Origin of the sequence: Paenibacillus camelliae, assembly GCF_023715345.1 — a bacterium.
GTDB lineage: Bacteria > Bacillota > Bacilli > Paenibacillales > Paenibacillaceae > Pristimantibacillus > Pristimantibacillus camelliae.
In genome coordinates this window covers 1-57,671 of sequence record NZ_JAMBNY010000021.1, presented here as the reverse complement: position 1 = coordinate 57,671, position 57,671 = coordinate 1, and the positions used below count along the sequence as shown (strand labels likewise).

Below are 57,671 nucleotides of genomic sequence, written 5' to 3'. Positions count from 1 at the left end.
CTTCCTCTACAATAAGACCAAGATGATAAGGATTAAGTATGCCTAGACCTGTTCCAATCGGTGATGCCCCGGGCATCACAGCGGCTGCTCCCGCTTCTTCAAGCCGCTTACACATAATCGGATCGTCCGATATGTAAGGCAGCACCGTAAATCCTTCCTTCACTAAAATCTCCGTTGCCTTCAATGTCTCCAGCGCATCGGGCAGCAGCGTTCGCTCATTCGCGCTTATTTCAACCTTAATCCAATCACTTAATCCTGATGCACGAGCTAGACGAGCGATTCGCACCGCTTCTTCTGCTGTGCGAGCACCGGAAGTGTTCGGCAAAAACTGAAATTGCTCTGGCTCGATATGCTGCAGTATCGAATCATCCTCGGTCTGCTCCAGATTAATGCGACGAATAGCGAAGGTAAGCACCTCAGCTCCTGAAGCCCGAATCGCCTCCTGCTGTACATAAGGATTCGGGAATAACCCCGTTCCGATGAAAAATCTTGAATGTAAAGTTCGGTTACCTATTTTCCATGTATCCATCGTCAAGCTCCTCAGCCCCCTCCAACAAAATGAACAAGCTCAATCTTCATGCCTGGCTTGACGGCAGTATCCACCCATTGCTCAGATACGAGCACTACACCATCCGCCTCTACGACAATGGGCTTACTTGAAAGTCCAAAGTGCTCGACAACATCTTTAATCGTCTTCGCTTCAAGCTGCTGTACTTTCCCATTAATGATCAATTCCATGTATAGCCCTCGCTTTCTCCAGCTTGCTTAAAAATTCACGGCAGGTACGCTGAATATCATCACTGCCGACAATTTCACTAACTGCACATATCCGCGTGGCACCAGCTTTAATGACCTCATCTACGTTATGCAGCTTAATACCGCCTATCGCCACGAACGGGATTTTAATCGTACTCGCAACCTCCTTCACGTATGAAACCGTTACAGGATCGACCACATCCTCCTTCGTCTTCGTAGGATAAATTGGTCCAACCCCGATATAGTCCGCTCCATCACGCTCCGCTTGAATCGCTTCCTCGATTGCATGTGTTGAGATGCCTATAATTTTCTTTCCCATTCTGCGTCTTGCTTCGGCGAGCGGGACGTCGCCCTGCCCAAGATGTACCCCGTCTGCATCAACCTCTAGCGCGATATCGATATAATCGTTAACGATATATGTTACGCCGTACTTAGCAGTTAATTGGCGCAGTGCGACTGCTTTTTTGCGTATGGCCTCTATATCTCCCGATTTATCTCGCAGCTGAATAATATCAACGCCGCCTAATATCGCCTGCTCCATTACGTCGAGCATATCCTTCCCAGGATGAAACTGCTCACCTGTAATCGCGTATAACTTAAAATCCTTCATCGCTTTACACCTCCAAGTGATTACATACCGATATATCTAGCATAGATCGTCTTCGCGCGAACGAGATCCTCCGTACCCTGTACGAGCACACGCCCGTCAGCGAAGATAACGAGACGCTCTCCTTCTGGAAGCTCTACCTTGAGTAAATAAGGATTGAATCTTACCGCTGTAGCTATACCCTCAAGACGTTCCTTCCATTGCTTAAGATTCAGCTCTTCGCGACTAACAAACTGTACCGTCTCTCTGCCGCATAGTGTAACGACCAGCTGCTGTTCCTCTTGTAGTGCAGGGTACTGCTTCGTTCCACAGCAAGGGCAGTCTGGTCGTGGCGCATTGTATTTCAGCTCGAAATACTGGTTATGCCATATATCAAAAGTAACCAAGCTTTCTCTATGCTGCTTCTCTGCACCGACAAGAAACTTTAATGCTTCTACTGCCTGATAGGAGGCGACGATATCCACGACTGGCGCAATTACGCCGACCGTATCGCAGGTCTGCCCCGTGCTGTCTGCTGACTGAATAAAGCAGCGTAAGCAGGGCGTTTGGCCGGGAATAAATATGCCGCTCATCCCGCGAGAGCTTACCGCGCCACCGTACACAAACGGAATATTCCTTTGCCAGCATGCATCATTAAGCAAGTAGCGAGTAGCAAAATTATCCGTTGCATCGAGCACTAGATCTACTCCTTGCAGCAGTGCATCGATATTATTCAGGGATACATCCGCAACAATCGCCTCAAGCTGAACAGAGGAATTCACCTTACGAAGCTTGTTCTCAGCTGCGATTACCTTCGGCAGACTATCTCTTACATCATCCTCGTCGAACAGCATTTGACGTTGCAGATTACTGAGCTCCACATAATCTCGGTCTACCATCCGTACTAAGCCAACACCAGCTCGAACCATATGACTAGCTAATACTGTACCTAGTGCGCCCATACCGATAATACAAACTGAACTTTGCTGCAGCTTCTTCTGCCCTGCTTCTCCAATGGGCTGGAAAAGCATTTGCCGCGAATATCTCTTCATGCTCGGCCTCCTTCATCTGTCATTACAGGTTACGAAACGCATCCTTTGCCTCAATGTCTTTCTTCAATTGCCCTTGCTCGACTAGCCAGTCAATCGCATGCTGCCAAGACTGTTCGGACTGCTTGCCAAACGCTTCCGTGCCAGCATCCATCAACGGCAGCAAGATGGCCAAGCTTTGCTGTTCAATCTCAGCATCTAATGGAAAGTTATCACTTTGCTTATCAAGCAAGTATTGCAAAGCTTCAGATGGATGCTCCATCGTATACTCAAATCCTCGAGTGGCCGCCTCTATAAAGCGCTTGAAGACATCGCCTTTTTGCTCTATACCCTTTTCGCTTGCTGTAAGCACCAGCTCATAATAATCTGGAACCCCATATTCTGAAGGGATAAATGTTTTCAGCTTCACATCTTCTTTCTCCAGCAGCAGCTTTTCATGATTTACGTAGCCGCCGATAATTGCATCGACCCGGCCTGTCGTCATCGCTGGAATTAAGTCCCAGCCAATATCGACAAAGGTAAGCTGCGACGGATCACCGCCGTCATGGGCAAACATCGTTTTAACGAACGATTCATATAACGGGATGGACGGATAACCGATTTTCAACTCAGCTAGATCCATTGGACGCTCAACCTTCTTATCATCCAGAATAAACAGCTGATTGAGTGGATGCCTAACAAGTGCTGCGACAGAGACAATTGGAATATCCTCGCCACGTGAAATCGCCACCTGCATCTGGTAGCTAATCGCTAAGTCAGCCTTTCCCGCTGCAACAAGCTTAATTGCGTCATTCGTATCAGCAGGTGTTTGCAGCTTTACATGTAGACCCGCTTCTTCAAAATAGCCTTGTGATTCCGCTGCGAATAAAAAGGAGTGCACAGCGTTCGGATACCAATCAAGCAGCACCGTTAATTCGTCCAATTGCTGCTCCTTCTCTGTTGCTTTTGGTGCAGCACACGCGCTTAGTGTCATCATCGTTACAATAAGAACAGTAGCAATCCATGCCCTTTTGAAGCTTCTCGTTACATTTCTCATATCTATCTCCTAATCTCCTATCTCTAAATCTATTTACTAATCATTTACTTGCTCGTTATCTACTCATTAGTAAGTGTTCTTTATCTCTCTAACAGCTTTTTAGTGTAAGCTTTTTTTATGTAAGCTTTATATCTTTAAACTTTAGTATCTGCGCTCACCTTTAACGATTCGCTCAATAAGCTGTACGGTAAGAAATAACATAATACCCATAGCTGACAGCAGCAGCACGCCTGTAAATACAGCTTCGCCTTGCAGCAAATTCGAGGCACGCTTCGTATACATACCCAAGCCAGCCTCGCTTCCAAGCCATTCTCCTAATGTCGCACCGCCTACGCTAATTGTGGCTGCCATCTTCAAGCCTGTGAAAAAATGAGGCACGGCGGAAGGTAGCTTCCATTTCCAAAACAAATCACCTTTACTTGCTCCCATCGAGCGCATCAATTCGCCAATGTCTGGATCAGCAGCACGCAATCCAGCGATCGTATTTACTGTAATCGGGAAAAATGTAAACAACACGACAACCGATACCTTACTCCACAGCTCGTAGCCAAACCACATCACCATAATTGGTGACAATGCAATGATAGGAATCGTCTGCGATGCGATAATGACCGGATAGAGCGTTCGTTGTGCGATTTTTATACTATCAATCAATAGAGCACATAATGATCCTAAGAGAACAGAGATCATTAAGCCGATTATCGACTCGTTCAGCGTTATGACAAAATGCTTAGCGAGCACCGGCGCGTGTTCAACTAAAGATTGTAATACCGCAGACAGACGTGGAATAATGTAATGCGGAATTGGAAGCAGTCGCGTCAAGCCCTCCCATACGATTGCTAGAAGTAGGATAAAAGCTAGCAAAGGAAAATTAGCTAATAATTTGTGCCGGATCTGCTTATGTACTGGCTTATGTGTTTGTTTATCTGTTGCCTTACGTGCATTTATCTCACTGGAGACATCTTGTGTATCGTCTCTCCCTACCTTTAAGGCTGCCTTTGCTGAACTGTTCATTAGGTGTGTCACCCTTTCCTTTCCTAATGCTGAACGTAGATTCTCATATCGATCAGTCCGTTATGTTCAGTGAAACTCCAGCCTGTAATCATGTCGTAACCCTTCATATTCAACTTCATACCTAGCCTCATATACAGCCTCATGCTAAGTAGCTCCATATTCAGCTTTCACGCGGCAGGCTACCTCTTCCAAGCAGCTCCATCGCTCGCCGCTTTAGTGCTATAAACTCACGATCGAGCACGATATCGTAGGAGCGAGGACGCGGTAAATCTATCACAATCTCATGCAGCATGCTTACTGGTGAGCTTGCTGCTACGAGCACTCGATCAGCAAGCAAGATAGCCTCATCAATATCATGTGTAATGAATAATATCGTTTTGCGATGCTGCTCCCATACTTGAAGCAACCATTCCTGCATCTGAATTCGTACCATCGCGTCCAAAGCACTAAACGGCTCATCTAGCAGCAGCATCGAGCTTCCACCAAGCATCGATCGCAAAAAGGATACTCGCTGTCGCATCCCACCCGACAGCTCATGCGGATAGCTGTTCTCTGTGCCAGCTAAACCAAACTGCGGTAGCAGTTCTAAAGCTTGTTGCCTTGCTTTATGCTTGCTTACTCCTGACAACTCCAGGCCAAGCACTGCATTATCGAGCACAGTACGCCACGGCATTAAGCTGTCACGCTGCGGCATATAGCCTATTCGCATGCTACGACCAATTGCTTTCTCAGTCTTTTCAGCCTCTTCAGCTCCAATATGAAGTACACCAGCTATTGGCTGCAGCTGACCTGTAAGTAATCGAAACAATGTCGTCTTACCGATTCCACTCGGTGCAAGCAGTGCTACAAACTCTCCAGTCGGAATAGCTAAATCTAGTCCGTCAAACAGCAGCTTATCCTCAGTAAAACCGTATACGAGTCCCTCAACGACAAGGGCGTATTGTTCTATCGTCTGCTTAGCTTTGTTCAAACCGGCCATTCCTCCTGGCGATAAGCCATATCCCAGAACAAATATTCAAACTTTGAGGCGGTTACAAAGTGACGCTCTAATCGTGCAAGCTCTCGTTCTGGTAAGCCCTCAGCCAGCTCATTCATCAGAGCGATTGTCCAATCAGTCAACTCTCCAAACTCCTTAGAGCTATACATTAGTACCCATTCCCGATAAAGGGGATGCTCAAGAGCTTCAGGAATTTCAGCAAATCTGCATCCAGCCTCTCGGTAGCTCCACATACATGGCAAAAGCGCAGCAACTACGTCCGCTAGCGTTCCTTGTGCTGCAGCCTCGAGCATATATTTCGTATAGGCAATTAATGTTGGGGATGGAGTCGTTAACTCTAGCTCTTCACGACTAATGCCAAATCGCTCTGCGTACTGACGATGCAGCTCCATCTCTACATGCAAAGTCGAGTGCAACAGCTCAGACATTTTGCCGATGGTTGCTAGATCTTGAGCTTTTATGCTGCCATAAGCAAACATCTTCGAATATTCGATTAGATACACATAATCCTGCTTCATGTAGTAAATAAAGCGCTGTGGGTCAAGCGTTCCATTGCTAAGCTCGGTGAGAAATGGGTGGCGGTGGCTTTGCTCCCAAATTCCACCTGCTGCAGCATACAGTCTTTCACTAAATCTTGTCATCTACTTTTCCTCCTTTAATTGGAAATATTGGCGTATTTAAGCACAAAAAAACCATTCGAGAACTTTAAAGTACACGAATGGTTACAATTCGATAAAATTCTCTACGCCAGCATTACCTGGATCAGATTAACGGTCAGAAACATACGGTTTCTATCTCAGCCGGACTTTATCCAGCACCCGTGTATCAATATGAAGTTAACAATACTATAAATGATGTGTTAGATATTGGCAACAGCTTAAAAAAAATTTATGTCTATTGACTCTAGCAATCGGCACTTCTTGACGAGCTAGGAGCGCTAACTATACTGTTATACTCTCACTAATCCTGCTCATGCTCCTGTTTGTGTTCTAGCTCTAGTTCTATATCCTTTATCGCTAATCTTCCTAGCATCGACAGCACTGCATCCTCCATAGGGGGATTATGTAAGCCAAAACGCACATCACGATACATGCGCTGCAATGGGTGATCAAGCGCTAAGCTATGTGCTCCTACTATCCGCATCGCCTTATCAACAACCGAAAGCGCGGTTTGTATGGCAGTCACTTTAACCGCATTGAGCTCGATACTAAGCTGCTCAGGTGGAAGCACCTGCTGATCCCATCTCGCTGCTACGCTATACATAAAATGTCTCGCTGTTTGCAGCTCTAGCTCAATTTGACCAAGCTGCTGCACGATATGAGGAACATGGATAATTGAGGTTGAGAGTGAGTTCGGCTGGTAGCTATATGCGAACTTAATCGCTTCTTTCCTTGCAGCTAGTGCAATGCCGAGATAACAAGCTGGAATATGCAACAGATGTGGAGCGGCCAGCTGGGCTTTCTTTTTCGGAAAAACCTGCATAAGGGCAGAGGCCGGCAGGAGCACTTCCTCCATAACTAGATCATGACTCGCCGTTCCGCGCATTCCGAGCATATTCCATGTTTGTTCAATCCGTAAGCCATCGGCAGTTCGAGGAATCATAAACTCAACGGTATCCTCATCCAAGCCTGCAGTGACGAGAAAATAATCGAGCACTGGTGACAGGGTCGTAAACGTTTTACGACCATTAAGCACATAAGAGCCATCCGTGCATTGTAGAGCCGTTGTTTGTGGCTTTCCTCCGCGAGTTGGACTTCCAGATGCCTTCTCTGTTGCTGCTCGGTTGACAAGGATCTGCTGCTTAACAACCTGCTCGTTAAGTGCTGCAAGTGCAGCTTCAGACCACGGCTTATTGAGATTCAGCTCGAACATTACACTTAGATGCCAACCTACGCCTAGTGCTATCGCTGCATCACCCTGAGCTAAGCGCTCCTGCAGCATAACAAACTCATAAAGCGTAATCCCTTCTCCTCCAAATTCGCGAGGAACAGTATAGGAAAAGTAATTCAGCTTGCGAAGCGCCTCAATATGTTCAAACGCAAAATCATGCTCGGCATCCACTCGATGTGCCTCGCTAGCGAAGGAATCTGCAAGCTTGCCAATAGCTGTTAATCGTTCCTTCTGCTCGCTACTCATCACAAACATTTCGTCTAATCGATTCATCGTTACGACCTCATTTATTCCGTTATTTGTATGTATATTATACTTTACGTTCGGGCGCAAATGGATACTCGAGCTTAACAAATTTGGTAACGCCACGTTCGCCGCTGCGCTCACCCTCTATTGCCGCTAATCTCATCATAAGGTGGTATTATTTGTAAAATGTAAGTATAATAGGTATGAGTTTATTAGAGTGGAGGCTTAAGATGAATAGTAAAAAGTTATTATTTTGGTGTATTGGAGTTTTCGTGTTTCTTTGGATTGCCATCGGTGTATATAATTACGTGTTTACAATCGAAATGAAATAGTATCTGATGTAATACATGGAGTGATTATTATGAAAAATTCGATTAAGAGCTACTTCAATAACAAGTATAAGTTAGTACAATTATTAGGTATTATTATTACGTTACCTTACGTATTAGTTTCTCTAAATTATGCTCCACCAACATTATTTTGGTTTACTACGTTCCCTGGCTGGACTCTATTCTTTATAAGTATTGTGTTAGAGTATATATCCTACGAGAGAAGTCGGAATGAGGACTCAAGTGGCGATAATAAGTAAAGGTATATCTCTTTATTTTTTCACTAAACAGGACAGCATTAACTTTAACATATAAATTATAATTGGTTTCGGAGGTAGGATAGATGTACGCAACAATATCAGATTTTATTAGAGAGTGGAATTGGGAGGCAACGCTAACTCAGAAGGTTTTGGACGGTTTAACTGATGATTCATTGAACCAAAAGGTTTACCCAGAAGGCCGTACTTTGGGAAGAATTGCATGGCATTTCACAACAAACATACCAGAGTATTTAGCTCACTTTGGGCTAAGCGTAGATGAGGTAGACAGTAAAGATCATGTTCCAAATTCGGCTAAAGAAATTGCTAAAGCCTTTAACAAGATAAGTGCTTCTGCAATTAAAGCAATTGAGGAGCAATGGACCGACGAATCCTTGAAGGTTGTGCAAATGGCATTTGGTCGGAAGGAAACAAATGCTCAAATTTTAATGGGACTTATTAAGCACATCGTTCACCATCGTGGACAAGTTACCATTCTAATGCGTCAAGCAGGATTAAAGCCTTTCGGAGTTTATGGACCTCCAAAAGAAGACTGGATTCACCTAGGCGTGGAGAATCCACCACTTTAAACAAGCTGGTTGTTATAAAGTACAGAAAAAGGAAGCCCAGTTGCTACCGGGCTTCTTTCACTATTGAATTTTCTTCAAATAAAGAAATAGAAAATATAAATCCACCTCGCGGTTCTTGATTTTCATCTGGATAAATGACAATGTCTTTTACCTCATTAACCCACTCACTAATAATCCGCTGATCAGCAATTTCTTTTCCTGAAATGAGTAATGCTACCACGATTACAACAAACATAAAAATTCTTTTCATTATTTGTGCTCCTGACTCAATCCCCGTACTTCTCCAGCACTTGCTGCTTTAGCTTATTAAATTGCCATACGCTGTCACCGACATAATCTCTTTCATCAAATTCCGCGACGCTTATTCTTGCATTAGTCATTTCTTGCTCTAGCTGAGGAAGTGTGAGATCGAATTTACCTTGATAAAGGCCGATTACGATTTGTTCATTGTTAGACCCTGTGCGTAAAAATAAAATGTACCTGCCTTCCTTATCCATAGCCTTATACCCTTCAAAGGAGACATACTTTCCACTAACGTCGAAATATCCCGGTTCTGCTATCGTGAGCTCATCTCCCACCTGCACATCGCCCTTATATACTTGATTAACCTTTACTTTAGCCAAGCCGTACGATTCGATTACCATACTATTTAGAAATATATTCTTTCTTGCTCGTTTACCAACTAATTCGACCTCTACGATAAGTTCAGCAGACTCCTCTACTTCTTCAAGTGTAGAATAAATGATCATATCTGCATCGCCTGCACTTACGATGCTAATAGCTTTTTCCGTCTTTTCACTAGCCTGCTGCGCATTTATCCGATTACGATCTGTATGGTCAAGGTGTGTAAATAACATCACCCCTATCAAAGCTGTAACCCCTATTATTGACAATTTAGAAATACTCATTAGCCAACCACCACCGCTTTCCGTTGATACTATTTACAAAGACGTATTCACATTTCCATTTGTTACATCAATATTTCCAAGCCACATTGCTTTTATCGATGCTTCTAATGTCAGTAAAGGTTTGCTTCCCTTGAATCATAACGGTATCAAGCGGACCTTCATTATCCGGCTGATGTCGCAAACCGAGTGCATGACCTACTTCATGCAGAGCAGTTTTTTGAATCATATTTGAGGTGTATCCGTTAGCATCCATATAGCCTTTGTTAAGAATGATGTGCACCTTATGCCATATTGCGCCAGAACCGATATCGGGATCGGCCAAATAGCTTCCATTACTGTTGTAGGGCTTCGCTATACCGGCATAATCAAGCGGTATATCATTAACACCATAAAATCGAACAAAAGCATCATCATACGATGTCGTTGCGCTCCATCCAATCTGAGCATTAGGGGCAGCATCCCATTTGCTGCGAGCATTCGAAAAATAGGCGGTAAAGCCATGGGTAGATACACTAGAATCTGTCCAATACTTCATGCTCGATACAGTCGCCGCAGATGGATACGTTTTGAAAAATGCTGCAGCATTTGAAAAGTACGCCATAACAAGCTGCGGCAAGGCGATAACACCTATCATTATGATCGCTAGACTTAATACTGCTCTAACCCTTATCTTTCTCATTCATATATTCCTCCTTCACTTCATTTGATTCTCCATTCACTTATTGATTCAACTAGCTAAGATCTAACATAGCTTACGAGATTAGCATTTTCTTAGATCACGCATAACAGCATCAAAATCGCTACTGAACGTTGTATTTTAGCATTAAACTTATTCCTATCAGCTACAGTATTTGTCATAACGAATTTATTAGTCTAGCAAAAAAACCTCGCAAGGCTTGTTTATCACAAGAGCTTTGCGAGGCTTACCGAATAATCACTAATATTTGATGTCTTTCGAACGAACATGTATCATCTTTCCAGTCTAAGGCTGAGACGCAATCTCACCACGTACCCACTGCTTGCCTCCTTCAAATGAGACAGGGATGACAAGCTCACTTCCATCAGCCTGCTGCTTCGTTACCTGGAAATGAATATGCGCTTCAGAGGAATTACCCGAGTTGCCGCAGGTGCCTAGTAATTGCCCCGCTTCTACTGTATCGCCAACGTTAACGACGATTGAATCCTTCTTAAAATGCGCCAGCATACTTTTTTCGCCGTGTGCATGCTCGATGACGACCATATTACCTTCAGGCTGTTCTGGATTCATTTCGCCTGGGACGTTATCCTCTATCCCATCTATTACCGCGATGACCTTACCTGCGGCAGGGGCTACTACAGGCTGATCAAAAGCATAGTAGCTTTCATTAAGCAATGGGTCACCCTCAAAGCTAGAATCACCCTTCACTTGCACAAAGTCGTATGCATAGCGAACCTCTTCGTATTCATAGTGGTAATTTAGGAACAGATCATCGCCTCCCCAGAACACAAACCAATCACCCTCAAATGGTAGTTGAAAGGTATTTTCTGAGTAAAGCTGATCGGTCTCCGGATAAGTGTCTAGCTCCCTTACCTGAAGGCCTGCAATATATTGCTGTTCATCCAATATCACATGAATCCCTTTACGTTCTTCCTTCATATTTCTCCATGTAATGAATTGGTACCCATTCGTTGTAAAATTAGAAGTGATCTCGAACGTTTCTCCCTGAACAAATGGCGCTGCTATTTCCTTAAAATCCTTTAACGAAACAGCTTCCTTCATCTCTTTACCAAACTGTTGATGCAGCTCCTCGTATTTTCCATCCTTCATATAGTCAGCAATTTGCTCACCTTTAATCATTGCTGTAGGCTGTTCGTTCATCCCTACATTCCCTCCTTGGTCTAGTCGATTGCCGCACCCCATTAATATTGTTGCTAGCATAATGACTACAAGCACTTGAATTCCAATTGGTCTCATCTCTACCTCTCCTCTCTATTACGTTAGTTCTAGTATATCGCTTCAAACTTAACAGCTATAAAACGCAGCTTTACGTTTAGCTAAATTATCTGAACTAAAGTGTTCAATCGTTAAGGTAAAGTTAAGATTCAGTCGATATAGCTACCATGATAGAATAATGGTAATACATAGATCGAGGTGAGACGGTTGAACGATGCAAATATACTAATCGTTGATGATGAGCGTGCAATTGTCGAGATGGTCGCTACGGTGTTAAGAAAGGAAGGCTTTTCTTCTATTGATACAGCTAGCAGCGGTGAAGATGCTTTAGCGTTGTGCGAGCGAAAACGGTATGATCTTGTACTGCTTGATATTATGATGCCTGGTGCGAGTGGACTGGAAATCTGTCCTTTCATTCGCAGGACGACCGATGCACCGATATTGTTTTTAACAGCGAGATCCTCAGATTTCGATGTGCTATCGGGCTTTGCTGTTGGTGGAGACGACTATATTAAAAAGCCATTCAATCCTTTGGAGGTTGTTGCGCGGGTGCGTGCACAGCTGCGTAAAGTGTCACGAACGACAACGACAGCAGTAGTAGATCATGCAGATACCATTTATAATTTTGGTCGGTTTCAAGTAGATGAAGCAAAGGCGGCACTCTTCGTAGAGGGCAAGCAGGTACACTGTCCAGCACTTGTGTTTCAGCTGCTCGTATTCTTATGTAAGCATCCTAATCGCGTATTTAGTAAAAGTGAGCTTTATGAACGTGTTTGGGGGGAATCTATGCTGAATGATGATAACACCGTTATGGTGCATATTCATCGTATTCGCGAGCGAGTCGAGCTTGATCCCTCGAATCCTCAATATATCGTAAATGTACGTGGTATTGGCTACAAGCTAGTGACAGCAAACAATGCTGGAGCTGGAGGTCAATATGCTACGTAGACGTTTAACGATACGCTTTGCGCTACAGATATCATTTGCCGGCATATTACTCATTGTACTCGCAGTATTGATCTTGGACTGGATGTTCAAGGAGCTTAATTATATTGATATGAAGCGTAATTTTTCTCCTTACGGCATTAGTAAGCTAATCGATGAAGCCGAAATTGATGAGCACGGTAAGATTATCAATTCTGAGCTCTTAAAGCTGCTTAAGGAAGATGGCGGGTGGTTGCAAAGCTTGGATGAGCAGGGCAATGTTTTGCAATCCTTTTATACCCCGGATGATATACCTCAGCATTATAATCCTGGACAACTAATAGACTTTTGGGAAGGAACGAAGCCCTTCCCCTATATGATAGGTCTGTGGATTCATATTAAAGGCGATCGTCAGTTCATTATTTTATATGGGAAATCAGCTGAACATCCACTCTCGCTAAGACCCTATATTGAAGCCTCAACGATAAACAACGGTACCATTCACTTATCGGATAGTGCTGAAGCAGAGCTAGAGGAGATGCAAGGATGGATTCAGATTATTGATTCAACTGGTTCAGAGATTGCTGCTTGGAATAAACCAGCTCAAGCGCCGAACGTGTACAGTTTATCCGAGCTAGCCTTACGTACTGTCTATTATGATCAATATAGTATGATGTTCTATTCTGATTACGATGAAGCTACTGGCCTGACTTGGATTTTACAGTTTCCTGCTACTGAACGGTTGCATCAGGCTTCGATTTTTCCGAATGTGCGAACTGAGCTGCAGGTCATCATCCTTAGCTTAGCGATGTTTTTTGCAGGGAGCCTTATCGTTTTCATTCTTCTTGCCGTAGGATACGCGAATCAATTTGTCCGACCAGTATTTGATATTGTGGATTCCATCGAGCAGGTTGCTGCAGGAAAGCTTGAGCTTAATACTCGCCCCATTAAAAAACGAAAGAAACATTTGTTTAAAGAGGTTATGGACTCTATTCACAGCTTAGCTTCCGTATTAAAAGCGAGTAAGCAGGCTGAGATCGAGACCCAAACCTATAGAGAGGAATGGATTGCAGGAGTCATGCATGATATGAAAACTCCGCTTTCCTCCATTCAAGGCTATGCGCATATGCTCGCCACTACCAAATACAGCTGGACGGAGGAAGAGGTTCGCTCCTTCGCTTCTACCATATTAGAAAAGAGTCAATACATGGATCAGCTTATGGAGGATCTAGCTCTAACGTATCGTCTGCGCAGCGGAGAGCTTCCTGTAAAGCTTGAGCCTCATTCGATCGGCAGCTTATTACGTGAAGCAGCAGCTAAGGCCGCAGCACATCCGCTCTACGCTAATCGTTCCATTAGCTATGAGTTTCCATCAAACGATGTGATCGGCAAGGTGCATCCTCCTTGGTTTGAGCGTATTATTGATAATTTAATCGCCAATAGTCTGCTGCATAACCCACCCGATACAGCGATTCACATTATACTAGAGTCACTTCCAGATGATGGGTGGCAATTAACCTTGAGCGACAATGGTAAAGGTATGGATGAGCAAACGGTAAAGGAATTATTCGAGCGCTACTATCGTGGAACGAATACAGAGCAGTCCACAGTGGGAAGCGGACTTGGCATGGCAGTAACAAGAGAGCTTGTTCAAGCAATGGGAGGTCGAATTGAGATAACGTCAGAGTTGAATAAAGGAACAACGTTTAGACTAATTTGGCATGAAGCCTTCCGGTCCAATCTGACGTCTGACAATTGAAGCACATGATAGCTATATGTGAATAGGTCACAGCAGCTTGCGGCTTGCGTAATCCACCTCGTGTGAACGGATCGCAACAGCTTGCTGCTTAGTCGGCCTTATGTGAACGGATCGCATCAGCTTGCTAATTGACCTCATATGAACGGGTCTCGCATCGCCCCAGCTTGATCTAGCCTATGAAAGCAGGAATGAACAGTAATTGCCTGCTTTCATAGGCTTTCATTATATTCACACTCGATTCACACTCAGAGACTTGGAGCGTAATTCTCGATATGATCATTGATCAGCGATCATTCGCAGTATCACTGCGCAAACGATTGTACATCCTTAGATAAAATTAGTGTTAGCAATAGGTTTAACCCACCTTTTTTCTTAGTTAAACCTCAATTTCGCTTAGGAAAACGTATACTTTTTATCGATTATACGATCATCACGCAGACATTTTGTTAAAACGATTGCACAATTTCAATTTATCTATAAATTATATTATTAACTTTGTTTTACTCTACTATTCTCTCTTTTTCTCTTACTATCGTTCCTTGTGCATTTTAGCATTACCATGTACAGTAATAGCAAACCTTGATTGGAATTGCATTCATTTGCACAAAAAGCTATAGTAATTAGGAAGGCTTATCTGGGAAGGATCGATATCATGGTAACAATTAAAGATATTGCGAAGGCAGCTGGAGTATCTCCTTCTACTGTTTCGCGTGTAATTTCCAATCATTCTAGAATTAGTAAGGCTACAACCGAAAAAGTTAAACGTATTATGGAAGAAATGGGCTACCATCCAAATCTGATGGCAAAAAGTCTGGTCTCCAAAACAACTAATGCATTAGCAATCGTGCTTCCTAGACCAGCAGAAGAGCTCTTTCAGGATTTTTTCTTTGGCGAGCTGCTTCGCGGTATACTAGCTCATTCTACGAAAGCTGGATATGATATGCTGCTTTCTGCAGCAACTTCCCCTAATGATGAGCAGGAAACGATCTCACGACTAGTGCTAGGTCGCCGAGTTGATGGTGTAATCCTACTTTCCGCTAGACAGGATGATCCATTAATTGAGCTTTTAGCCAATCATGATTTCCCAACTGTATTAATTGGACGCACGGAAGGGCATGATAACATCATTACCGTTGACACAGACAATATTCAAGCCGCATATGATGCTACGCTTCATATGATCAAACAAGGCCACACGAGAATTGGCTTCGTAGTTGGAGAGCCGAATTTAACTGTATCTGTTGACAGACTTGCGGGCTATCGCAAAGCAATGGTTGAGGCTGGATTAGCTATTAATCCAGAATGGATTGTTGATGGCGAATTTCTACAACAAAGTGGCTACCGCGCAATGTCTTTTGTTATGAATATTCCAGAACGTCCAACTGCTTTAGTCGTCATTGATGATATTACAGCCTTTGGTGTATTACGTGGATTAAACGAGCTAGGCTATCAAGTACCTACGGATATAAGCTTAGTGAGTTTTAACAATATTGCTTTAGCAGAGCTAGCTTCTCCAGCAATCAGCTCTGTTGATATCGGCACTTATCAGCTTGGCTATACTGCTTCTCATTTGCTGGTACGCCGTATTCAAGAACATCTTACATCTCAAGCACGCAATATCATTCCACATCGCTTAGTCGTAAGAGAATCTTCAATTCAAGACTTTCATAAGAGAGGTAACTGACGATGAATGAAAAAAAACCTTATTTAGTAGATGCCGTGATCGGTAATTCTCGTATGCTAGCAACACTGGGCCGTACCGGTAAAATGTATCGCTTATGGTGGCCTAATATTGACACACCACAGCATGTTGACGCAATGCGTGTAGGGCTTCAACAAGAAGGCTCACCGATCGAATGGTTCGATGAAGCAAGCAACGGCTGGTCTCATGAGATTCATTATGCTGAGCGCAGTAATGTTTTGCATGTAAATGCAGCTAATGAAGCAGCTGGACTTACAGTAGACAGCCGCCACTTCGCAGTACCAGGCAAAGACTTGCTCGTTCGTGAATATGCTTTCTCAAACAAAGGCGCGGAAAGCAAAAACTTCAACTTTGTTCTTCATTCCAGCTTTATGATTAGTGAAAACGGCTTATATAACACAACGATGTTTAATGCTGATGCCGATTCTTTAATTCATTTCCGCCATCAATACTATTTTGCGGTCTCGAGCGCAATCGTATGCACAAAATTCCAATCCGGTATCTCATGGGAAGATGTGCAGCAAGGCGAGCTAGATGGCTCTGTCATTGATATGAAGCCAACAGGCGCAATGTCATGGCAGCTTTCTGTAGCACCAGGAGAAACGGTTGTCGTGCCAGTTTATATTGCAGCAGCTGGCAACGAGCAGGATGCTGTTGCTGTGCTTGAAGATGCTCGTACAAAAACAAGTGCACAGTGGGCAGATGAAACAAACGCTTATTGGCATAACTACGTGGCTCAAGCTGTTCCATGTCCAGTTGAGGACGCTGAGATTGTAAAGCTATATGAACGCTCTGTGCTTATGTTCAAGCTGATGTCTGATGAGAAAACAGGTACAATTATCGCAGCTCCTGAGTTTGATGAGACCTATAGTCGTTGCGGCGGATACTCCTATTGCTGGGGACGTGATGCAGCATTCATTACAACTGCACTCGATAAAGTCGGCTTGAAGGATCTAACGGATGCTTTCTATGACTGGACACTATCTGCTCAATCTCCAGACGGTTCTTGGCAGCAACGTCACTATCATGACGGTCAGCTGGCACCATCCTGGGGCTTACAGATCGACGAAGGTGCTTCGATTCTTTGGGGAATGTGGCAGCATTATTTGGTAAATGAAGATCCCAGCTTTGCATCTCGTGTATGGCCTGCCGTTCTAAAGGGAGCTCAATTCCTAGAATCATTTATCGATCCAGCCACGGGTCTTCCAAAGCCAAGCATCGATCTGTGGGAAGAACGTGAAGCATCTCACACCTACTCTTCTGCAGCGGTATACGGTGGCTTAAAGGCCGCATCTGGCTTTGCTGAGCTAGCGGGTGAATATGAGCTGTCTGAGCAATGGAGCGAGCTTGCTGATGGAATTCAAGCAGGAATTGAAACTTACTGCTTTAATGAAGAGCTACAAAGCTTCTATCGCGGCATTGATCTAAAGGTTTCTGCTGATCACTATAATCAAGCGACACAAGCTGGCAAGGAAGGCTATGTGGTTGATCTAGATAAAGGCTACAAAAAATATGTCATGAAGCATGATCCAATTGTAGATATTAGCTTACTCGGCATTAGCGTACCATTCAATGCGGTTGCTGCTGAGTCAGAGCGCATGCGGACTACGGCAGATGCTGTGGAGAGATTGCTAACAACTCCTGGCGTTGGCGGTATTAAACGCTATGAGGATGATATCTACGTTGGAGGAAACCCCTGGATCCTAACGACATTATGGCTATCACACTACCGCTTTGCGACGGGTGACGTTGAAGAGGGTCGCAAGCATATTCAATGGGCACTAGACCATCGCACAGAAACTGGTCTTCTTCCAGAGCAGATCGATAAAAACACTGGCGAAACTGCATGGGTTGTTCCACTTACATGGTCGCATGCGATGTTCATTCTTGCCGTGTTTATGCTCGCTGAAGCAAAATAATCCATTCACCAATTAGACATATATAGCTGTACCTCAATTGTTGCTCTATTGTAACAGTTGCAGGTACGGCTTTTTTAAGCTTCTAGTGTTAGAATAATGGCAAGCTCTCCTTATTTTTCAGAAAAAGGTTGACTTTCTATTGCTTATTTGTAATAATTATAAATAAGTAATAAATACAAACTATTAAATCATCTTATGTATGGAATTCATCTTTTTCGTTAAAACTTGAGAGAGATATGCGAACTGGGCATGATCCTGCCGTTCCATCATAATGGTCACGAACTATTGAAAATAAGCTTGTAAGACGAATGGAGGAATTTATATGAATACAATTCAACAACAGCTTAACCGTCAAATTGCAAACTGGAGCGTGCTATACGTAAAGCTTCATAACTACCACTGGTATGTTAAAGGCACGCAGTTCTTTACACTACATGAGAAATTTCAGGAGCTGTATGAGGAAGCCGCGCTTCATATTGATGAACTCGCAGAGCGCTTACTAGCCGTTAAAGGCCAACCACTTGCTAAAATGGTAGACTATCTGGAAAACTCCAGCGTTAAGGAAGCACTCGGTAACGAGACAGCAACAGAGATGGTTAGCCAATTAATTAAAGACTACACACTAATTATCGGTGAGTTAAAGGAAGGCATGGAGGTTGCACAGCAAGCGGGCGATGAAACGACTGCTGACATGCTGCTTGCGATTCATACGTCGCTAGAGAAGCATGTATGGATGCTATCTGCATTTAACGCATAAAAATTTTTCCTCTCAAATTATAAATGAACAATGCCATAGCTATGTGCACAAGGGCTGTATTGCAAGCAAGTGATATGCGAGCAATACAGCCTATATATGCACCTGCTATGGCATTTTATGTTTCGTTAACCACCTGCACCTTGATACTTATTAGCACCAAACATCCAAAATCTATAACCAGCCCAGTAGCATAATAAGCCAACAAGTGGTACGAACCACTTTGCCCAGATAGGCAACATTACCGTATCATGGGACATCAGGTATGATGCTGGATAATAATTCACGAAGGCTAATGGAATGACAACTGTCAATAAAATTTGAATGAATGTACCAAAGATCGGAAGTGGATAGGAAATAAAGTCCTTTAACCTGAAAAATAATGTAAACATAAAGTTCGTTCTCACCCATATAAAAGAAAAGGCTCCGATCACTGTGAGAATCCCTGCCTGTATCATCGCACCACTTATAATGACTAGTATCAGATACAAATAATCACTAATAGTCCAATTCATATTTAACTCAATCATTGCCCAGATTAAGACACAACCTGAAATTGAGATGTGAGCAATATAAGCTAAATTAAACCCTCTACTAATTACATAAAAATAAGGATTAACCGGCTTTATAAGCAAGCTGTCAAACGTCCCCTTCTTTACTTGATTTTCCAACTCACGCATTTGAACAAATGAAAATGATGCACCTAGCGCATACGTAATTAAGCCGAGACTGTATAAAAAGGCGATCTCTGGCCATGTCCAGCCAGCAATCGTATTAAATTTTTTAATAAACAACCATATGACGATATAGTCGCCAGCATAAGCAACAATTTGTGAAAATATTGAAAGGATAAAGTCCCCTCGATATTCCATTCGTTCCTTTAGCAAGAGACGAACAAGTTTACCAAACAATCGAAACGTCACAAAATTCCTCCTTATTTCATTATCCACCTTGTACGACCAAACGTCGCACCGCTCTTGTCCAAAGCAACTGAACTAAAATTAACAATCCAACAATCCATCCTCCACCTGCAACTATAATCATAAATAATTCTTGAACAGGGATGCTTCCTAAATATATTGCCGCTGGGATATACCCCATGTATTGAAATGGCAATAGGTTCGCTACGGTAACCCATGAAGAAGGAAAAAACCATATTGGCAAAAAGGTTCCTGAAAAAATGGTAATAAATCCTCTGAGCATCCAGCTAAGAGCAAAATGATTCATAAACCAAAATGCTAACAACGATATCAAATAACCTATTAAAAATGAAATGATTAGTGCTATTAAAAGTGCTATTAAAAAGACGAGGAAGTGTGTTAAACTGGCTGGCGGAACCATTCCAAAAAAGAATAGTGCAATAATGAAGGTAGGAAAAACGGTAAACAAAAGCTGATAGATCGTATTGCCTAATTCATCAAAAAGTAAAAATAACGGATACGAGATCGGTTTAATTAATTCTGACGCAATAGATCCCGATTTTAAGCTTTCATCTACTTTACCGCTTATACCGTGTAATAAAAGCGACATAAGTAATGTATTGATAATGCTGTAGGTGATCATCTGCTCTACCGTAATTCCTTCTACATGTCCGTGGCCAATAACCGCCCGCCATATCTCAGCTTGAATTAAGATCGTAACAAAATTACCTAATAAGCGAAGCCAAACTTCCGAACGGTACGCAAGCTGCTTTGAGAAAGCTTTGGCTGAAAAACTAATATATGTACGCACTCATCTCACCCTATCCGATCTATTGATTTGCAGCTAATTGCTGGTAGAGCCTTCTAATGACAGATTCTATATCCGTATGCTCGATAGAAACATCTTCTACGTAATGCTTCGCTGCAATCTGACTAACAAGTTCAAACACACTGGATTCATTTCTAGTGAACAGAAACGTTTTTCTTAATCCTTCCTCTTGCAGCAAGGTAACTCCTTGTACATCGATTATTCCAGGCTCCTCACGGAACTCTATAACAACCTGTCTTTCATTTCCTAATTTCTCGCGCAATTTTGCTACAGAACCGTCATAGACAAGCTCGCCTTTATTTACAACTATCATCCTCGGACATATCTCTTCAATATCTTTCATATCGTGCGTCGTTAGTACAATCGTTACTTTTTTTTCACGATTAACAGTACGTAAAAACTGTCTGATCTGGTCCTTCGCCATAACATCAAGACCAATCGTCGGCTCATCGAGGAACAATATTTTAGGATCATGGAGCAGCGCCATGGCAATTTCTACACGCATGCGCTGTCCTAAGCTAAGCTGCCTTACTGGCTTCTCAATAAAATCTTTAATTGCTAGCATTTCCAAACAAAAGGTTAAGTTTTTTTCAAATGTAGCATCTGGTATTTTATATATATATTTGTGGAGATCAAATGAATCTTTTACAGGCAAATCCCACCACAATTGACTCCGTTGCCCGAAAACAACTCCGATCTGCATCGAGTTTTCTTTTCTCGCTTGATGAGGTACTTGACCAAGTACATGCAGTTCTCCTGAGGAAGGCACTAAAATTCCACTCATCATTTTAATCATCGTTGATTTTCCAGCACCATTAGGACCTAAATATCCTACTGCTTCACCTTCTTGAATAGAAAACGTTAGCTCTCTAACTGCAGTTTCTTCCGTATATTCACGTGTAAATAAACTTCTAATCGATCCCATCACTCCTGGAAATCTTCGATATTGACGATATGTTCTAGTTAAACCATCAACAGATATAATGCTCATTCCAGTGCTCCCCCGTTTTCTCACTATATTCTAAATAACTTTTGTAATAGCTTAATACAATAATACCAGAAATTTCTACATGTATAATTCAACTATTTTCTATATAGTTTTTAGTGTATATTACAAATTTCTACACATTTAAAATAAAAATAGACCGCCCCAATAGCAACGGTCTTTAGAAATTTAACGATTAATGATGATGTTTTTGGGAAACTATTTAATTGTACAGCTTCCAAGCAGCTCGCCATTCCAATAGCACTGCAGTTGATCGCTAGGATGCAGTGCGGCAACTCCAGCTGGCGTGCCTGTATAGATTAAATCACCGGCACCTAAGCCATATTGCTCATCGATAAAACGAATCAGCTCATTACAGCTAAAGATCATATCCTTCGGCTGGCCAATCTGTGCTAGCTCATCATTACGCAGCAGCTTAAACTCACCCTGCTCAATCTCTTCAGCTGACTTAAACGGCAACCATTCGCCAATCGTTGCAGCTCCTTTAAATCCTTTGGCAGCAAGCCAAGGGTGACCCTTCTGCTTAAGCTGAGACTGCACATCTCTCAGTGTTAAATCGAGCCCTAGAGTGAAGGCATCAACGGCTTGCTCAAGCGTCATGCCGGATGAGTAGCCCTCTCCAATTTTTAGCACTAGCTCCAGTTCATGATGGACTTCGCCACGATCCTTCGGAATGACGATTTCCTGCCCATTCATCTGCCTTAGAGCATGCGTCGGCTTTGTAAAAATCATTGGAGACGAGGGTACCTCATTACCAAGCTCTAAAGCATGCAGGCGATAATTCCGTCCCACACAATAAATGTTTCCTACTCTCATGCTTGTCATCCCTTCTTCTGAGCTTCGATTTGCTCTGCTAGCTCATTTAGCTCGGTCCAGCGATCCATCAACTGCTCTAGCTTTTGCTCTGCAGCCTGTTGTTTTTCGGTGAGCTCAATTAGCATACCAGCAGATGATGCATTTTTCTCCATCTGTGCCGCTATCTCTTCTAGCTCCTGCTCAGCCTCCATTATCCAATCTTCGATGTGCTCATAATCACGCTGATCCTTATAGGACATCTTCAGCTGACGCTCCGGTTGACGAGTCTTCTTAGCCTCAGACTCAGCTGATTCAGCTTTACTTGCTCCTGCACTGCTGCTCGACAAGCCACGGTTGTTGTCTTTACTAGTCTTCTCACGACTCGCTGCATACTCCGCATAATCCGAATAATTCCCCGTATGGACAACTTGTTCTCCATTATCTTCAAATGCGATGATCTTCTCTACCGTACGATCTAGGAAATATCGATCATGGGATACAACAAACACGACGCCAGGAAAATCATCCAAATAATCCTCCAAAATTGTCAGTGTAGCAATATCTAGATCATTCGTCGGCTCGTCCAGCAGAAGCACATTCGGTGCTTCCATCAAAACTCGAAGCAGCTGAAGCCGTCGTTTTTCTCCTCCAGAGAGCTTGGAGATGGGTGTCCATTGCATGGTCGAATTGAACAGAAAGCGTTCTAGCATCTGACGAGCTGATATCGTTGTACCATCAGCTGTTTTAACCTGCTCGGCTGTTTCACGAATATATTCAGACACACGCAAGCTTTCATTCATTTCCTCGCGCTCCTGCGAGAACCACCCTAACTTAACGGTCATTCCCAGCTCAATGCGTCCTGTGTCTGGCTCTAGCCTGCCGCCGATCATTTTAAGCAGTGTAGATTTCCCAGCACCATTTCGTCCTACAATACCGACACGGTCACCAGGCGTTGCGATATAGCTAAAATCTTGAATAAGCTGACGCTCGCCATAGCTCTTGCTGACGTTCTCTATCTCAACAATTTTTCTTCCGAGACGCGTTGATGCTACTGAAAGCTCAATCTTCCCATTGCCTTCCTTGGGCGCTGCTGCCTGTAGCTTTTCGAACCGTTCAATGCGCGCTTTTTGCTTCGTTGTGCGAGCTTTTGCTCCACGTCGAATCCAAGCCAGCTCATTACGCAGCAGGTTTTGACGTTTTGATTCAGCTGCAGCCTCCCGATCCTCGCGGTCGATCTTCAGCTCCAAAAACTTACTATAGTTCGCTTCATAGAAAAATGCTCTTCCCTGATCCAGCTCAAGTATGCGATTGCTTACACGATCAAGAAAATAACGATCATGCGTAATCATAAGTAATGCACCACGTCGCTTCTGAAGCATGCTCTCCAGCCATTGAACCGATTCATTATCGATGTGGTTCGTGGGCTCATCCAATATTAAGATGTCTGACGGTAGCACAAGTGCGGCTGCCATCGCGACACGCTTGCGTTGCCCTCCCGACATGTGAGCAACAGGCTTATCCCATTCTGTAATGCCTAGCTTATTCAAAGCTTGCTTTGCTTCACTTTCAAGCTTCCAAGCATCAAGTTCATCCATCCGTGCATTTGCTTCAATCAGCTGCTGCTGGGCTGCTTCATTCATCGGATTAAGCTCAACGAGCTCCATCGCCTCATGATACTTCGTATAAGCCTGGAATTGCGGCGAATCTCCTCCGAGTACATGCTCTAGTGCAGTCTCGCTTTCCTTGAATTGTGGATCCTGCGTTAGCATGCGAATAACCGCGTGATTAGCAATACTGACTTTTCCTTCATCAGCAGGCTCGATCCCAGCAATAACCTTCAACAAGGTTGATTTCCCTGTTCCGTTCACGCCGATAATTCCGATCTTTTGGCCTTCCTCTACTCCGAAGCTTACGTCCTCGAATAGTACCTTTTCTCCATAGCTTTTCGATATATGTTCAACAGATAATAAATGCATATGCGTACCTACTTTTCACTTTATTCGTCCTAGTCTATTTTAGCATAGTAGATGAGGTCCGTACATTTCAGTGTAATGTAGTAAGGCGTATGAGAGGCTGGCTGGGAGAGTATGAGCAAATGCGCTGTTAAGTGCACAGGGTGTACATCTTCACGTACTTCTTCGCGTACTTCTACCTCGCGACCTCTTCACGTACTTCTTCGTGTACTTTTTCGCGACCTCTTCCTGTACCACTTCGCGTGCTTCTTAGCGAACACTTTCCGTACCACTACGCGTACTTCTTCGACCTCTTAAATCCCCTGCTGATCTCAAGCATGAATTGAATTGCGCTTTACGGCTAGTGCTGGCGCTCACATGCCACTTGACTTGGTTTTTGTATGGTTATTCATATGAAACTGGCTCCTACCTCTCCACTTTACTCACTTTTGTGTGGTTTTTCATACAAAACCTAGACGATGCGCAACACATCACATGCTTTTGTATGATATTTCATATAAAACCTAGGCGATGCGCAACACATCACATGCTTTTGTATGATATTTCACATAAACGAGGCACTAACCACATTACTTTACTCGCTTTTGTGTGGTTTTTCATATTAACCAGGAACTTCAGCGCCACTTTACCCACTTTTGTATGATATTTCATATAAAAAAGGCGGCTAACGCACCACTCCGCTCACTTTTATATGATTTTTCACATAAATCAGGTACCTAACGCGCCACTTAACTCACTTTTATATGGTTTTTCATATAAAACAAGCACCTTCCCTGTCACTTTACTCACTTTTATATGATATTTCACATAAAATGGCACGACGCACACCATTCCACTCACCTTTATATGGTTTTTCACATAAAACCGCGCTCGGAGCGTTAAACCAGTCACTTTAAATTCTAGCACTTAAAACCAAGCACGTTAAAACCAGCCACGACGAGCGCTACTTCACTCACTCCATCAATCTGCTTCGACTCCAATACATGCATGCCGTTCTCATCTGTATCCTTGAACATCCGCCACCCATAAACACTAGAGCAAACAAAAAAGCAGATGGTACAAAATGACGAATCATTTTGCTCCACCTGCTTAATTAACATACCCGTTCATAATTCATTACACTACGACACTACGATCAACTCAAGGCGAGAAGCCTACTTGCGGCCGATCATATTCTCCGGGCGTACCCACTCATCAAACTGTTCTGCTGTTAGCAGCCCGCTAGCAACCGCTGCTTCCTTCAACGTTGTGCCTTGCTTGTGTGCAGTTTTAGCGATTTTAGCAGCATTTTCATAGCCGATATGCGGATTTAACGCAGTAACTAGCATTAGCGACTGATCCAGATTGCGTTCAATCACTGCAAGATTCGGCTCAATGCCAACCGCACAATTATCATTGAATGAAATCATAGAATCCGCTAGAAGTGCTACGGATTGCAGGAAGTTGTACAGAATAACTGGCTTAAATACGTTAAGCTCAAAGTTACCTTGGCTCGCTGCCACTCCGATCGCTGTATCATTACCAATAACCTGGCATACTGCCATCGTCATCGCTTCACTTTGCGTAGGATTCACCTTACCTGGCATAATGGAGCTGCCCGGCTCATTCTCAGGAATTGTAATTTCACCAATACCACAGCGTGGACCGCTAGCTAGCCAGCGTACATCGTTCGCAATCTTCATTAAGTCCGCAGCAAGTGCCTTGATCGCACCATGCGTATAAACCATTTGGTCATGACTCGTTAAGGAATGGAACTTGTTGCTCGCAGTAACGAATGATTTGCCAGTCAGCTTCGTCACTTCCTCAGCAACCGCAACCGCATAATCTGGATGAGCGTTCAAGCCTGTCCCTACAGCTGTACCGCCTAGAGCAAGCTCTCGCATGCTGTTTACGCTATATTCGATCATATCACGTGACTTATCAAGCATAGCAGACCAACCGCTAATCTCTTGACCGAGCGTAATTGGCGTTGCATCCTGCAGATGCGTACGTCCAATCTTTACAATGTGATCGAATGCCTCTATTTTTGCTTTCAGCGTTTTATTCAACACATCAATCGCTGGCAATAAACGATCCTCCACAGCGATAACACCAGCAATATGCATCGCAGCAGGGAATGTATCATTAGAGCTTTGAGAGCGATTCACATCATCGTTAGGATGAATGCGCAGCTCACTGCCGCGCTCAGCAAGCAGCTGATTCGCACGATGCGCAACGACCTCGTTCACATTCATATTCGTCTGTGTGCCGCTGCCTGTTTGCCATACGACTAATGGAAATTGATCATCCCATCGGCCAGCCAAAATCTCATCTACCGCTTCACCGATAACGGCCGCCTTGTCCGCATCAAGCACACCAAGACGCTGATTAGCTAACGCTGATGCCTTCTTCACGATAGCCATTCCATAAACAACCTCAAGCGGCATCTTTTCACCACTGATCTTGAAGTTTTGTAGGCTACGCTGTGTCTGTGCTCCCCATAGCTTATCTGCTGGAACTTGAATTTCACCCATAGTATCACGTTCAATACGGTATTCCATTACAACATTCCCCTTTACTATGTTATCGTTCGGTCGACGACAATGTACATCAACCTTGTACGGCTTATAGACTTGTCCTTTACAACTTAAACGTAAAGTAAGTGTTCAAAATGCTCAGGTTCGATGTAGAACAGCATTACATCGTGATCAAAGGATTTTTTGAACGTCCACTTAAACGTCTGCGCCCATCCTGTTACGGAGTGAGCGCAGTAAATTATAGCCCCTTCGCTTCACGATACGCTTGCATGTATGCAGCTGACTTTTCCTTGATTAACTCGAAGTTACCTGTTTTAACGGCATCCTTCGTCAAGTCTGAGCCAATACCTACCGCAACTGCGCCCGCTTGTATCCATTCCTTCAGATTAGCAAGGGATACACCGCCAGTTGGCATCATATTTGCTTGTGGTAGCGGACCTTTAACCGCTGAAATTACACTTGGAGAATACAAATTACCCGGGAATAGCTTCACAATGTCTACACCTAGCTCTAACGCAGACTGAATCTCTTGAATTGTCATTACACCAGGTAAGCATGGAATGCAATAGCGATTGCACAGCTTGACCGTATCCGGGTTTAGCGCAGGCGCTACAACATATTCAGCACCAGCCATTATCGCAGCTCGCGCTGTCTCAGGGTCAAGCACCGTCCCTACGCCGATAATAGCAAATCTAGCATCAGAAGGATCTACGTCACAACGGTATTTACCGCTGAGCTCTTCAATTGCCTTCAATGCGTGTGGAACTGTCATCGTAATCTCAATGGCTTTAATACCGCCTTCAATGGCATATTCAGCCATACGTACAACTTCTTCTGCAGAATCTGCTCGCAATACAGCGACCACTCCAGCTTCAGTTAGCTGCTGCAGCACGTTTAGCTTTTTCATCAATCTGCTTCTCCCCTTATCACGTATAACTACCAAAATTATATACGTTTTACTAGAGCAGAGCAATGCTTGCTTGAAAGGGTATTCATGCCTTATAGGCATCTATTGCAATCGTTTTCTCGTTAATAGCATAAATGCGAGCAATGAGCAGCAGACCATCACCATCATAATCGATGCCATTGGAAGAGCGGAGTCCACTCCACCGAGACCGACAAGTGGTGCAATTAGGCCTCCAAAAGCAAATGATGCCATGCCAAGCATGGCAGAAGCACTGCCTGCTCGTGCACCTTGCTCCTCTAGTGCCAAAGAATTGGCTGTCGTATTAATTAAGCCGACGCTTGAAATAACCATAAATAATCCTACAAGAATAATAGCAAGTGGTCCCTGCAGCAGTATCGTCGACACCATAATGATTGCACCCGAAAGACTATACAGCAGTCCTGTCACAAGCATCGTTTTGCCAGGTATTCGATGAGCAAGACGACCAGCTACTTGTCCAAGCGCTACAATGCCAAGTCCATTTATACCAAATACGAAGCTGTATTCACGTACGCTAAGCTCATATAGCTGCTGTAGCACGAATGACGAGCCGGATATATACGCGAACATCGAAGCCATAATAAAGCCTTGCGTCAGAACAAAGCCCATAAAGCTCGGATCCTTGAGCAGCAATCGAAATGTATTCAGTGTCTGCTTTAATCCACCGCTTGATCTTCTCTCCTGTGGCAGCGTTTCTTCGAGTGAGGTATAAATCCCAATAAGCATAATAATACCGAATATTGACAGTGCACCGAATACTCCTTGCCAGCCAAACCAACCTATGATTTCCCCACCGATAACAGGCGCTAGAATTGGTGCTGCCCCATTGATCACCATCAAAGTAGCCATAAACCGAATAAGCTCAGGTCCAGAATACAAATCCCTAACACTTGCACGCGATATAACAAGTCCTGCTGCACCTGCAAAGCCTTGAACAAAGCGCAGCAGTATAAAGCCCCAAATGGATGATGACAGAATGCAAAGCAACGAAACGAGCGTATAGACCAGCATACCGATAAGTAAAGGCCTTCTTCTGCCCTTTACATCACTAATTGGGCCGATAACGAGCTGCCCTATTGCCATACCGACAAGGCAGGCTGTTAAGCTAAGCTGGGTTAATGAAGCTGTAGCGTTAAGCTCTTCTGCGAGCTGAGGAAAAGCAGGTAAATACATGTCAATGGATAAAGGGCCTAGTGCAGACAGCGAACCTAAAATCGCAGCAATACCAAGACGCTTCTTCTTACTAATCGCAATCTCCAATTGTTAGCTCCCCTTTTCGTTTATTAGTAAGTACTACAGCGAAGCTCAACCCCTCGATCAGCGTCCTTCATGATGAAGGACGCTGATCGAGGGGTTGAGCAACTTACTTAAAATTTGAACTGTAGGTTCACAAATTATCATTTTATAGATTTTACATAAAAATAAGGATTAAGGCTCCGACAAGAAAGCAATAATAGGAAAAGTAGTGTAAATTTCCTTTTTCCATAATACCCATAAACCAGCGCATCGAAAAATAAGTAACGACAAGGCTTGTGACAAATGAGATTAAGTATGGCAGCCAAAGTGCTTGCAGCTCAGGATCAGAAATGATATCGGATAAGCCAAGCACAACACCGCCTACACTAACTGGAATATACAGCATAAAGGAATAACGCAATGCCGTATCCTGCTTCATTCCCGTTGCAATGGAAGCGATAACGGTTGAACCAGAGCGGCTAATACCCGGTATAAGCGCTACAGCTTGAGCTAAACCAACAAGAATAGCATCCTTAACGGACAGATCGCCATCTCGCTTCACACCGCGAAAATTACGGATGAGCCAAAGCGCTACACCTGTAACGAGCAAGGCAATAGCAACAGTCGTTAGCGACGTTGAGAAAATCTCTTCAATCTTATCCTTGAACAATACACCGATAACACCAGCTGGAATCGAGCCGATAATAATATATAGAATAAAATTAAAGTCTGACTTATATTGAGTTTCTTTTGTTTTCACATAACCAAACCCATTTTTAACTAATCGGGTGATGACTTCTCGATAAATAAATAGGATAGCGATAAGCGAAGCAGTATTCGTCATAATTTCAAACGATAAACCGTGCTGCTCCATTCCTAGCAAGTTTTGTGCAATAATTAAATGACCACTAGAGGAAATTGGGATCGGCTCTGTAAAGCCTTGAATCATCCCTAGTATTAAATATTTTAACCATTCCAACATCTCAGACATAACGTGTGAGTCCTCCCTTTCATACTTAAAACAAAGCAAAAACAACAACTTATATAGTATATACGAAACTAGGTTTAAAAGGAAAGCTAACGCATTGTGCTCAGTTTCTGCTAAAATGAATGGGCAAGCTGATAACGGAGGTTACACATCTTGGACTATATTGTACTTGACATAGAGTTTAACGGGCGCAAATTCGCTAGCGAGCTCCCTATGGAAGTGATAGAGATTGGTGCTGTTCGCCTGAATAGCAAGCTAGAGCAACTGGATACATTTACCGCTTTTATTAGGCCAGTCTATTTTTCTAAATTAAATAGCTTTATTCAGAAAAAAACCGGTATACCACAAGAGGAAATTGACCGCGCAGATCGTTTTCCTACGGTCAGCAAAAGCTTTCTTCATTGGCTTTCTGCTTCCGATGAGCTCATGTTCATTACGTGGGGCGGGGAGGATTTTAAGCGCATCATTCTGGATACACGCATGCACAAGCTAAGCGATCAGTATTGGATGACTACGCCTTATTTTGATCTACTGAAGGGTTTTACACGATATAAAGGCTTAAGCAATGATGTAAGTGTAGAAGGTGCTCTTGAAATGCTAGAGCTTGAAGGCTCTGGCCAAGCGCATCGTGCGCTTGATGACGCACTCATGACTGCTCAAATATTCCGGGCCATTTATTCTCACTTGGACTTTGAACGCAAGCAATTTTTCGTAGATACGTATACGAATGCTAAGGAGCGCCGTGCAATTAAAAATTCAGTACGCATGCTGCGCGCGCAAAAGCTTGAAGCAACATGGGAGAACTACGTTGCACGTTTTGTGAGAGAGCGGATTGAGACTGAAGACCCTCGTAAACTAGCTGAGATGAGGAAGCACTTTGAGAAGGAAGCTGCAAAGCCAGTAAAAGCTATACCTGCCGTTGAGCATGCCGCTAACGATACGAAGCTGACGCAGGAGCAGTCTACCCATCAAGCGCCAGAGACTAGCACAAGCACCACAATAGCACCTATAGATAAGCAAATGGAAGAAGAAACGCAGCAGCCTAATAACGAGCAATAGCATAAATAAAAACCTTCAGGTCGTCTCATGTAAGGGAGCTGCCCCTATCTACTTGATAGAAGCAGTCCAGAGATACCTGAAGGTTTTTTCGTCATGCTTTCTGATTGTAGCGTGTACTGCTACACATTTGCAGATACAGTTGAAACACGACGCGTCAATAGCCATACAATTGCTAGTACAGCGACTGCTATAGCTAGCATCGCAACAACAAACAATGCTGCATTCCAAGATAGAAGTCCATCTACTAGTGGACCGTACCACTTAAGAGGTACTCCGATGAACAGTAGCGCCAGAATAACGCCAAAGAAACTATATCCACCAATCGATCCAAAGCGATAGAAAATTACACTCGTAAGCATGCCTGCCATAGCTAGCATAAAGATCGCAGAAGCATCCATCACGTAATTTACAACAAGTGACAAGCTGTTATCGTAAAGCATGGTCAGTCGAGGTACGGTGACGGAAGTTACATCGAACTGCTTAGTAAAAAACAGCAGCAAGGCATTAATAATGAACAATACGGCCGCATTAGCTAGTGACCATAACAGCATAAAGCCACCAGTCACTGCGATATAACGTGAACGATTCAAGCCATAGCGAAGCAGAATAGCGAGTGAACGATCTAATAATTTCATGGAAATAATAAATGTAAAGATAAGGACCATCACAATTCCGATCGTCATTATTGTTATATCAGGAAATAGCATCCCCATAATAAGTGATAGGAATAGAAACATCGTATTAATTGCCGTAAATATATAAAAGTCTCGCTTGTAGCTTAGGAACAGTGTGTATAGTCCACCTTTGATCTGGTTCATTATCCAATCTCCCTTCTCTTGTTCTTGCTAAGTAGTACCATAAGCTCTTGAAGCTTAATCGATTCAAGCTTTAATGAAGCCGGTGCAGCAGCAGGCACATTCTCATGCATAATTACGGCTGTATGCTCATTCATAAATTTACTGCGATGAATCACTTTACTGCTGCCAATATACGCTTCCAGCTCCTCTTGTCTTCCTTTCGCCTTCACGATATTCGTTTGAATATCTTCGTATGGCTGGTGCACAAGCACCTTTCCTTCATGCATAATTAACACATCCTCGAACAAATTACTTGCTTCATCGATCAGATGTGTAGACAGGATGAAGGTTCTAGGCTCTAGCGCATGCTGTTCAACTAACAGCTCATAAAACAACTGACGGCCAGATGCATCCATGCCGATATAAGGCTCGTCGAAAATGGTAATAGGCGCGCCGCTAGCTAAGCCTGTAATAATACCTAGTGCAGACACCATTCCTTTAGACATATTTTTAATTTTATCTTTTTTACGAAGTGAAAATTGCTCTAGCAGCTCTTCCGCTAGCTCCTCGTTCCAATTTGGGAAAAAGAGCTTATTCAGCGTCAACACTTGCCCGATCGATACATGCAACGGAAAGTTCCCTGTCTCAGCTATAAAGCAAACCTGCTTCATTAACTCGCCATTATTAAATACCGGCTCTCCCTCGACTTCAATCGTGCCAGAGCTTGGAGCAACGAGCCCAGCCAGCATATTAAGAAAGCTAGTCTTTCCCGCTCCGTTGTGACCAAGAAACCCAATAATGGCAGGTCCCTGTAAATTAAAGCTAACCTCATCCAGCACCTTGCGGTTGCGATACTGCTTTGTCAACTGGCTTACCTTAATATTCATTACTTTTTCCTCCCGATCATATCGATAAGTTCTTCTAACGTAATGCCTAAGCGCTCTGCTTCACTAATCAATGGATTGAGGTAGCTCGACTCAAAGCTTTGCTTCCGCTCCTCGATTAAAATTTTTCTCGCATCAGAACTGACAAACATGCCGACACCTCTTTTTTTATAAATAATCCCGCGGTCCACTAGTTCATTTACACCCTTATTCGCTGTAGCAGGGTTGATTTGATATTCCTTAGCAAACTCATTAATTGAAGGAATTCGCTCCTCCGCCATAAGAAAGCCGTCAATAATCGCATCTTCAATCTGTTCCTTAATCTGCTGAAAAATTGGCTTATCGCCTTCTAATATAATGTTCACATTCGTTTCACTCCTTGTTTCAATCGCTTATATGAAGCATAGCATGCATCGTTGATGTTTCAGCTTCTTGTCTATGTAATGATCTCAATGAATCATCCAGAACAGTGCCTACGTTACTTTAACTAATACTTTGGTTCATCAGTTGATTGGTTAGTTACTTATGTAGCTAACTATAGTACATCATTCTATTCATGTCAATCTTATTTTCCAAATTATTCGCATTTAAAGAAAAAAGAGGGAGCCTCAATGGTCTTGGTACTGACCTTGAGCTCCCTCTGTATTACCTATTATTTAAACCAGCCTTTTTCCTTAAAGCGTGTAATTGCTTCGATTCGATTACTGACACCGAGCTTCTCGAGTATAGTAGAAATATAATTACGAACGGTTCCTGTTGAAAGAAATAGCTCACTCGCAATTTCCTTCGTATTTTTTCCGTCTGCTACTAGCCCAAGCACCTCTTGCTCACGCTCGGTTAGCGGATTGTCACCGCCGCTGTATGCTTCGTCCATCAGCTCAGCATCATAGATACGTTTTCCGTCCATTACACTGCGTATGGATGTGGCAAGCTCCTCCGATGGACTATCCTTTAGCAAGTAGCCGTATACTCCCGCCTTCATTGCCCGCTCAAAGTAACCTGCCCGGGCAAACGTCGTCAAGATAATGACCTTACACGAGCTTCCCTTTAGTTCCTCTGCTGCTTCCAATCCACTTTTGATCGGCATCTCTATATCCATAATACAAATATCAGGCTTCAGCTCTTCTACGAGCTGTAATGCTTCTTCGCCATTCGATGCTTTCCCGACGACCTGCATATCGTCTTCTAGATCAATTAATGATGCTAGGGCACCGAGCAGCATACGCTGATCCTCTGCTATAACTATATTAATCATGTTATCGACTCCTTCATCGGCTGGCGAACCGCATGGGGTACAGAAATTTTCAAGCTTGTACCCTCAGCACCAGTTATCTTGAGTGTGCCATTTACAAATTCTAACCGCTCCTTCATTCCACGGAGCCCATTGCCACTTGTTCTATCCTTCGCTTCATTCAGGCCAATTCCGTTATCCTCGATTAACAGGCTAACTTCATCCGCACTTACAATAATAGCAATACGGCAGCGAGTGGCCTTGCTATGCTTAACAATATTAGTGACGGCTTCCTTCATGCACATGCACAGTACGTTTTCTGCTAGCAATGCAGTGGAATGCAGCTTGGGATCACCCTCGAGCTCCAATTCGATCTGCGCTGCAGCTAGCATTTGGCGAACATTGTGTACTTCATCCTCCAAGCTGGTCCCTCTCATTTTAGTAACGAGATCGCGAACCTCCTTCAGTGCCGTGCGCGCCGTTTGCCTAATATCTTTAATTTCCCTCTCGGCTTTATCCAAATCCTTATGCAACAGCTTACCTGCTAGATCACTTTTAAGCCCAATTAGTGACAGCTTCTGACCTACGGTATCATGCAAATCCCGAGAGATCCGCTGTCTTTCCTCTAGCTTGACCAGCTCCGCAATACGCTTGTTCGCATGCTCTAGCTCTCCCTCTAGCTGATCGTGCTTCTTCTGATTATAGGTGTTAAACGGTAGCAATATGACAACGACTAGACAAATAAGAATAAACGGAAACTGCGTAAAGAAGATTTGCTTCTGTGTAGCTAGACCATAGTTCACCGTTACAAACGTTGTAATGAGATGTATAATGTACAGCGTATAAAATCCAGCTTTATTTTTAATATTTCCAATAAAAAATGCGAGGAAGATGGAAAAATAAACGTAGCTGAACACGACCGTCATGATCATAGAAATAATGAGCTGTGCACTCGTCCATACATAGATCGGCCAGCCTTTAGATAAAAAGGCCAGCAAATAGAACACAAAGAATGCAATGATTAAAATTGTCCCCGATACAACCTCGACGGTTGAAGATAAACCGAATATAAAGTAAAAGGGCAATATGCAAAACACTAGCCAAATATATGGTGATAAGCCTGTTCCCTTATGAAACGTTTGATACCACTTGTCCATTGCAACGCTCCTTGCATGTGAATCGTTTTATTTAAGTGTACCATAAGTCCTTGAACATTTGACTTATCTATTCTTTTAGATAGCCAGCTTTCACACGACCATCGTATTCTAAAATGCCCTGATGCCGCCTAGCGGTATCAGGGCATTCTAACGTTACGTCATGCTTTTTAAGCTGGGATTCGTTGCTTCTTTATTGCATGTTTCTTCGCTTCCTTAAAGCTAACAAAACGCTTTGTTTGTTCATCCCAAAGTGCAACCTTTAGGGACAAGAAGCTTTCTTTTATACCAATCGTTGTTGCCTTATGCAACGGCGGGGTTTCAACATGAGCCTGTTCCAAGTAATAGTTAGGCACCTTAGGGCTTAGATGATGCACATGGTGAAAGCCGATATTGCCCGTTAACCATTGTAGTGGCTTAGGAAGGCGGTAGTACGAGCTGCCTTCTACTGCTGCATGAACATAGCTCCACTGCTCATCATGCTCAAAGTAAGATTCCTCGAATTGATGCTGTACATAGAACAGCCATATGCCAAGCGCACCTGCTATATAGAAGGATGGCAACTGGATCAAAAGCACAGCTTCCCAGCCTACAAGCAGGATAAGAATCGCATACATTGCAACAATGAGAACATTCATTAGATACGTATTCAGGCGTTCCTTACGGCGAGCACCTTTACGATTAAAACGATACTGCACTAAGAATACAGCGAATGGTCCTAACACAAACATGACAAATGGATTTCGATATAAACGGTAGCAAAGCTTTCCGAAGCTTGAAGCTTCCGCATATTCCTGTACTGTCATAATCCAAAGATCACCAACGCCTCGCTTATCAAGATTGCTGCTCGTAGCGTGATGAATCGAATGCTCATTTTTCCATTGTAAATAAGGTACATGTGTAATTGTTCCTGTAATGATGCCAACGATATCGTTCGCTTTCTTATTAGTAAAGAATGACCCGTGACAGCAGTCGTGGAAAATAATAAAAGTCCGGACAACAAACATACCTGCAGCAAGTGCTAAAGGTAAGGTTAACCAGTAAGAGATGGATAAACTGTAGTATGCTGCCACCCAAAGTCCAACAAGCGGTATTAATGTATTACATAATTGACGAATGCTTAGTGCTAACGTCGTTTTTTCATACTTTTTCATTTCTTTTCGAAGTTGTGTCTGCCTAGGATCGTTCATAAAGGTTCTCTCCTTAACGTTCGCAGCAGCAAAGCGAAGTTGCTACAACGAAGTAATATCTTTATTTTATCCTAAACAGCCCTAAATTTATAAGTCATAAACGTAAGGAAGACGATATGACAGTTGTCATATCGTCCCCCAAAGTTAGCGATTATCTTTGTTATTTCATTGACTTAAAACGCCCACTCGCCATTACGGAATACAGGAACAACCGTGCCGTCCGCTTGAATTCCATCAATGTCCATCTCGGCTGAACCGATCATAAAGTCATTGTGCGTAATACTTTCGTTTACGCCATGAGCAGCAAGCTCCTCAGGGCTCATCGTTTTACCACCTTCGATGTTAAAGGCATATCCGCTGCCAATCGCAAGATGGTTAGAAGCATTTTCATCAAACAATGTGTTGAAGAACAGAACTCCTGATTGTGAGATTGGTGAACGATGCGGCACAAGCGCAACCTCGCCTAAGTAGTGAGAGCCTTCATCGATTTCTACTAGCTTTGCTAAAAATTCTTCACCTTGCTTCGCCTCGTATTTTACAATACGACCATTTTCGAATGTGATCTTAAATTCATCAATGACATTACCACCGTAGCTAAGCGGCTTCGTACTAGAAACATAGCCATTCGTTCCATCACGATATGGAACGGTAAATACTTCCTCAGTCGGCATATTTGCCATGAAGATATGGCCTTGCTCATTTTCACTACCTGCCGATACCCAAACATGCTTATCATCAAGCTCGATGAACAAATCCGTTCCCGGCGCACGATAATGAAGCTTCTTAAAGCGGTAATTATTAAGCGCAACTGCTTTCTCATGAAGCGTAATGTTATGCTGCTTCCAAGCTTCGATTGGATCTTCAGCATCTAGACGAACAGCTTTATAGATGGCGTCCCATAGCTTGGCCACTGCTTCATCCTCCGAAGCTTCAGGAAATACCTTTTCAGCCCAGTCCGCTCCTGCTGCTGCAACAACCGTCCAGCTTACCTTATCCGACTGAATAGCACGTCTGAAATCTACTAGCTTCGTACCAGAAGCCTTCTGGAATGCCGAGATACGGTTAGAGTCGATGCCTTTCAGTAGATCAGGGCTTGACGATACAAGAGAAATAAACGCTCCGTTATTATTAACGAACTCATTACGTTTTTCTGCTTCCCAGTCTGGAAAATAACTAAATACTTCTTCTGCTGCATTCGTATATTTAAGTCGAGATAATTTATCATCAATCCAATCAACATGAACATTGCTTGCCCCCGCTGCATACGCCTCCTCGGCAATTAAACGAACAAGCTCTGCCTGATCTACAGCCCCTGTTAAAAACACTGGCTGTCCCTTTTGAACATTAACTCCTACCTGCACAATTAGCTTTGCATATTTTTGCAGCTGTGCTTTCCAATTTGTTGACATATGTACATCTCCTTTTGAATCAGATCAATACTTTCGCTGTTAGTATGATCAGTAAATACCCTCTCTATTATAGCATCGCAAGGAAAAGAACACATCTTTTAGTCCTAGCTGTATCGTAATCAAGCCTAGCTTAACTTAAAGCGAGACAGTAGACCTTCGAGCTCAGCTGACTGCTCACTAAGCAGTTCAGCCATTTCTTTCATTTGTTGTACAGAATCGTACTGCACCATAATGTTTTTCTTAACCTCTTTCGTTGCATGCATCGCTTCATCAGAAAGCTGAGCAGCGTCCTCAGTAAGCTTATCAAGCTGGTGGATGCTTGTGTTGATCTGAAGTGAAGTAGCTGAAAGCTGGCTTGCCTGCTGCTGAACCGAGTTTATCTCATTGCCAATCCGATTAAAGATCTCACCTGCAGCCGAAACAGCCGTTACTCCGGTATCAACTTCTTCAATACTTAATCTCGATGCTTCGTTCGCTCCTGTTGAAAGAGAGAGCATGTGCTCAATTAATTGCTCTACCTGCGTAGCTGCCTGATCGGATTGATCCGCTAGCTTCCGTACCTCCTGGGCAACCACACTAAAGCCTCTTCCTTGTTCACCCGCGCGTGCAGCTTCTATCGATGCATTCAGTGCAAGCATACTCGTCTGTGCTGCAATTTGCTTTATAAGATTAACGATATCCTGTATGTCCTGTGATAGATTTTGCAGTGCTAATAAATCCTCCATCACTTTTTTAGAGGACTGCTGAATTTCTGCCATTTGCTCTTGAAGCTCAGCCATAGACTCATTACCGGAAACAGATAATGCTGTTGCATGACTTGCTGCTAACAGCATTCGCTCAGCTGTCTCGGTAACATGTGTCATGCCGGAAGCAGTCTCTCGCATCGCTTGTGTCGTCTCGCCTTGAGCTTGATGCTGTATACTGAACTGTTTATCTGCCAGCTCGATATGCTGTGATAGCTGCTCTCCTAAGCGGTCTGCTGATACAACATTACTAGAGAGTGTTGTTATCGACTGTTTAATTACCGTTTGACTAGCGGACAATCTCACTAAGGTTGATCTAAGCTCGGACGTTAAAGCTGCAAAAGCTCTACTCAACGCCGCAATTTCATCACTGCCGTTGTCTGAGAGCTGTACAGTTAAGTCTCCCGACTGTACTAGCTTCATCGATTTAAGCAATGCTCTTAATGGACCAAGCATCCATCTAGTTAGGGCATAAACAAGAATAATCGACAGAACTAATGTCGCTGCAATAATAACAAACGTCGTTATACGATTAGAAGCAAGATGCTCATAAATATCTGTAGCATCAAAATCAGCTCCGATCACACCTACCATCTCTCCTGCGTCATTAAGAATTGGAGTATAGGCCGATATGGTTGCGCCGTACGCTTCAACATAATCGAGAACACCTAATTGTGGTTGCTTACTGGAGAAGGCAAGCTGCACCAGCTCATCAAGCTCTTGCTCTACCTCACCTAGCGCAGAAAAGTCTTCACTACTATGATCTAAAGCGCTGCCATCTACAACATAATATATGCTTCCATCCTCGGCAAGGCTCATCGTATATAAATATTTTAGACCATTGCTCTGCTTTAGCTGGTAAAGCTGCTGCTGCAATTCTTTGTAGTAGTCGTTCATTTGCATGACTTCTTTAAGCTCTTCATAACGCACTGAATCCACTAACTCAGCAGCTGCATTCGCAATGGTCTGTGCCTGCTTTCCAATTGATTCAATAACAACACGTTGAGAGGTGGAATACGTGTAATAGCTTATTCCAATTCCACTAGCTAATAAAATAATGGATAAAATCAAAATTAAACGTGATTGCAGGCTTCTAAGCAAGCTCATTCCTCCTAAAGTCCTATATATAGTAGTCATTATAGCATGGTGTGTTAAATTTTGTATAAATGTGTTGTAAACGCTCGAAATATTTATTTTTTACATAAAAAAGGAGCTGATCCAGTGATTACACCGGTCAGCTCTCATTGATTAGCCATAGGTTAGATACAGATTATATTGCTTATTAAAATAATAGATTCATCCAATCCTCTAATGTAATGGGTCCGAAATAATAGGTAAGGTCAATTCCTTGAGAAACTTCACGAAGCGCCTCTTCTGTATAACGGACGCCGACAAGCTTTTCTGCGACCTCATTACGATCACCACGACCAAAGAAGTCCCCGAATATTGCAGCATCCTTAATGATGCCATCCTGTACATTTAATCGAACATCGAACGTTCCTGCGCCTTCTATCCGCTTACGCTGCTGCATATTAAACTCCGGTGAACGACCATAGTTCCATTCCCAGCTGCGGTAACGTTCATCGGCTAGCTGGTGCACCTTCTTCCAGTCTTCCTCTGACAGCTCATATGTAGGGATCTGCTCGCTGCCTGCAAAGATAGAATGAAGAATAGTCAATCTAAACTGTTCAATCGTCATTGGTTCCGTTAAAAATTCACTAATATTTGCTACACGGCTGCGAACCGACTTCGTTGATTTGGATACGTATTTTTCCGCGTTAACTTTTAATGCACTCGCAACCTTATCCATCTCAGACTGAAATAGAAGTGTGCCGTGGCTAATAATTTTGCCGCGTGAATGGAATTGTGCATTACCGGAAATTTTGCGCTCTCCAACCTGTATATCATTACGGCCGCTAAGCTCTGCATCTACACCTAATTGCTTCAGTGCAGCGACAACAGGCTCCGTAAACTTCTTAAAGTTATGGAAGGAAGAGCCATCATCTTTCATAATAAAGCTAAAGTTTAGATTGCCAAGATCGTGATAGACTGCTCCACCACCGCTCATTCTTCGGACGATATGAATACCGTTCTCCTTCACATACTCTGCATTAATTTCCTCTACCGTGTTTTGATTTTTGCCAATTATGATGGAAGGCTCATTGATATAAAATAATAAATAATTGTTTTCTGGAAGCTGTCTAAATATGTATTCCTCTAAGGCTAGGTTAACCGCTGGGTCATGATTCTGTTCGTTGCTTACAAATAACATGTGTTACCCTCCTATCGTTCAATTAAGAAATTATAACCTTTTTGAAACGAGCTTTTCAACTTCGATCCCGGAATGTCATAATAGAGTAGGTAGTAATAATTATGCACACACGCGACAGAGGAGGATGATACACATGCAATATCACCATTTAGGCAAAAGTGGCTTAAAGCTATCAGCAATCGGACTTGGCACCAATGCATTCGGTAAACGAGCTGACCGGGAAGCCTCTATTTCTATTATCGATGCCGCACTGGAGCGCGGCGTTACCTTTATTGATACTGCCAATATTTATGCTGGTACTCATTCAGAGACTATAATTGGCGAGGCACTAAAGGGTAGACGCGAGCAGGTTGTGCTGACGACGAAGGCTGGCTTGCCTACTGGTAGCGGCGTATATGACCGTGGCTCTTCACGCAGACATCTTACTCAGCAGCTTGATGCTAGCTTGAAACGACTGCAAACCGACTATGTTGACTTGTTCCAAATACATACCTTCGATCCTGACACCCCCTTGGAGGAAACACTACGATGCTTAGAGCACTTTATTCAAGCTGGGAAGGTAAGGTATATCGGCTGCTCCAACTACTATGCATGGGAGCTGATGAAGGCACTTAGTATAAGTAAAGAGCTCGGTATAAGCTCCTATATCTCGCATCAGACAAGCTACTCACTCGCAGATCGAACACCAGAGCGCGAACTGATTCCACTATGCTTAGATCAAGGAATAGGTATTATTCCATATTTCCCGCTGGCAGGAGGCATTCTAACCGGCAAATATGCACAAGGAGTACCAGAAGGCTCGAGAGCAGAAACAGATCCGAACTTCAACCGTTTTCTGCAAGAAAAAACGTTAACGCTTAGCAAGCAGGTTCATCGACTGGCCCAAGAGCTTAACACGACGGCCAATGTTCTTTCCATTGCTTGGCTGCTTCACCAGCCAGTTGTAAGCAGTGTTATTGTCGGCGCTACTAAGCCTGCTCAGCTTGAGGAAAATATGAAGGCACTCGATCTAAAGCTTAATGCAGAGGTGCTTAAGGAACTTGATGCTATAAGCTCAGAGTTTAAGCATGGCGAGCCTTTTGCCATATACCGTATCTAAAGACTAGTTAGACCGTAAAAAACGAACAAGAGGATGCTCTATGTCGCGGATCAATAGACCGCTTTGCATAGAGCATCCTCTTACTATTATTACGTTATTTAAACATGAAGGAAATGACTATTTCTCTAGATCTGCTGGATATACAAGACCAATTTGCTTACGTACCTCATCCATAATTTCCATCGTAATTGATGAGTTCTCGAATGAGTTAATCGGAGATTCTGTCTTCTGCTGCTCAATGAGTGATATAAAATGTTCAACCTCGTAATACATATCATGTTCAACTGTAGGCTGAGATAAATCACGTGTTTCTCCAGAGCGAAGCTTCAATGTTATTTCATCTGGGTCACTTACTCGGTTAAGCACAAGTGCTCCCGCTTCACCTTGAATCTCAAACGGCAAGTACGAGCTGCTAATTTTAGAATACTGGATAACTGCATCAAAGCCATCATACGATAAGATGATGCTGCCTTGTCCATCAACACCTGATTCTAGCATGTAGGCTGATGCGACAATCTTTTTTGGCTTACCAAACAGCACAACAGCAGGATAGATGCAATAAACCCCAATATCCATAAGTGCACCATTGGAAAACTCCGGCTTAAATGCGTTCAGCACCGTCCCTTGCTTGTAAGCATCATAGCGCGACGAGTATTGACAGAAGCTTGCAAAATACCGACGTACTGTTCCGATTTCCTCCAAGTGCTCCACCGCTTGTCTAAAGGCAGGTAGGGTCGTTGATTTCATTGCCTCCATAAATAGTATACCCTTTGAGCGTGCAAGCTTTATTAGCTCGCTCAGCTCTCGACTATTCGACGTCACTGGCTTTTCGCAAAGCACGTGAATGCCTCTCTCTAATGCAAGCTTCGCATAATGAGCATGCAAATTGGTCGGTGATGCAATGTACAGTGCATTCACTAGCCCACTATCAAGCATTTCTTCTGCCTGTGTAAAGCGATGAGGTATGTTATGCTTGTCCGCAAATGAATTTGCAGTCTCCATCGAACGAGAGCAAATAGCGGTAACCTCAAAATTATTAAGCATAGAGCCCGCGGCAATAAATCGATCACTAATAAAGTTCGTTCCAATCATTCCAAACGATACCATGGATATCTCACCTCTTACATCTATTGTTTCTCAGTCTGCAGCTGCTTCCATACCGCTTTGTTGCTGTATTTCTTATTAAAGCTTATTTCCTCTCCAAACCAGCTAGGCGGTACGAAGGAGTCTGCTTCCTCCATTGAGCCGAATTCTACTTCTACGACAACAAAATCAACCTGATCATACACATCAATTTCGACGAGCAACTCACCGAACATTGCGGTAATTCTGTTTTTCGTTAAAGGCACAAAGCCAAATGCTTCAACGACCTGGTCGTAAATAACCTTCGTAATATTGTATTCGACTTCTTCTCGTGCTAAGCCCACACCGTTTTTGAAGGTATGAGTATATTCATAATCATTAGACGACAAATCTAGAATGCGGCGAACCCGCAGCTCTTGATCCTTGTCCATTGCAATATACGTTTGTTCAATTCTTTGCTCCGACTTAACTGTAATGATCCCCTGCTCAATGAGCTGCTGATAAGGAATCGTTAATAAATATTTCCGCTCTATCTCCAATGCCATGATCGTATGCCTCCACTTGTTCTATTACTCTCTACAAGCTATCAGAATATGATGCTCCGTGCAAGTAGTTAACGCTCGGCTAATATGGAATAGGCATGGTACAATAGAGAGTAGATAAGTGGAGAAGGGAGCCCTGGAATGGACATTACGTTAATTAAGCTGTCTCTTATCGACGAGGATAAGGATCAGCCGCGGTATCAATTTAGTCAGGACGCATTAGAAGAGCTTGCTAACAGTATTAAAGAAATCGGTTTGCTATCGCCCATTAAAGTTAGAGACACCGGGGATGGTCGGTATAAAATTATTTATGGCAATCGGCGCTACAAGGCTTCTCAAATGATCGGACTTGAGTCCATTCCTTGTATCGTATCGGATGCTACCGATGAGATGGACATATACTTTGAACAAATTGCCGAAAACCTTACTCGTGAGGATTTCTCACCAATTGAAGAAGCAGAAGCATTTCATAAGCTTATGAATGAAGACGGCTTTCGCAGCTCAATTAAGCTGCTATCAAGCAAGCTAGGTAAACCAGAAAGCTACATAAAAAACAAATTAGAGCTACTCAAATTCGGCAGCGCAGTAAAAAAGCTAATTGTCAGTGGCACACAAATTCGTAAGGATTGCTTGACTGAGGATCAGCTTATGCCTCTTAAGGATCTACCTATAGAGTTTCGTGATTCGTTAGCGTTAACTGCTGCACGTGATGAGCTGCCAGTAAGTGATGTTAAAAAAATTGCGAAGCTATTCAAGGATAAATCAATCTCTGATGGTACGAAGCAAAAGCTTTTATTAAAAACCGGCAGCGGTTTAATTGAGACTTGGTCCGTATTCGAGCAAAATCGGAAAGAAAAACTTGCTCGTGAAAAGCAGCAACAGGAGGAAGCAAGGCTAGCAGCGGAACGTAAAGCTGCGCAAGTTGCAGCGCTTGAGGCTGAGCAGGAAGCTTCTGCTTCCACTACAAAAGAACATGCGGAAAGCAGCGGAGCACAGTATGGCGAAGCAACGGCCACAGCTGCCGCTACACCAATTACGCAGAATACACATTTGCAGCTGGAAGGTAATTATATTGGTGCCGTCGAAGCGGATGATGCTTTGCTTCCAAGCAATACCATGCATGCCGTTTCGCTTGACAAGGCTAATTACAGCATCACGATAGATCACGCTTATGCCGAGGCTGAAGCGCTGCTGGTGCAATTAAGGAATGGCGATATGCAGCAATTGGACGCTTGTGAGCAGCTATCTAATGATATGTTGATTAAGCTGCAGCAGCTTCAAGATCTTTGGCGTACCATTATGCGAGAAAGCCAGGCGTAATCAAATTTAATGGTGGATTGAATATAAAAAATACCTCGAGTCTCTATCTCGAGGTATTTTACTTTAGAATATATTCAGCTATGTTCTTGCTATGATCTCCGATACGCTCTAAATTGCTTAGCATATCCAGAAATATTGCCCCCGCATTGCCTTTGCAAAGATTTTCATTCAATCTTGAAAAATGTCCCACACGGAACTCGTGCTCCATCCGGTCAAGATCAGCTTCTCGTCCACGCACATCTGCAGCAGCTGAGCGGTCATTATGCTCTAGTGCATATAGCGTACGTCCAATTATCCAATCTGCAGCATCGATCATTTCATGCAGCTGACTAATAGCCACTTCTGATAATTGAACGCGGTTACGCGTACTATACTCTGCGAGCTCGACGATGTTTTCAGCATGATCACCAATACGTTCAATATCGTTAACGACATGCAGCAGTCCAGTTAATTTCTCAGATTCTCCAGCTGTTAGATCATGCTGATGAATAGCTACCATATAATCTGTAATCAAGCGATTAAGCTCATTGACTAGTGCTTCTTTTTTCAAGGCTAGATTAGCAGAACGACTGTCCTGCTCAAAAAAGTATTGCGAAGCGTGCATTAACGTTTCCCTTGCTATATTCCCCATGCGTAATGTTTCATTTTGCGCTTGCTCAAGTGCCATGCTTGGCGTTGCAAGGAAACGTTTATCTAAATATTGAGCCCCAAACAAAACCTCTGCTGAAGGTTGATGTGTTTGTATTAAAGACTGGGTGATACGTAGTAACAAAGGTACGAAGAGTATACAGACCATTCCAGTCAATAACTGGAACAAGCTGTAGGCAATCGCTAGCTCAATATTCATAGTTGCTGCTTGTCCTAGAGACAACGATAGCTCAATCAGTGGCTTCTGCAGCAGCAAAAACAAACCGGTACCGATAACAGAATACAGCACTTGAATAAATACTACGCGCTTTGCTCTAATACTGGCACCAATGACAGCTATGCATGCAATGACGGCAGATCCGATATTACTGCCTAACATAATTGGAATTAAGCCTTGAAAATCGATCAACCCTTCCTTGGCGATCGTTTGTAGAACACCCATCGCAGCATTTGAGCTTGTAAGCAGTACGGTAAGTACGATTCCTGCTAATAAACCTATCACCGGGATATCCGATAAATTCATTAGAAAAGAAGTAACTCCCTCTGTTGAGCTTTGGAGTCCGTTTCTTACAATCGATAACCCGAGAAAAAGTGTACCGAAGCCTAGAATAATTTGCCCGATATATTGGATTCTCTTATAATGCACAAATAAAAATAAAATTACACCCATGGTGATAATCGGTAAAGCATAATTCTCAATGCTAATACCTACGATGAACACGGTAAAGATCGTACCAATATTGGAACCAATAAGGACATGAATGGCTTGCCTAATGCTTAATATACTCGCATTCATCAAACCAATGATTAGTATTACCGCTCCGGTAGCACTCTGAAACAGCAACGTAACTATAATCCCAACAGCTATACCTAGCAAAGGGTGAACGGTATAGGATGCAAGCAAATGCCTAATCTGATCTCCTGCCGTTTTCTGCAAGCCATCAGACATATATTTAATGCCGAATAGAAATATCGCTACTCCGCCTACAAGATGAAAAATTAAATCTTGTAACCCCACATTCCCCTCCATCAAAACTGGCATTAAATTTCACTGTAATGCCTGCAGTGAATTTGTAACATAAATGAAACATTACATTCATTTGTCCTTAATATTCTTTGTCTATACTTCTAATTGACCCCCTTTTTAATGATATATACACTTTTGAACCCTCAGCCCGTTGCTGTGGGTTCCTTTTTTTATTTACTTACTACTTACTATTTGTTCATACCAGTTCCAAAACAACCCAACCTGCTCCGGCTTATGCGCGTCGGAGCCATAGACTACAGGTATATCTAACTCCATGCACTTCTTTATAAACCACTCTGGCACGTATTCCTGCTCACAGCTGGTCACTCGAAAGCCTGCAACATTTACGTCAACACCTACACCATTTGTCTGAAGTAAAGGCAGCAAACGCTCTAAGCGAGCGTGGAACTGAGCCTCGTTTAATGAAGGCAATTGTTTTTGAAATTTACGAATTAGATTAATATGACCTATTCTCGCGTTCATCGGCAGCTTACCTGCCTGCTGAATAGTCAGCTCTATATGATCAAAATAAACATCTACAAGCTTCTCCATGGAGCCGTAATAGGCTAACAGGTTCTGCTTGAGATCATCTGAGGTAAAATCAACACAGTAGTTTCCATCTGCAGCTGGTAAGTAATGTACGGAATAGATGACCTCTTCTAGCACATGCCCCCATTTTGTAACAAGCTGATCGGTGTAATCCTGACGACCATGCAAATAATCCAATTCCAGTCCAATAACAATTTCAATCTCTTTTTCGTATTTCTTTTTTATATTCATTACATATTGAAAATATTGTTCTAGTTCATGCTCGGGCATTCCCAGCTCATCAAACAACTTGCGATCATTTACCCAGCCGATTGGCAGCGATGGGTGCTCTGTGACTGAATAGCGCTGAAAGCCAAGTGCAATCGCGCGTTCAACATATTGTTCAAGTGGCGCATCGCTTCCATGATAACAAAATTGAGTATGGGTATGACCGTCCCACTTTAACATCGTATCTCCACCTTCTATATCATCTCATTCTTAATATTCTACATGATTTGAATGGGATAAGGAATATACTCGGATCAAGAAGCACTAACGAAAATAGACTCAGTCCTGTTAGAACTGAGCCTGTCCTTTGTTGTTTAACCTTGCAAATTTACAATTTCGTTTGTATCTGATGTCTCAGCTTTATTACCTGTCAGCTTATTAATCATTTGTTTCATAAGCTTTAGTTTATTTCCCATGTCCCAATATTCAGCTGTCTCTGCCTTAACTTTAATTAGTATGAGATTAGGATCATCACTCGTTGTATCCAGCAGCTTCTCATAGGCGACATTCCAGAACTCTTTTATTTTTTCTCTATCATTAATTAACTCGGCTGTACCTCGAATCGATACATACGATTGACCAGCATAGGTAACATTAACCTGCGGATGCTGCTTCAGCTCATCATACTTCTCTGTATCCTTCATCGTCAAAAACCATAAGTCACCGTCAAATTCAACCTCCTGGGTTTTCATCGGACGTGATACAATGCCATCCTTGGTTATAGAAGTAAGCATGGCGATATCAATCCCTTTAATTAATTCCCTCACTTTTTCGATTGCATCCTGATCTTCAGTTACATTCTTATCTGTCATCTTCATACCTCACTTAGTGATTTTCTTTTGATTATCTTTAACAAAAATGACGATAGATACTCACAAGTCTGTAAATGAAAAAACGTGCAGGCTTCATGAATTTCTCATGAAGCCTGCACGTTCATTCGTTACAACCTTTATTTCAATATAATGCCGATGCCGAATGGATCGACAGTATAATAATGATCTCCTCTTGCCTCTACCTCATGTCCGAACTGCTTTAAGCGTTGAACAACAGCTTCTTTTTCCTCTGCAGAGCTTAGATGGATTGTGTATTCCTTCAGTCCTGTTGCATTCGCAGGCAGTGGAGTCGCACCCCTGCCATTCCATATATTAAGACCGATATGATGATGGTAGCGTCCTGCGCCGGTAAATAAAGCACCATTAACTGACCAGTCCAGCTCTAATGAAAAGCCCAGCTCATCGCAGTAATAACGTTTCGCCTTGTTGAGGTCAGATATATGAAGATGGATATGCCCCATCACAGTATTTTCATCAATACTAGTAAATGGACGATCATCTGCCTCAGCTAAAATCCCTTCCCAATCGATCGGATCTGTCGCCATTCTCACCATATTATTGCTGTCATATTGCCACTCTGAGCGAGGACGATCCCGGTAGATTTCAATTCCATTTTGATCAGGGTCGGATAGATACAGTGCCTCACTTACTAGATGGTCAGCTTGACCGACACCAATTCTTAATTGAACAAAATGCTTCAAAATATTCCCTAATGCCTTACGTGTAGGTAGTAATAATGCAAAATGATATAAACCTGTATGTCCACGACGACTTCCAGTATATGGTTCATTTACTACCTCAAGCTCAAGCAAGACATCCTTTCCGTTAGCAGACAAGCTTGCTTGAGTCTCTGTGACTTGAATAGCCTTCAAGCCAATTACCTGTTCATAAAAAGCAACTGATCTTTCTATATTCGAAACTTTAAGCGCAACTTTCCCGAGACTAAGAGCTGGATCTATTTGGTTACTCATTTCATATCACCTCTTAAATTTATAGTTACTTAATTTAATAAAGTAAGTATATCGGATACTTATATTTATGTCAACGTAGTTATTCCCTATAGGATTTGTTTGTATCAAGAATCTTTTATGCAAGCATCCCTTATAAAAAACTATAATTCAAATAAAATCTCATTATTAATCTTGCATTTTAATATTTAAACTATTTATTTCTATGAAAATAGTAATTTCACACATACACTTTCAATTCTCGTCCCATATGATATAGAAGATCAGGGAGGTGTTAAATTTTGGGAAATAAGTTTAATAGCGATAACAATCCTTCTTACGAGAAGGAAGTAACAACTAGTGGGATTCGTCCTATTGGAAGTCGTGGTCCTACAGGACCAACGGGACCAACAGGCCCACCAGGAGGGGTCACACCAGGTACTTCTTTATTTTCGATTGTAGATCCGGCTAATCAAACCGTATCTGTCGATGCAGGAGATCAACTTATCTTCGATTCTTCCACTCTTTATATCGGTGTTTCTGAAGGTTCTGCCATCGTAACAATTGATATGGATGAGAATTATGGAACTACGGGTCCGACAGGAGCTACTGGTGCGACGGGTGACACTGGACCGACTGGTGCGACTGGGGCAACGGGTGCAACGGGTGACACTGGACTGACAGGTGCGACTGGGGCAACGGGTGACACCGGACCGACTGGTGCAACTGGGGCAACGGGTGCGACGGGTGACACTGGACCGACTGGACCTCCAGGAGGTGTCATACCTGGAACTCTATTATTCCCTGTTGTGGACAATAACAATCAAACCGTAAACGTCGCTGCTGGCGAGCCACTAATCTTCGAATCTTCAACACTTAATATCAATGTTTCTGAAGGATCTACTATTGTAAGCATTGATATTGACGAATCAATCGGAGTAACAGGTGCTACTGGTGATACTGGACCGACGGGTGACACTGGACCGACCGGCGACACTGGACCGACGGGCGACACTGGACCGACGGGCGACACTGGACCGACGGGCGACACTGGACCGACTGGTGATACTGGACCTACCGGCGACACGGGTGCAACTGGTGATACTGGACCGACTGGTGACACGGGCGCTACCGGCGCGACTGGTGATACTGGACCTACAGGTGACACGGGGGCGACTGGTGCAACTGGTGATACTGGACCTACAGGTGACACGGGGGCTACTGGTGCAACTGGTGATACTGGACCGACCGGTGACACGGGGGCTACCGGCGCGACGGGTGATACCGGACCTACGGGAGATACAGGTGCTACTGGTGCTACTGGACCTACCGGTGACACGGGGGCTACTGGTGCAACTGGTGATACTGGACCTACAGGTGACACGGGCGCTACTGGTGCAACTGGTGATACTGGACCGACGGGTGACACGGGAGCTACCGGCGCGACGGGTGATACCGGACCTACGGGAGATACAGGTGCTACTGGTGCTACTGGCGACACTGGACCTACCGGCGACACGGGCGCTACTGGCGCAACTGGTGATACCGGACCTACGGGTGACACGGGCGCTACTGGCGCGACGGGTGATACCGGACCTACGGGAGATACAGGTGCTACTGGTGCTACTGGCGACACTGGACCTACCGGCGACACGGGGGCTACCGGTGATACTGGACCTACGGGTGACACGGGCGCTACCGGCGCGACTGGTGATACTGGACCGACGGGTGACACGGGCGCTACTGGCGCGACGGGTGATACCGGACCTACGGGAGATACAGGTGCTACTGGCGACACTGGACCTACCGGCGACACGGGGGCGACTGGTGCAACTGGTGATACTGGTGCGACTGGGCCAACTGGCGACACTGGACCTACCGGCGACACGGGGGCGACTGGCGCGACGGGTGATACCGGACCTACAGGTGACACGGGTGCTACTGGCGCGACGGGTGATACCGGACCTACGGGAGATACTGGTGCTACTGGCGACACTGGACCTACCGGCGACACGGGTGCTACTGGTGCAACTGGTGATACTGGACCGACGGGTGACACTGGACCAACGGGTGACACTGGACCGACTGGCGACACTGGACCGACTGGTGACACTGGTGCAACAGGCGACACTGGACCGACTGGCGACACTGGACCTACCGGTGACACGGGGGCTACCGGCGCGACTGGTGATACTGGACCTACCGGCGACACGGGGGCGACTGGTGCAACTGGTGATACTGGTGCGACTGGGCCAACTGGCGACACTGGACCTACCGGCGACACGGGGGCGACTGGCGCGACTGGTGATACCGGACCGACAGGTGACACGGGTGCTACTGGCGCAACTGGTGACACTGGACAGACTGGTGACACTGGGCCGACTGGTGATACTGGACCGACGGGCGACACGGGTGCGACTGGTGATACCGGACCTACAGGTGATACTGGACCGACTGGCGACACTGGACCTACAGGTGACACAGGTGCGACTGGTGACACGGGACCTACAGGTGACACTGGGCCGACTGGCGACACTGGACCGACTGGTGACACTGGGCCGACTGGTGACACTGGTGCAACAGGCGACACTGGACCGACTGGCGACACTGGACCAACTGGTGATACTGGACCGACGGGTGATACCGGACCGACCGGCGACACTGGACCGACTGGTGACACTGGTGCAACAGGCGACACTGGACCGACTGGCGACACTGGACCAACTGGTGATACTGGACCAACGGGTGACACTGGGCCGACTGGTGATACCGGACCGACCGGCGACACTGGACCGACCGGCGACACTGGACCGACTGGTGACACTGGACCGACTGGCGACACTGGACCAACGGGTGACACTGGGCCGACTGGCGACACTGGGCCGACTGGTGACACTGGACCGACGGGCGACACTGGACCTACAGGACCGACGGGCCCACCAGCAGAGCCGATAACTTTGACTATTGGAACGGTAACAACTGGCGACCCTGGTACTGCAGCTGATGCAACCATAACAGGAACGTATCCTGATTTCATTCTTAATCTAACCATTCCACAAGGACCTACTGGTCCGTAAAGAAAATATAAATCATAATCTCAATCAATAAATGACCATCAGTTTACATTAGAGGGCGTAATGCCCTTAGTGTAAACTGATGGCTTTTCTTTCGAAACTACTTTTTCTATGAAAATAGTATTTTCACACAGTCATATCGAAATATCATTCATAAGATATAGAAGATTAAGGAGGTGTTAAATATTGGCAAATAAGTTTAATAACGAAAATGATCCTTCTTACGAGAAGGAAGTAACAATTAGTGGAATTCGTCCTGTTGGACGTCGTGGTCCTACTGGACCAACGGGACCAACAGGACCACCAGGAGGAGTCACACCAGGCACTTCTTTATTCACTGTTGTCGATCCCGCTAATCAATCCGTACCTGTCGAAGCAGGAGATCAACTTATCTTCGATTCATCCACTCTTTATATCGGTGTTTCTGAAGGCTCTGCCATCGTAACTATTGATATGGATGAGAATTATGGAGCTACAGGTCCGACGGGTCCAACAGGAGCTACGGGTGACACCGGTGCAACTGGTGCGACTGGCGCTACTGGGGCGACTGGTGATACTGGACCGACTGGACCTCCAGGAGGAGTCATACCAGGTACTCCTTTATTCACTGTTGTAGATCCGAGTAATAATTCCGCAACTGTGGATGCAGGAGATCAACTAATTTTTGATTCATCTACGCTTAATATTACTGTTACGGAAGGGTCTGCTATTGTAACTCTGGATGTTGACGAATCGCTAATCGGAGCGACTGGGGCGACAGGTGCTACTGGACCAACTGGCGACACTGGGCCAACTGGCGACACTGGGCCAACTGGCGACACTGGACCGACTGGTGACACTGGACCAACTGGCGACACTGGTGCGACTGGTGACACTGGACCAACTGGCGACACTGGACCGACTGGTGACACTGGACCAACTGGCGACACTGGTGCGACTGGTGACACTGGACCGACTGGCGACACTGGGCCGACTGGCGACACTGGACCAACGGGTGACACTGGGCCGACTGGTGACACTGGACCGACTGGCGACACTGGACCGACTGGCGACACTGGACCGACTGGTGACACTGGGCCGACTGGTGACACTGGGCCGACTGGTGACACTGGACCAACTGGCGACACTGGACCGACTGGCGACACTGGGCCGACTGGCGACACTGGACCAACGGGTGACACTGGGCCGACTGGCGACACTGGACCGACTGGTGACACTGGACCGACTGGTGACACTGGACCAACGGGTGACACTGGACCTACGGGTGACACTGGACCTACGGGTGACACTGGACCGACTGGCGACACTGGACCGACTGGTGACACTGGACCTACGGGTGACACTGGACCGACTGGTGACACTGGGCCGACTGGCGACACTGGACCGACTGGCGATACTGGACCGACTGGCGACACTGGACCGACTGGTGACACTGGACCGACTGGCGACACTGGACCAACGGGTGACACTGGACCGACTGGTGACACTGGACCGACGGGTGACACTGGACCGACTGGTGACACTGGGCCGACTGGTGACACTGGGCCGACTGGTGACACTGGACCGACTGGTGACACTGGGCCGACTGGCGACACTGGACCAACGGGTGACACTGGGCCGACTGGCGACACTGGACCAACGGGTGACACTGGACCGACTGGACCAGCCTTCGAAGAAGGCTTCTCTGCAACATCAGCCTTAGCTGGTGTTACTGCTTCAGCACAAATTGCTCCATGGACTGATGCAGCACCGTACTTCAACTCTGGAGATTTCGACACTACTACAGGTACATTTACTGTTCCTGAAACAGGAAGATATGCATTCATGGCTACTATTAACTACTCTACTACTGCTGCTATCTCTGTAACTCTAGGAGCTGGAATAACACCATCGTTTGTAATTCGTAGAACTACTCCGCTTCCTGAGACTGATCTAATTTCAGGTCTATTCCCTATCTTAAACGTTGATCTACCGCTTGGACTCTTGTCTCTAAGAGCTATCCTCGGAAGTGGCACTGTAACATTAGCTGGAGAAGTCGAATTAACAGCTGGAGATACAATTGGCTTGTTCTATGAAGCCGACGGATTAACCATAGGACTTGATCTAGGTGGAGCTGCTGCACCAATTGTGTGGTCAGCACAGCGTATCACTTAAATCTATTAGTCAAGTATTCTATTAACCAAAAGACAGAAAAAGACATTCTGATAGCAGAATGTCTTTTTCTATTTTTCAATCTATTCATACTTCGATTGAGACCAAAATCTATCAACATAGTAAATTAGCTCAAGCAGTTAATGTAACAACTTCATATATTATAGTACAAGACTAAGGAGGTGAAATATATCTATGGACAAACATCAGAAAGACATGACGGTTGAAAACGAAGTATTCATTAGTGGGATTCGACCAATTCTTCGAGGACCAACAGGGCCGACTGGACCGACAGGACCGACAGGACCGACAGGACCTTCGGGTTCAATTGGTCCAGCTGGTGCTACGGGTGCGACTGGCGCCACAGGTGCGACTGGCGCCACAGGTGCGACTGGCGCCACAGGTGCCACTGGCTCTACGGGTACTGCAGGTGCTGCAGGTGCTACAGGTGCTACGGGTGCTACGGGTGCTACAGGTGCTAGTGGCGGAATCTCAAGCTTCTTAACTGCATGGAGAGAAGACCCAGGCACTGGCACAGATTCAGTTGCAGCCGGTGCTGCGATAACGTACACAGATGGAAGTTCAGTAGGACCAGCATTTACACCATTCGTCCCTCCATCTAGCACAATTACGATACTGCAAACTGGGTTCTATCAAGTGTTATTCACTATTCACAATCAAGGCAATGCGCAAGGTTTTGATTTAGAACTGAACGGCACTCCAGTAACTGACACTCCATTTACAGGAGATGGAGGAGGTCCTATCTCTGCGGAAATTATTATCCAAGTCACGACAGTTCCAAGTACACTACAAATTGTAAACAATGATAACGTTGCTGTTAACCTTCACAGTGATACAAATGCAACACTTACCATTCTAAAACTTGCCTAAGCTATGAAGGTTTTATGTGTTACAAGTGTTAGATTATATCGAATAATCAAAAAATACCGATTGCAGGTTAAAGAACTGTAATCGGTATTTTTCTTATAGCCGTATTCGAGGATGAATCGCATGAATATGATGACGTGCAGCTTCTGTACCCGCATCCACATAAGGCTGTAAATCCTTAAATCCTGTAACGATATGATCTAGATTAGGACGAATGACAATATCTGCGAGCTGCAATTCTTCCGTAACAATTTTCGTACTCATCATGTCGATTGTATTAAGCAAAGATTTTACAAAGTTCTTCGGTATACCTTTAGTAAAATTCTCGGTACATACATTTACAGCGATAACCAAATCAGCCCCCATGCTTCGAACTAAAGCTGCGGGCACTGGATGTACAACTGCCCCATCAACTAAGGTTTTCCCTTGATATTGCACGGGTCTCATCAGCGCTGGAATAGCTGTACTTGCTCTGATCGCTTTTGAAAGGGAACCTTCTCTCATAATATGCGGCTCACCTGTGTTGGCATCAGATGCAATTGCTGCGAATGGTTTCGGTAGCTCCTCTATTTTTAATTCTCCAAGATAGCTTTCAATAAAATGTGCTAACGGCTCATTATGAAATATAGATCGCTTCGGAAACGTGAAGCCAACGATATTATTCCATCTCAATCTCTTAATTACCTTCTCAAGATCAAGTAAATTCATTCCAGCTGCATATACTCCACCTATTACGGAGCCTACACTCGTCCCAGCAATATAATCAATTGGAATACCTTCTTGCTCCAGCACCTTCAACACACCAACATGACTAATCCCTCGTAAGGAACCGCTTCCGAGCGCAAGACCAACTCGTGGTCTAACACCGGGCGGCTTCGCTCTTGAAAATCTTAAATGCGTAGATTGAATCGTTCTACCTTCGCTCAATAAGAATGCTGCTTCAATAACAGAGATTAGCTCCGATACATTATTCATCAGGTAAGGAAATAGTGTTAACGTGCGGATTGCTTCTTCAGATATTAAGTCATGATTGCCATTTTCCTTCTGAACAAAATGCTTTGCCAACAATGCGATGTCCTGCGTGCGCTCTCTTAGTGGCGGTACGTGAAGAGTAACAGCAGCACCCTCCAACCTTTTTAAAGAAGTGACAATAACATTCATGTTCTGTACAACGCTGAGAAGCTTGTTCCATTCATCCTTAGGTAGATTTTCTGCTTGATCAATAATGAGTGTACCTTTACCTACCGCGGATACAATAGAAGGCCATTCATTCCAATTTATTTCTTCAGCGCGAAGTGATAATACAGGTTCGGAATTGCGATGTGACTTATAATGAATTTGCTTAGCTGCATGTGTCTTTCCGACGCCTGCTTCCCCATAAACTACGATTAAACCGTTATGCTTACTGGCATGATGAATTGCTGACTTTACTGATTGTATTGCTTCACTTACGCCGATAAGCTCACCGAACTTTTCACGGTCATCGAGCTCATTGCGCTTCATAAAGTACAGGCTTTTTGAATACTCCTCTGCAACCCTATCATTCGACTGTTGAATTCTACGTACCATAGACTCAATCATATGCTTTCGAAAGGCTTGACTTTGATCCATTAGATATAGCAAGCCTTCACGATTGAGTGCTAACAGCTTAAGGGGGCAGCTTGCATAGACGGAAGCACTAACTGGATCACCAGTCAAGCAGGACATTTCTCCGAAGAAGGCACCTTCTGATAATGTAGTAATTGGAACAACACTAGGATGCTCCAATTGTATTCGAACCTCGCCTTGCTCTATAATAAACAATTGATTACCATTCTGACCTTGACGGAGAATAAGCTCCCCCTCTTCATAGGTGCAGCAATTGACAAACGATAACAGCTCATGTAGCTGTTCCTGTTGAAGTTGTGAAAACATGGGCAGTTGTTTTAATGTTGTCAACATGGTTCGGATCCTTTCTAGAAAAGTAATGAATGGGTTATAAGAGTAGATACATAAGGAGTGCGACAATGAAGTCGATGTTACAGCTTAGTGTAATGAGTGAATGTGATGCTAGAACTGTATGTACTTGGGTCTATTCATCCCCATATCATATTTATAATTGGCCCTCTTGGGAGGAGATGTGCAAGAAGGAACTAGAATTTTCTGATCATACGATTCGAACAGAACAATATTGCTGCATTTATCGCGAACTAGAGCTAATAGGCTATATTCAGCTATTCCCACTTGAGCAGGTTATACGATTAGCCATCTTCTTATCTCCACAACACTGCAACCAGGGTCTTGGACAAGAAGCAGTTGCTTTAGCAATAAAGGAAGCACTTAGAAGAAATGCTGAAGCAGATATTGATTTAGAAGTTGAGTGTTGGAATAGACGTGCTATCGCTTGCTATAAAAAAGCGGGTTTTAGCATTACAGATCAATATCAGTATATGCAAAGAGGAGTTAGCAAGGAAGTATACTGTATGGTTTATAACCGTTTACTGTCCTAATGTAGCCTACATTTCTACAATTTTCAATACTTGAATCAATTTCATAAATCTAAAGCCTTGCTAGATCTAGCTTTCTAATGTACAGAAAAAGGAGTACCTCCCTAAATCTCGAATTGATTAAGTGACCAAACGAAACCAATGAGATGAGGTGTACTCC

General features: G+C 44.0%; 51 protein-coding genes and 1 riboswitch (1 of these 52 running past the window's edge). Of the genes, 13 read left to right on the top strand and 38 right to left on the bottom strand.

All coding sequences use genetic code 11. The annotated features are described in order from the left end of the window. From M3180_RS21150 to M3180_RS21110, 9 genes are all read right to left on the bottom strand, one after another. On the bottom strand, positions 1-529 hold the 5' portion of the coding sequence (locus M3180_RS21150; protein WP_251671198.1) for a thiazole synthase. The gene continues 245 nt to the left of window position 1, outside the view; the window shows 529 of its 774 coding nt (coding positions 1-529); it begins with the start codon at positions 527-529; the stop codon falls past the left edge of the window. Positions 530-540: 11 nt separating this feature from the next. Beyond that, positions 541-738, bottom strand: a complete 198-nt coding sequence (gene thiS / locus M3180_RS21145) for a sulfur carrier protein ThiS (protein ID WP_251671196.1) — start codon at positions 736-738, stop codon at positions 541-543. Continuing rightward, the gene (gene thiE, locus M3180_RS21140) at positions 722-1,366 is read right to left on the bottom strand and encodes a thiamine phosphate synthase (protein WP_251671194.1); all 645 of its coding nucleotides are present in this window, start codon (positions 1,364-1,366) and stop codon (positions 722-724) included. Before thiE ends, thiS begins: the two co-directional genes overlap by 17 nt. Before the next feature lie 20 nt (positions 1,367-1,386). Beyond that, entirely contained in the window at positions 1,387-2,394 is a 1,008-nt protein-coding gene (locus M3180_RS21135) for a ThiF family adenylyltransferase (RefSeq protein WP_251671192.1), read from the bottom strand. Positions 2,395-2,416: 22 nt separating this feature from the next. Next, positions 2,417-3,427, bottom strand: a complete 1,011-nt coding sequence (locus M3180_RS21130) for an ABC transporter substrate-binding protein (RefSeq protein ID WP_251671190.1) — start codon at positions 3,425-3,427, stop codon at positions 2,417-2,419. A 141-nt stretch (positions 3,428-3,568) separates the two neighbouring features. After that, positions 3,569-4,441, bottom strand: a complete 873-nt coding sequence (locus tag M3180_RS21125; protein WP_251671188.1) for an ABC transporter permease — start codon at positions 4,439-4,441, stop codon at positions 3,569-3,571. Positions 4,442-4,601: 160 nt separating this feature from the next. Continuing rightward, positions 4,602-5,420, bottom strand: a complete 819-nt coding sequence (locus M3180_RS21120; protein ID WP_251671187.1) for an ABC transporter ATP-binding protein — start codon at positions 5,418-5,420, stop codon at positions 4,602-4,604. Continuing rightward, the gene (tenA, locus tag M3180_RS21115; protein ID WP_251671185.1) at positions 5,408-6,079 is read right to left on the bottom strand and encodes a thiaminase II; all 672 of its coding nucleotides are present in this window, start codon (positions 6,077-6,079) and stop codon (positions 5,408-5,410) included. The genes M3180_RS21120 and tenA overlap by 13 nt, the downstream gene beginning before the upstream one ends. Before the next feature lie 81 nt (positions 6,080-6,160). Next, positions 6,161-6,270: riboswitch (TPP riboswitch) on the bottom strand. A 128-nt stretch (positions 6,271-6,398) separates the two neighbouring features. Further along, the gene (locus M3180_RS21110; RefSeq protein ID WP_251671183.1) at positions 6,399-7,601 is read right to left on the bottom strand and encodes an acyl-CoA dehydrogenase family protein; all 1,203 of its coding nucleotides are present in this window, start codon (positions 7,599-7,601) and stop codon (positions 6,399-6,401) included. A 645-nt stretch (positions 7,602-8,246) separates the two neighbouring features. Between M3180_RS21110 and M3180_RS21105 the strand changes: the two genes are divergently transcribed. Next, positions 8,247-8,750 (top strand): DinB family protein, encoded by a 504-nt coding sequence (locus M3180_RS21105; RefSeq protein ID WP_251671181.1) that lies wholly within the window; start codon positions 8,247-8,249, stop codon positions 8,748-8,750. A 43-nt stretch (positions 8,751-8,793) separates the two neighbouring features. Here the strand turns inward: M3180_RS21105 and M3180_RS21100 are convergent, their stop codons facing one another. The 4 genes from M3180_RS21100 to M3180_RS21085 form a co-directional block, all read right to left on the bottom strand. After that, on the bottom strand, positions 8,794-9,000 hold the full coding sequence (locus M3180_RS21100) for a hypothetical protein (RefSeq protein WP_251671179.1): 207 nt from the start codon (positions 8,998-9,000) through the stop codon (positions 8,794-8,796). 16 nt (positions 9,001-9,016) lie between these two features. Then, positions 9,017-9,658: a hypothetical protein gene (locus tag M3180_RS21095; RefSeq protein WP_251671177.1), complete on the bottom strand. Its 642-nt coding sequence runs from the start codon at positions 9,656-9,658 to the stop codon at positions 9,017-9,019. 67 nt (positions 9,659-9,725) lie between these two features. Further along, positions 9,726-10,337, bottom strand: a complete 612-nt coding sequence (locus M3180_RS21090) for a zinc metalloprotease (protein WP_251671175.1) — start codon at positions 10,335-10,337, stop codon at positions 9,726-9,728. Positions 10,338-10,640: 303 nt separating this feature from the next. Continuing rightward, a complete protein-coding gene (locus M3180_RS21085) occupies positions 10,641-11,612 on the bottom strand; it encodes a M23 family metallopeptidase (RefSeq protein ID WP_251671173.1) in 972 nt (323 codons plus the stop codon). Between the two features lie 186 nt (positions 11,613-11,798). Here M3180_RS21085 and M3180_RS21080 point away from each other — a divergent pair, with 186 nt between their 5' ends. The 5 genes from M3180_RS21080 to M3180_RS21060 all read left to right on the top strand — a co-directional run bounded on the left by M3180_RS21080 (position 11,799) and on the right by M3180_RS21060 (position 18,652). Then, complete coding sequence (locus tag M3180_RS21080; RefSeq protein WP_251671171.1) at positions 11,799-12,539, top strand: response regulator transcription factor; 741 nt, start codon at positions 11,799-11,801, stop codon at positions 12,537-12,539. After that, positions 12,529-14,274, top strand: coding sequence for a sensor histidine kinase (locus M3180_RS21075; RefSeq protein ID WP_251671169.1), 1,746 nt, complete (start codon positions 12,529-12,531; stop codon positions 14,272-14,274). Before M3180_RS21080 ends, M3180_RS21075 begins: the two co-directional genes overlap by 11 nt. Positions 14,275-14,926: 652 nt before the next feature. Next, on the top strand, positions 14,927-15,958 hold the full coding sequence (locus M3180_RS21070) for a LacI family DNA-binding transcriptional regulator (RefSeq protein ID WP_251671168.1): 1,032 nt from the start codon (positions 14,927-14,929) through the stop codon (positions 15,956-15,958). 2 nt (positions 15,959-15,960) lie between these two features. Beyond that, complete coding sequence (locus tag M3180_RS21065; protein ID WP_251671166.1) at positions 15,961-17,895, top strand: glycoside hydrolase family 15 protein; 1,935 nt, start codon at positions 15,961-15,963, stop codon at positions 17,893-17,895. Positions 17,896-18,217: 322 nt separating this feature from the next. After that, entirely contained in the window at positions 18,218-18,652 is a 435-nt protein-coding gene (locus M3180_RS21060; protein WP_251671165.1) for a Dps family protein, read from the top strand. A gap of 125 nt (positions 18,653-18,777) precedes the next feature. Here M3180_RS21060 and M3180_RS21055 read toward each other — a convergent pair whose 3' ends face one another. The 9 genes from M3180_RS21055 to M3180_RS21015 form a co-directional block, all read right to left on the bottom strand. Beyond that, positions 18,778-19,572, bottom strand: a complete 795-nt coding sequence (locus M3180_RS21055) for an ABC transporter permease (protein WP_251671162.1) — start codon at positions 19,570-19,572, stop codon at positions 18,778-18,780. A 19-nt stretch (positions 19,573-19,591) separates the two neighbouring features. After that, complete coding sequence (locus M3180_RS21050; RefSeq protein ID WP_251671160.1) at positions 19,592-20,380, bottom strand: ABC transporter permease; 789 nt, start codon at positions 20,378-20,380, stop codon at positions 19,592-19,594. Between the two features lie 19 nt (positions 20,381-20,399). Continuing rightward, positions 20,400-21,389, bottom strand: coding sequence for an ABC transporter ATP-binding protein (locus M3180_RS21045; protein WP_251671158.1), 990 nt, complete (start codon positions 21,387-21,389; stop codon positions 20,400-20,402). A gap of 213 nt (positions 21,390-21,602) precedes the next feature. Beyond that, positions 21,603-22,220 (bottom strand): fumarylacetoacetate hydrolase family protein, encoded by a 618-nt coding sequence (locus M3180_RS21040; RefSeq protein ID WP_251671156.1) that lies wholly within the window; start codon positions 22,218-22,220, stop codon positions 21,603-21,605. A gap of 5 nt (positions 22,221-22,225) precedes the next feature. Beyond that, a complete protein-coding gene (locus tag M3180_RS21035; RefSeq protein ID WP_251671154.1) occupies positions 22,226-24,175 on the bottom strand; it encodes an ABC-F family ATP-binding cassette domain-containing protein in 1,950 nt (649 codons plus the stop codon). Between the two features lie 1,151 nt (positions 24,176-25,326). Further along, positions 25,327-26,712 (bottom strand): class II fumarate hydratase, encoded by a 1,386-nt coding sequence (gene fumC, locus M3180_RS21030; RefSeq protein WP_251671152.1) that lies wholly within the window; start codon positions 26,710-26,712, stop codon positions 25,327-25,329. Positions 26,713-26,926: 214 nt separating this feature from the next. Further along, complete coding sequence (locus M3180_RS21025; protein ID WP_251671151.1) at positions 26,927-27,595, bottom strand: bifunctional 2-keto-4-hydroxyglutarate aldolase/2-keto-3-deoxy-6-phosphogluconate aldolase; 669 nt, start codon at positions 27,593-27,595, stop codon at positions 26,927-26,929. Between the two features lie 102 nt (positions 27,596-27,697). Beyond that, the gene (locus M3180_RS21020) at positions 27,698-28,894 is read right to left on the bottom strand and encodes a multidrug effflux MFS transporter (protein ID WP_251671149.1); all 1,197 of its coding nucleotides are present in this window, start codon (positions 28,892-28,894) and stop codon (positions 27,698-27,700) included. A gap of 151 nt (positions 28,895-29,045) precedes the next feature. Beyond that, positions 29,046-29,861, bottom strand: a complete 816-nt coding sequence (locus tag M3180_RS21015) for an undecaprenyl-diphosphate phosphatase (RefSeq protein WP_251671147.1) — start codon at positions 29,859-29,861, stop codon at positions 29,046-29,048. Positions 29,862-30,011: 150 nt separating this feature from the next. Between M3180_RS21015 and M3180_RS21010 the strand changes: the two genes are divergently transcribed. After that, positions 30,012-30,917, top strand: coding sequence for a 3'-5' exonuclease (locus M3180_RS21010; protein ID WP_251671145.1), 906 nt, complete (start codon positions 30,012-30,014; stop codon positions 30,915-30,917). Positions 30,918-31,036: 119 nt separating this feature from the next. On the opposite strand, the gene M3180_RS21005 is transcribed toward M3180_RS21010, so the two are convergent. From M3180_RS21005 to lplA, 9 genes are all read right to left on the bottom strand, one after another. Beyond that, positions 31,037-31,735, bottom strand: coding sequence for a hypothetical protein (locus tag M3180_RS21005; RefSeq protein WP_251671143.1), 699 nt, complete (start codon positions 31,733-31,735; stop codon positions 31,037-31,039). Beyond that, the gene (locus M3180_RS21000) at positions 31,735-32,601 is read right to left on the bottom strand and encodes an ATP-binding cassette domain-containing protein (protein ID WP_251671141.1); all 867 of its coding nucleotides are present in this window, start codon (positions 32,599-32,601) and stop codon (positions 31,735-31,737) included. Before M3180_RS21000 ends, M3180_RS21005 begins: the two co-directional genes overlap by 1 nt. Beyond that, complete coding sequence (locus M3180_RS20995; protein WP_251671139.1) at positions 32,601-32,963, bottom strand: GntR family transcriptional regulator; 363 nt, start codon at positions 32,961-32,963, stop codon at positions 32,601-32,603. The genes M3180_RS21000 and M3180_RS20995 overlap by 1 nt, the downstream gene beginning before the upstream one ends. Before the next feature lie 287 nt (positions 32,964-33,250). Further along, positions 33,251-33,853 (bottom strand): response regulator transcription factor, encoded by a 603-nt coding sequence (locus M3180_RS20990; RefSeq protein WP_251671130.1) that lies wholly within the window; start codon positions 33,851-33,853, stop codon positions 33,251-33,253. Continuing rightward, on the bottom strand, positions 33,850-34,986 hold the full coding sequence (locus M3180_RS20985; protein WP_251671128.1) for a sensor histidine kinase: 1,137 nt from the start codon (positions 34,984-34,986) through the stop codon (positions 33,850-33,852). The genes M3180_RS20990 and M3180_RS20985 overlap by 4 nt, the downstream gene beginning before the upstream one ends. Before the next feature lie 167 nt (positions 34,987-35,153). Beyond that, complete coding sequence (gene desA, locus M3180_RS20980) at positions 35,154-36,173, bottom strand: Delta(5) desaturase DesA (protein WP_251671126.1); 1,020 nt, start codon at positions 36,171-36,173, stop codon at positions 35,154-35,156. Between the two features lie 173 nt (positions 36,174-36,346). Next, on the bottom strand, positions 36,347-37,582 hold the full coding sequence (locus M3180_RS20975) for an aminopeptidase (protein ID WP_251671124.1): 1,236 nt from the start codon (positions 37,580-37,582) through the stop codon (positions 36,347-36,349). 125 nt (positions 37,583-37,707) lie between these two features. Further along, on the bottom strand, positions 37,708-39,426 hold the full coding sequence (locus M3180_RS20970) for a methyl-accepting chemotaxis protein (RefSeq protein WP_251671122.1): 1,719 nt from the start codon (positions 39,424-39,426) through the stop codon (positions 37,708-37,710). 181 nt (positions 39,427-39,607) lie between these two features. Then, a complete protein-coding gene (gene lplA / locus M3180_RS20965; RefSeq protein ID WP_251671120.1) occupies positions 39,608-40,597 on the bottom strand; it encodes a lipoate--protein ligase in 990 nt (329 codons plus the stop codon). Between the two features lie 133 nt (positions 40,598-40,730). Here lplA and M3180_RS20960 point away from each other — a divergent pair, with 133 nt between their 5' ends. Continuing rightward, entirely contained in the window at positions 40,731-41,696 is a 966-nt protein-coding gene (locus tag M3180_RS20960) for an aldo/keto reductase (protein ID WP_251671118.1), read from the top strand. Positions 41,697-41,813: 117 nt separating this feature from the next. On the opposite strand, the gene M3180_RS20955 is transcribed toward M3180_RS20960, so the two are convergent. Both M3180_RS20955 and M3180_RS20950 read right to left on the bottom strand, forming a co-directional pair. Beyond that, entirely contained in the window at positions 41,814-42,803 is a 990-nt protein-coding gene (locus M3180_RS20955; RefSeq protein WP_251671116.1) for a Gfo/Idh/MocA family protein, read from the bottom strand. 20 nt (positions 42,804-42,823) lie between these two features. Continuing rightward, positions 42,824-43,324: a CYTH domain-containing protein gene (locus M3180_RS20950; protein WP_251671114.1), complete on the bottom strand. Its 501-nt coding sequence runs from the start codon at positions 43,322-43,324 to the stop codon at positions 42,824-42,826. A gap of 138 nt (positions 43,325-43,462) precedes the next feature. Between M3180_RS20950 and M3180_RS20945 the strand changes: the two genes are divergently transcribed. After that, positions 43,463-44,641: a ParB/RepB/Spo0J family partition protein gene (locus tag M3180_RS20945; RefSeq protein WP_251671112.1), complete on the top strand. Its 1,179-nt coding sequence runs from the start codon at positions 43,463-43,465 to the stop codon at positions 44,639-44,641. Positions 44,642-44,699: 58 nt separating this feature from the next. On the opposite strand, the gene M3180_RS20940 is transcribed toward M3180_RS20945, so the two are convergent. From M3180_RS20940 to M3180_RS20925, 4 genes are all read right to left on the bottom strand, one after another. Beyond that, positions 44,700-46,307 carry a Na/Pi cotransporter family protein gene (locus M3180_RS20940; protein ID WP_251671110.1) on the bottom strand — a complete coding sequence of 536 codons (1,608 nt, stop codon included), beginning with the start codon at positions 46,305-46,307 and terminating at the stop codon, positions 44,700-44,702. A gap of 183 nt (positions 46,308-46,490) precedes the next feature. Beyond that, positions 46,491-47,312, bottom strand: coding sequence for a histidinol-phosphatase HisJ (hisJ, locus tag M3180_RS20935; protein WP_251671108.1), 822 nt, complete (start codon positions 47,310-47,312; stop codon positions 46,491-46,493). Positions 47,313-47,446: 134 nt separating this feature from the next. Beyond that, a complete protein-coding gene (locus tag M3180_RS20930) occupies positions 47,447-47,944 on the bottom strand; it encodes a pyridoxamine 5'-phosphate oxidase family protein (protein ID WP_251671107.1) in 498 nt (165 codons plus the stop codon). 137 nt (positions 47,945-48,081) lie between these two features. Beyond that, complete coding sequence (locus tag M3180_RS20925; protein WP_251671105.1) at positions 48,082-48,936, bottom strand: VOC family protein; 855 nt, start codon at positions 48,934-48,936, stop codon at positions 48,082-48,084. Positions 48,937-49,214: 278 nt separating this feature from the next. Between M3180_RS20925 and M3180_RS20915 the strand changes: the two genes are divergently transcribed. From M3180_RS20915 to M3180_RS20905, 3 genes are all read left to right on the top strand, one after another. Then, the gene (locus tag M3180_RS20915; RefSeq protein ID WP_285855831.1) at positions 49,215-51,989 is read left to right on the top strand and encodes a beta strand repeat-containing protein; all 2,775 of its coding nucleotides are present in this window, start codon (positions 49,215-49,217) and stop codon (positions 51,987-51,989) included. 183 nt (positions 51,990-52,172) lie between these two features. After that, positions 52,173-54,140 (top strand): collagen-like protein, encoded by a 1,968-nt coding sequence (locus M3180_RS22810; RefSeq protein ID WP_285855830.1) that lies wholly within the window; start codon positions 52,173-52,175, stop codon positions 54,138-54,140. Between the two features lie 192 nt (positions 54,141-54,332). Then, on the top strand, positions 54,333-55,028 hold the full coding sequence (locus tag M3180_RS20905; protein WP_251671103.1) for a BclA C-terminal domain-containing protein: 696 nt from the start codon (positions 54,333-54,335) through the stop codon (positions 55,026-55,028). Between the two features lie 93 nt (positions 55,029-55,121). Here M3180_RS20905 and M3180_RS20900 read toward each other — a convergent pair whose 3' ends face one another. After that, positions 55,122-56,966: a patatin-like phospholipase family protein gene (locus tag M3180_RS20900; protein ID WP_251671101.1), complete on the bottom strand. Its 1,845-nt coding sequence runs from the start codon at positions 56,964-56,966 to the stop codon at positions 55,122-55,124. 65 nt (positions 56,967-57,031) lie between these two features. Between M3180_RS20900 and M3180_RS20895 the strand changes: the two genes are divergently transcribed. Next, positions 57,032-57,514 carry a GNAT family N-acetyltransferase gene (locus M3180_RS20895; RefSeq protein ID WP_251671099.1) on the top strand — a complete coding sequence of 161 codons (483 nt, stop codon included), beginning with the start codon at positions 57,032-57,034 and terminating at the stop codon, positions 57,512-57,514. Positions 57,515-57,671 lie beyond the last annotated feature (157 nt).

Coding starts and splice junctions, on each gene's coding strand:
- thiS (WP_251671196.1), bottom strand. CDS start 738: ATGGAATTGATCATTAATGGGAAAGTACAGCAGCTTGAAGCGAAGACG.
- thiE (WP_251671194.1), bottom strand. CDS start 1,366: ATGAAGGATTTTAAGTTATACGCGATTACAGGTGAGCAGTTTCATCCT.
- M3180_RS21135 (WP_251671192.1), bottom strand. CDS start 2,394: ATGAAGAGATATTCGCGGCAAATGCTTTTCCAGCCCATTGGAGAAGCA.
- M3180_RS21130 (WP_251671190.1), bottom strand. CDS start 3,427: ATGAGAAATGTAACGAGAAGCTTCAAAAGGGCATGGATTGCTACTGTT.
- M3180_RS21125 (WP_251671188.1), bottom strand. CDS start 4,441: ATGAACAGTTCAGCAAAGGCAGCCTTAAAGGTAGGGAGAGACGATACA.
- M3180_RS21120 (WP_251671187.1), bottom strand. CDS start 5,420: ATGGCCGGTTTGAACAAAGCTAAGCAGACGATAGAACAATACGCCCTT.
- tenA (WP_251671185.1), bottom strand. CDS start 6,079: ATGACAAGATTTAGTGAAAGACTGTATGCTGCAGCAGGTGGAATTTGG.
- M3180_RS21110 (WP_251671183.1), bottom strand. CDS start 7,601: ATGAATCGATTAGACGAAATGTTTGTGATGAGTAGCGAGCAGAAGGAA.
- M3180_RS21105 (WP_251671181.1), top strand. CDS start 8,247: ATGTACGCAACAATATCAGATTTTATTAGAGAGTGGAATTGGGAGGCA.
- M3180_RS21100 (WP_251671179.1), bottom strand. CDS start 9,000: ATGAAAAGAATTTTTATGTTTGTTGTAATCGTGGTAGCATTACTCATT.
- M3180_RS21095 (WP_251671177.1), bottom strand. CDS start 9,658: ATGAGTATTTCTAAATTGTCAATAATAGGGGTTACAGCTTTGATAGGG.
- M3180_RS21090 (WP_251671175.1), bottom strand. CDS start 10,337: ATGAGAAAGATAAGGGTTAGAGCAGTATTAAGTCTAGCGATCATAATG.
- M3180_RS21085 (WP_251671173.1), bottom strand. CDS start 11,612: ATGAGACCAATTGGAATTCAAGTGCTTGTAGTCATTATGCTAGCAACA.
- M3180_RS21075 (WP_251671169.1), top strand. CDS start 12,529: ATGCTACGTAGACGTTTAACGATACGCTTTGCGCTACAGATATCATTT.
- M3180_RS21070 (WP_251671168.1), top strand. CDS start 14,927: ATGGTAACAATTAAAGATATTGCGAAGGCAGCTGGAGTATCTCCTTCT.
- M3180_RS21065 (WP_251671166.1), top strand. CDS start 15,961: ATGAATGAAAAAAAACCTTATTTAGTAGATGCCGTGATCGGTAATTCT.
- M3180_RS21060 (WP_251671165.1), top strand. CDS start 18,218: ATGAATACAATTCAACAACAGCTTAACCGTCAAATTGCAAACTGGAGC.
- M3180_RS21045 (WP_251671158.1), bottom strand. CDS start 21,389: ATGAGCATTATATCTGTTGATGGTTTAACTAGAACATATCGTCAATAT.
- M3180_RS21040 (WP_251671156.1), bottom strand. CDS start 22,220: ATGAGAGTAGGAAACATTTATTGTGTGGGACGGAATTATCGCCTGCAT.
- M3180_RS21035 (WP_251671154.1), bottom strand. CDS start 24,175: ATGCATTTATTATCTGTTGAACATATATCGAAAAGCTATGGAGAAAAG.
- fumC (WP_251671152.1), bottom strand. CDS start 26,712: ATGGAATACCGTATTGAACGTGATACTATGGGTGAAATTCAAGTTCCA.
- M3180_RS21025 (WP_251671151.1), bottom strand. CDS start 27,595: ATGAAAAAGCTAAACGTGCTGCAGCAGCTAACTGAAGCTGGAGTGGTC.
- M3180_RS21015 (WP_251671147.1), bottom strand. CDS start 29,861: ATGTCTGAGATGTTGGAATGGTTAAAATATTTAATACTAGGGATGATT.
- M3180_RS21005 (WP_251671143.1), bottom strand. CDS start 31,735: ATGAACCAGATCAAAGGTGGACTATACACACTGTTCCTAAGCTACAAG.
- M3180_RS21000 (WP_251671141.1), bottom strand. CDS start 32,601: ATGAATATTAAGGTAAGCCAGTTGACAAAGCAGTATCGCAACCGCAAG.
- M3180_RS20990 (WP_251671130.1), bottom strand. CDS start 33,853: ATGATTAATATAGTTATAGCAGAGGATCAGCGTATGCTGCTCGGTGCC.
- M3180_RS20985 (WP_251671128.1), bottom strand. CDS start 34,986: ATGGACAAGTGGTATCAAACGTTTCATAAGGGAACAGGCTTATCACCA.
- desA (WP_251671126.1), bottom strand. CDS start 36,173: ATGAACGATCCTAGGCAGACACAACTTCGAAAAGAAATGAAAAAGTAT.
- M3180_RS20975 (WP_251671124.1), bottom strand. CDS start 37,582: ATGTCAACAAATTGGAAAGCACAGCTGCAAAAATATGCAAAGCTAATT.
- lplA (WP_251671120.1), bottom strand. CDS start 40,597: ATGTTATTTGTAAGCAACGAACAGAATCATGACCCAGCGGTTAACCTA.
- M3180_RS20960 (WP_251671118.1), top strand. CDS start 40,731: ATGCAATATCACCATTTAGGCAAAAGTGGCTTAAAGCTATCAGCAATC.
- M3180_RS20955 (WP_251671116.1), bottom strand. CDS start 42,803: ATGGTATCGTTTGGAATGATTGGAACGAACTTTATTAGTGATCGATTT.
- M3180_RS20950 (WP_251671114.1), bottom strand. CDS start 43,324: ATGGCATTGGAGATAGAGCGGAAATATTTATTAACGATTCCTTATCAG.
- M3180_RS20945 (WP_251671112.1), top strand. CDS start 43,463: ATGGACATTACGTTAATTAAGCTGTCTCTTATCGACGAGGATAAGGAT.
- hisJ (WP_251671108.1), bottom strand. CDS start 47,312: ATGTTAAAGTGGGACGGTCATACCCATACTCAATTTTGTTATCATGGA.
- M3180_RS20930 (WP_251671107.1), bottom strand. CDS start 47,944: ATGACAGATAAGAATGTAACTGAAGATCAGGATGCAATCGAAAAAGTG.
- M3180_RS20925 (WP_251671105.1), bottom strand. CDS start 48,936: ATGAGTAACCAAATAGATCCAGCTCTTAGTCTCGGGAAAGTTGCGCTT.
- M3180_RS20905 (WP_251671103.1), top strand. CDS start 54,333: ATGGACAAACATCAGAAAGACATGACGGTTGAAAACGAAGTATTCATT.
- M3180_RS20900 (WP_251671101.1), bottom strand. CDS start 56,966: ATGTTGACAACATTAAAACAACTGCCCATGTTTTCACAACTTCAACAG.
- M3180_RS20895 (WP_251671099.1), top strand. CDS start 57,032: ATGAAGTCGATGTTACAGCTTAGTGTAATGAGTGAATGTGATGCTAGA.